The 42,952-nt window shown below is 61.9% G+C and carries 46 protein-coding genes; 15 read left to right on the forward strand and 31 right to left on the reverse strand.

Features of this window, described 5'->3' with window-relative positions; genetic code table 11:
- A partial coding sequence (locus F9929_RS22330) for a DUF4113 domain-containing protein (protein WP_152048770.1) occupies positions 1-593 on the forward strand: 593 nt, incomplete at its 5' end.
- Positions 594-600: 7 nt separating this feature from the next.
- Here F9929_RS22330 and F9929_RS22335 read toward each other — a convergent pair.
- Together F9929_RS22335 and F9929_RS22340 are read right to left on the reverse strand one after the other, a co-directional pair.
- Positions 601-1,017 (reverse strand): hypothetical protein, encoded by a 417-nt coding sequence (locus tag F9929_RS22335; protein ID WP_152048771.1) that lies wholly within the window; start codon positions 1,015-1,017, stop codon positions 601-603.
- Positions 1,018-1,821: 804 nt separating this feature from the next.
- A complete protein-coding gene (locus F9929_RS22340) occupies positions 1,822-4,434 on the reverse strand; it encodes a S8 family serine peptidase (protein WP_152048772.1) in 2,613 nt (870 codons plus the stop codon).
- Between the two features lie 639 nt (positions 4,435-5,073).
- Here F9929_RS22340 and F9929_RS22345 point away from each other — a divergent pair.
- Entirely contained in the window at positions 5,074-5,568 is a 495-nt protein-coding gene (locus F9929_RS22345) for a hypothetical protein (protein ID WP_152048773.1), read from the forward strand.
- Between the two features lie 463 nt (positions 5,569-6,031).
- Here the strand turns inward: F9929_RS22345 and F9929_RS24190 are convergent, their stop codons facing one another.
- The 8 genes from F9929_RS24190 to F9929_RS22385 all read right to left on the reverse strand — a co-directional run bounded on the left by F9929_RS24190 (position 6,032) and on the right by F9929_RS22385 (position 12,585).
- A complete protein-coding gene (locus tag F9929_RS24190; protein WP_193227874.1) occupies positions 6,032-6,184 on the reverse strand; it encodes a hypothetical protein in 153 nt (50 codons plus the stop codon).
- Between the two features lie 119 nt (positions 6,185-6,303).
- On the reverse strand, positions 6,304-6,510 hold the full coding sequence (locus F9929_RS22355) for a hypothetical protein (protein WP_152048774.1): 207 nt from the start codon (positions 6,508-6,510) through the stop codon (positions 6,304-6,306).
- A 287-nt stretch (positions 6,511-6,797) separates the two neighbouring features.
- Positions 6,798-7,139 carry a hypothetical protein gene (locus tag F9929_RS22360; protein ID WP_152048775.1) on the reverse strand — a complete coding sequence of 114 codons (342 nt, stop codon included), beginning with the start codon at positions 7,137-7,139 and terminating at the stop codon, positions 6,798-6,800.
- A complete protein-coding gene (locus tag F9929_RS22365; RefSeq protein ID WP_152048776.1) occupies positions 7,139-8,077 on the reverse strand; it encodes a hypothetical protein in 939 nt (312 codons plus the stop codon). Before F9929_RS22365 ends, F9929_RS22360 begins: the two co-directional genes overlap by 1 nt.
- Positions 8,074-9,015: a hypothetical protein gene (locus F9929_RS22370; protein ID WP_152048777.1), complete on the reverse strand. Its 942-nt coding sequence runs from the start codon at positions 9,013-9,015 to the stop codon at positions 8,074-8,076. The genes F9929_RS22365 and F9929_RS22370 overlap by 4 nt, the downstream gene beginning before the upstream one ends.
- Positions 9,016-11,640 (reverse strand): type IV secretory system conjugative DNA transfer family protein, encoded by a 2,625-nt coding sequence (locus F9929_RS22375; protein ID WP_152048778.1) that lies wholly within the window; start codon positions 11,638-11,640, stop codon positions 9,016-9,018. It abuts the gene before it with no gap.
- Positions 11,641-11,644: 4 nt separating this feature from the next.
- On the reverse strand, positions 11,645-12,388 hold the full coding sequence (locus tag F9929_RS22380; RefSeq protein WP_152048779.1) for a hypothetical protein: 744 nt from the start codon (positions 12,386-12,388) through the stop codon (positions 11,645-11,647).
- A complete protein-coding gene (locus tag F9929_RS22385) occupies positions 12,385-12,585 on the reverse strand; it encodes a hypothetical protein (protein ID WP_152048780.1) in 201 nt (66 codons plus the stop codon). Before F9929_RS22385 ends, F9929_RS22380 begins: the two co-directional genes overlap by 4 nt.
- 277 nt (positions 12,586-12,862) lie before the next feature.
- Between F9929_RS22385 and F9929_RS22390 the strand changes: the two genes are divergently transcribed.
- A complete protein-coding gene (locus F9929_RS22390; RefSeq protein WP_152048781.1) occupies positions 12,863-13,414 on the forward strand; it encodes a hypothetical protein in 552 nt (183 codons plus the stop codon).
- A 265-nt stretch (positions 13,415-13,679) separates the two neighbouring features.
- Here the strand turns inward: F9929_RS22390 and mobF are convergent, their stop codons facing one another.
- Positions 13,680-17,792: a MobF family relaxase gene (gene mobF, locus F9929_RS22395; RefSeq protein WP_193227875.1), complete on the reverse strand. Its 4,113-nt coding sequence runs from the start codon at positions 17,790-17,792 to the stop codon at positions 13,680-13,682.
- Positions 17,793-17,796: 4 nt separating this feature from the next.
- Entirely contained in the window at positions 17,797-18,054 is a 258-nt protein-coding gene (locus tag F9929_RS22400) for a hypothetical protein (protein WP_152048783.1), read from the reverse strand.
- A gap of 229 nt (positions 18,055-18,283) precedes the next feature.
- On the opposite strand from F9929_RS22400, the gene F9929_RS22405 reads away from it, so the two are divergent.
- From F9929_RS22405 to F9929_RS22415, 3 genes are all read left to right on the forward strand, one after another.
- Positions 18,284-18,763 carry a hypothetical protein gene (locus F9929_RS22405; protein WP_210251381.1) on the forward strand — a complete coding sequence of 160 codons (480 nt, stop codon included), beginning with the start codon at positions 18,284-18,286 and terminating at the stop codon, positions 18,761-18,763.
- A gap of 58 nt (positions 18,764-18,821) precedes the next feature.
- Positions 18,822-19,616: a nucleotide-binding protein gene (locus F9929_RS22410; RefSeq protein ID WP_193227876.1), complete on the forward strand. Its 795-nt coding sequence runs from the start codon at positions 18,822-18,824 to the stop codon at positions 19,614-19,616.
- A 63-nt stretch (positions 19,617-19,679) separates the two neighbouring features.
- Entirely contained in the window at positions 19,680-20,528 is an 849-nt protein-coding gene (locus F9929_RS22415) for a hypothetical protein (protein WP_152048786.1), read from the forward strand.
- 86 nt (positions 20,529-20,614) lie between these two features.
- Here the strand turns inward: F9929_RS22415 and F9929_RS22420 are convergent, their stop codons facing one another.
- From F9929_RS22420 to F9929_RS22505, 18 genes are all read right to left on the reverse strand, one after another.
- Complete coding sequence (locus F9929_RS22420) at positions 20,615-21,124, reverse strand: hypothetical protein (protein ID WP_152048787.1); 510 nt, start codon at positions 21,122-21,124, stop codon at positions 20,615-20,617.
- Positions 21,125-21,220: 96 nt separating this feature from the next.
- Positions 21,221-23,335, reverse strand: coding sequence for a hypothetical protein (locus tag F9929_RS22425; protein WP_152048788.1), 2,115 nt, complete (start codon positions 23,333-23,335; stop codon positions 21,221-21,223).
- Between the two features lie 759 nt (positions 23,336-24,094).
- Entirely contained in the window at positions 24,095-24,523 is a 429-nt protein-coding gene (locus tag F9929_RS22430) for a helix-turn-helix domain-containing protein (protein WP_152048789.1), read from the reverse strand.
- A complete protein-coding gene (locus F9929_RS22435) occupies positions 24,520-24,855 on the reverse strand; it encodes a hypothetical protein (RefSeq protein ID WP_152048790.1) in 336 nt (111 codons plus the stop codon). The genes F9929_RS22430 and F9929_RS22435 overlap by 4 nt, the downstream gene beginning before the upstream one ends.
- A gap of 41 nt (positions 24,856-24,896) precedes the next feature.
- On the reverse strand, positions 24,897-25,445 hold the full coding sequence (locus F9929_RS22440) for a hypothetical protein (protein ID WP_152048791.1): 549 nt from the start codon (positions 25,443-25,445) through the stop codon (positions 24,897-24,899).
- 76 nt (positions 25,446-25,521) lie between these two features.
- Entirely contained in the window at positions 25,522-25,881 is a 360-nt protein-coding gene (locus F9929_RS22445) for a hypothetical protein (RefSeq protein ID WP_152048792.1), read from the reverse strand.
- A 132-nt stretch (positions 25,882-26,013) separates the two neighbouring features.
- The gene (locus tag F9929_RS22450) at positions 26,014-26,196 is read right to left on the reverse strand and encodes a hypothetical protein (RefSeq protein ID WP_152048793.1); all 183 of its coding nucleotides are present in this window, start codon (positions 26,194-26,196) and stop codon (positions 26,014-26,016) included.
- A 14-nt stretch (positions 26,197-26,210) separates the two neighbouring features.
- On the reverse strand, positions 26,211-26,993 hold the full coding sequence (locus tag F9929_RS22455; protein WP_152048794.1) for a hypothetical protein: 783 nt from the start codon (positions 26,991-26,993) through the stop codon (positions 26,211-26,213).
- Positions 26,994-27,106: 113 nt separating this feature from the next.
- Positions 27,107-27,787, reverse strand: a complete 681-nt coding sequence (locus F9929_RS22460) for a hypothetical protein (protein ID WP_152048795.1) — start codon at positions 27,785-27,787, stop codon at positions 27,107-27,109.
- Positions 27,788-27,936: 149 nt separating this feature from the next.
- Positions 27,937-28,260 carry a hypothetical protein gene (locus tag F9929_RS22465; RefSeq protein ID WP_152048796.1) on the reverse strand — a complete coding sequence of 108 codons (324 nt, stop codon included), beginning with the start codon at positions 28,258-28,260 and terminating at the stop codon, positions 27,937-27,939.
- Positions 28,261-28,341: 81 nt separating this feature from the next.
- Positions 28,342-28,818 (reverse strand): hypothetical protein, encoded by a 477-nt coding sequence (locus F9929_RS22470; protein WP_152048797.1) that lies wholly within the window; start codon positions 28,816-28,818, stop codon positions 28,342-28,344.
- Positions 28,819-29,003: 185 nt separating this feature from the next.
- Positions 29,004-29,195, reverse strand: a complete 192-nt coding sequence (locus tag F9929_RS22475; protein ID WP_152048798.1) for a hypothetical protein — start codon at positions 29,193-29,195, stop codon at positions 29,004-29,006.
- A gap of 63 nt (positions 29,196-29,258) precedes the next feature.
- Positions 29,259-30,248 carry an ArdC family protein gene (locus F9929_RS22480; protein WP_152048799.1) on the reverse strand — a complete coding sequence of 330 codons (990 nt, stop codon included), beginning with the start codon at positions 30,246-30,248 and terminating at the stop codon, positions 29,259-29,261.
- A 214-nt stretch (positions 30,249-30,462) separates the two neighbouring features.
- A complete protein-coding gene (locus F9929_RS22485) occupies positions 30,463-31,710 on the reverse strand; it encodes a hypothetical protein (protein ID WP_152048800.1) in 1,248 nt (415 codons plus the stop codon).
- Positions 31,707-32,279 (reverse strand): recombinase family protein, encoded by a 573-nt coding sequence (locus F9929_RS22490; RefSeq protein WP_152048801.1) that lies wholly within the window; start codon positions 32,277-32,279, stop codon positions 31,707-31,709. The genes F9929_RS22485 and F9929_RS22490 overlap by 4 nt, the downstream gene beginning before the upstream one ends.
- Position 32,280: 1 nt before the next feature.
- On the reverse strand, positions 32,281-32,607 hold the full coding sequence (locus F9929_RS22495; protein ID WP_152048802.1) for a hypothetical protein: 327 nt from the start codon (positions 32,605-32,607) through the stop codon (positions 32,281-32,283).
- Between the two features lie 141 nt (positions 32,608-32,748).
- Entirely contained in the window at positions 32,749-33,243 is a 495-nt protein-coding gene (locus tag F9929_RS22500; RefSeq protein WP_152048803.1) for a hypothetical protein, read from the reverse strand.
- 245 nt (positions 33,244-33,488) lie between these two features.
- A complete protein-coding gene (locus tag F9929_RS22505) occupies positions 33,489-34,490 on the reverse strand; it encodes a ParA family protein (protein WP_152048804.1) in 1,002 nt (333 codons plus the stop codon).
- A 661-nt stretch (positions 34,491-35,151) separates the two neighbouring features.
- On the opposite strand from F9929_RS22505, the gene F9929_RS22510 reads away from it, so the two are divergent.
- The 7 genes from F9929_RS22510 (at position 35,152) to F9929_RS22540 (ending at position 40,733) form a co-directional block, all read left to right on the forward strand.
- Entirely contained in the window at positions 35,152-35,457 is a 306-nt protein-coding gene (locus tag F9929_RS22510) for a helix-turn-helix transcriptional regulator (RefSeq protein ID WP_152048805.1), read from the forward strand.
- The gene (locus F9929_RS22515) at positions 35,447-36,334 is read left to right on the forward strand and encodes a reverse transcriptase family protein (protein WP_152048806.1); all 888 of its coding nucleotides are present in this window, start codon (positions 35,447-35,449) and stop codon (positions 36,332-36,334) included. The genes F9929_RS22510 and F9929_RS22515 overlap by 11 nt, the downstream gene beginning before the upstream one ends.
- 245 nt (positions 36,335-36,579) lie before the next feature.
- Positions 36,580-36,846: a hypothetical protein gene (locus F9929_RS22520; RefSeq protein WP_152048807.1), complete on the forward strand. Its 267-nt coding sequence runs from the start codon at positions 36,580-36,582 to the stop codon at positions 36,844-36,846.
- Positions 36,847-36,973: 127 nt separating this feature from the next.
- Entirely contained in the window at positions 36,974-37,453 is a 480-nt protein-coding gene (locus F9929_RS22525) for a hypothetical protein (protein ID WP_152048808.1), read from the forward strand.
- Positions 37,454-37,502: 49 nt separating this feature from the next.
- Complete coding sequence (locus F9929_RS22530; RefSeq protein WP_152048809.1) at positions 37,503-38,231, forward strand: phosphoribosyltransferase; 729 nt, start codon at positions 37,503-37,505, stop codon at positions 38,229-38,231.
- Positions 38,232-38,506: 275 nt separating this feature from the next.
- Positions 38,507-39,649: an adenine-specific methyltransferase EcoRI family protein gene (locus tag F9929_RS22535; protein WP_152048810.1), complete on the forward strand. Its 1,143-nt coding sequence runs from the start codon at positions 38,507-38,509 to the stop codon at positions 39,647-39,649.
- Positions 39,633-40,733, forward strand: a complete 1,101-nt coding sequence (locus F9929_RS22540) for an HNH endonuclease family protein (protein ID WP_152048811.1) — start codon at positions 39,633-39,635, stop codon at positions 40,731-40,733. The genes F9929_RS22535 and F9929_RS22540 overlap by 17 nt, the downstream gene beginning before the upstream one ends.
- Positions 40,734-40,997: 264 nt before the next feature.
- Here the strand turns inward: F9929_RS22540 and F9929_RS22545 are convergent, their stop codons facing one another.
- Entirely contained in the window at positions 40,998-41,450 is a 453-nt protein-coding gene (locus tag F9929_RS22545) for a hypothetical protein (protein WP_152048812.1), read from the reverse strand.
- 273 nt (positions 41,451-41,723) lie between these two features.
- Between F9929_RS22545 and F9929_RS22550 the strand changes: the two genes are divergently transcribed.
- Entirely contained in the window at positions 41,724-42,122 is a 399-nt protein-coding gene (locus F9929_RS22550; protein WP_328596015.1) for a translesion error-prone DNA polymerase V autoproteolytic subunit, read from the forward strand.
- The coding region (locus F9929_RS22555) for a Y-family DNA polymerase (protein WP_193227877.1) at positions 42,119-42,952 on the forward strand (834 nt) is incomplete at its 3' end. The genes F9929_RS22550 and F9929_RS22555, both read left to right, overlap by 4 nt.

Raw genomic sequence — 42,952 nt, forward strand, 5'->3', positions numbered from 1 at the left:
TCGAATTGCGCGGCATCCCCTGCCTGGCGCTCGAAGACGTTCCGCCGCAACGCAAGGGCTGTGCGGTGACGCGATCCTTCGGGGAGCCGGTGACGACGCTCGCCGGGATGCTGGAGGCCGTCGCGGCCTACGCGACGAGGGCCGGGGAGAAGCTTCGCCGGCACGGGCTGGAAACGGATCACATGGCCGTCTTCATGCACACGTCCGCCTTTCGTCCTGGGGACCGTCCTTATTCCGGTTCGACGGTCGTTCATCTGCCGGAAGCCTCGGCCGATACCCTCGATCTCGTCCGGGCGGCCAAGCGCGGCGCTCGGGCGATCTGGCGGGACGGCTATCGCTATGCCAAGGCCGGCATCGTCATGACGGACCTCGTTCCCGCCGGGACGGCGCAACGGCCCTTGTTTGACGCCCGCGACCGCGAAAGGTCGGACAAGCTCATGACGGCGATCGACGCGGTGAACGGCAAGTTCGGCCGTGGAACGATCATGCCGGCGGCGGCCGGGATCAAACAGAAGTGGGCGACGAAATTCGAAATGCGGACGCCTCGATACACGACACGGATCAAGGAAATTCCTCGGGTAGCGGCAGAATGAAAACCGTCTACTTGTCGCCGGTCTCCATCGCCGTGACGGCGTTGAAAAGGGACTGCTCGGGGGATGCCTCGCAATAGGCTTTGACCTTACGAACCGCTGTGTCCAAGCTCTTGTAGAAGAAATCGGCCTTCCCCGGCCGCCCTCGGTTCGTGCCGGTCATCATGCCGGCGATGAAGAAGACGCGGGTAGCGAAGTTGTTGTTGTAATACGTGTTGAGGGGGGGATTCGACACTCTCGCCCGCGCCGCCTGTTCGTCTGCGTATGTTTGCAGAAAATCGGAACAGGTCAGGCTCATGTAGACGTGGATTCCAACGTTCCCGTCCGGCATCTGCTCATAGGCATCGGCTGATGAAACAGAAAGGCACAAAAACGCGAGGCAGGACGCAAGCTTCAAGGACGCCTCCAGACGTTTCAACAGGATCATCTTAAGGTAGCGCCTACCAAAAAGAGACCGGCCTTGCAGCCGATCCCTTGGAATTTCCGTCCAAAGGTGGGGACTTAGAACAGGAAATCCGCGTTGGTCAGGTGAAGGTTGCCGCCGCCGATCAAGGTCACGAAGCTGTCCGCATCGCTCACGAGGAGGTCCGCCCCGACCGAATTGGGTGATGATTCATCATGATGATGATTTACTGAGCGGAACGGTGGGGCGCACCTGCGATCGCCAAATCGAGCGTCCTAAACCCGCGTCATCGGGAACCGGAAGAAGAAGCCGCCCGCGTCATCGGGCGGCTTTTTTCGTTTCGGGGTCGGACATGGAAAAGGCCCGGCATTGCCGAGCCTTCCGCATTCAAACAATGGGAGGAACGCCGTGAAGGGCGAGAACCAGGATCACGACAAGGGCGGCGAGGCCGAGGATGGTGGCCGCGCAAATTGCGACCGTGCCATCCGCTCTGATTTCGAGGTTTGAAAATGACTTGAAGATAAACTTTAACATATTGATTCCTTTATGAAATTGGGTTCATGACGAACTCCGTTCGTTGGTTTTGTGGATGTAGGGCGGTGAGTTCCCATCCTACATATACTAATATAACACGACATTTACTTAAATGTCAAGCATCTTTTAGCAACGTCGAAATTATCGGCGTTTCTAATAGTATATATGCTTCTCCCGATCTCGGGGTTGGCGATCGGATTCGAAGGAAGGCTCTCGTCTGCCGGAATCGTCGCTGACGGCATAGAAAAGGGCCGGCATCGCTGCCGGCCCCGGTCGTCGCCATGGTGAAAAGGATCAGAGGAAGAAGTCATGATCCATGAGGACGAGGCTCTTCCCGCCGACGATCGTCACGAAGCTATCCGCGTCCGCCACGATCAGGTCCGCGCCGGAGGTCCGGACGGACAGGTGCGCGAGGTCCATTCCTTTGCCGAAATCGAGGAGGTCTTCGCCCTGACGGAAATCGAGGATGCGATCGGACCCGCTCGCGCCACGGAAAACGAAGGTGTCGGCCCCGGCATAGCCTTTCAAGGTGTCATTGCCGGCCCCGCCCTCGATGCGGTTCGCCAACTCGTTGCCGTAGAGAACGTCGTTGCCCTTGGTGCCGACGATGTTTTCGACGCCCTTCACGTTCCCCACGGAGTTGCCGACTGAGAAGACGGCACCCGAGGCCGAGAAGGTCACGGGGTATCCCGCCGCGAGGTCCGAAAAATCCAGCGTGTCGATGCCGGCCCCACCGTCGATCTTGTCAGCCCCATTGAGGGCGGACGAAACGAACTTGAACACGTCGTTGCCGGCGGTGCCCACGAAGTTGTCCGCCTTGGTCGTCATCGTGAAGGTCGTTCCTCCCGAGGAAGTAGGGAGAGAGACAGGCACCGTGACCGGCGCGGGGGTGACGACCGGTGCCGGAGCCGCGACGACAACCGGAGCAGGGACAGGAGCGACGACGGGCGCCGCCTTCGGGGCAAGGAGTCCCGCGAGGTCCACCAAGGCGTCAGCAAACGAGAACCGCTCGATATTATAGAGCATGTCGGTCCCATCCCGACCCGTCACCGTGTCGGCGATTTTGACCCATGCGCCGAGGGCGTCGGTGCCCTGCTGCACGACGTAATCCGCGATCCGGCCGATGAATCCGGCCGTGTCGGTGCCGGCTCCTCCGTCAAGCAAATCGTCGCCCCCTTTCCCGGAAAGGAAGTCGTTGCCACGCATCCCGACGAGGACGTTAGACGAGCCGTTTCCGACGAGGGTATCGGCGCCGTCGCCGGTCACGGCACTCTCGATCCCGGCGAGGATTTGGACCTTCCGCACCCCGTCGAACCAAATGCCGCCGTTTGCGGCGGACAGGTCGGCTTTGATGCTGCCGGTCTGACTGGCAAGGTTGATCCAGTCGGCCCCGCCGTTGTCGTCCGACAAGACGGCACGAGACGGATCGAGGGCGATCATTTTCGCGGCTTCGTTGGTGTAGTGATAGACGTTGTAATTCGAGGGCGCGGCCCCGTAGAGGTCCAGCTTGTAGCTCTGAAGAGTGCCGACGTTCCCGGTCTTGGTGTCCGTGATCCGGACGGACCAATCTCCGACCGACGAGACGCCGCGAACGGCCTCGGCGCCGAAAGTCCAGGTCCAAGCACCGCCCCCGGCGGCGGTGCCGGACATGGCGTCCATAAGGATCGAGGAGGTTCCGTCCGGGCTGACAAGCTCCACCCGTAGCTCTTTGACGTTGGGATGGTCGAAAGTGAGAGTGAGGTCGGCATGTTCGACGGTCAAAGCATCGGCGACCTTGATCCCGAGAACGGTCGTCCCGCCGTCCGCGAGGGCCTTGGAGACGGTCGCCGAGACGGTCGCCGAAAGCTCGTTACTGCTGATCTTCGGAACGCCGAAATAATGCCAAACCTCGGCGAAGCGGACGGCTTCGAAGGCGTCCACCTGACCGAATCCGACATCGTTGGAATAGTGCATCCCGCCGCCGTTGACGTTCACGGCGCCGTTGATCTGCCACCCATATTCCATGCTGCCGGTCGCCTTCCCGCCGATGGTCGTCGGGGTCGTCTGGTCGGCAGTGATCGCAAGAATAGACTGCACGTCGCGCCACCCGAGGACGTTGTTTGAGGCGTCTAGCATGAGGTTGACGACGCCCGTCACGATCGGTGCGGCGGCTGACGTGCCGCCGAAAGTGTCGGTGTAGTTGCCGGCCTTGTAACCGGCGGAACCCGTCTCGTCGGTCGTGACGATGCCGTTCCCGCCGCCGTTCGAAGGTGCGGAAACGAGGAGTGAGGAACCACGGTTGGAGTAGGACGCCACGTCGCCGTCCTGGCCGATCGCGCCCACGGTGATGCTGTACCTGGACGCTCCGAATTCGGAATTGTTGGCGCTTCGGTGGTCGTCGTTCCACTCGTTGCCGGCGGACTGGACGACGACGGTCCCGAGGCCGTTGCGCCCCGTGTCGGCCGCCACCTTGAGCGTGTCGGTGAAGGCTTTACCGAAGGCGGTCGTCAGGCTGTCAGCGAAGGGGTCCGACCATCCCCATGAGGTGTTCACGGTGTCGAAATCGGCCATGTGACGCATCGCGGGAAGGAGGTTCGAACCGCCTGCGTTTCCAAAAACGTCGATACCCGCGAGACGGACACCAGGAGAAATCCCGATGCCGCCGATGCCGTTGCCGGCGGTCGCGGCGATGATGCCAGCCACGGCCGTTCCATGGGTCGCGGAACCCATGTCGGGCGCCTGGGCGACGCCGCCGATCTTGAACTCAAGGGAAGCGTCGTAGGCGGCCGAGAGGTCTTCGTGGGTCCGCTGCACGCCGTCGTCAAAGACGCCGGTCGTCACGCCGGAGCCGTCGAACTCGCCGCCGAGGCGGTCAACGCCGATGACGGAAAGGTGCCACTGTTTCGAGAGGAGGGGATCGATCGTCATAGATTATCCTCGACATGCAACCCACCCGATGCGTGTTGCTGACGACCACACTATAATAATATCCGCTTATCGTGGCTTAATCTGTCTTTTACAGTTTTATACATGCAAACAAATTTTGGGAACTGTGCTTTTTATCTTCTCGTGTCTTCGGTAGGACGTTCTATGATAGAGCACGGATCAATTAGGATGGACAGGGAGAGGTGGAAGGGATGAAGAAGAATAGGGCCGGCTTCGCCGTCATTTTCTTGACGATGCTTCCAGGGGCCGCCCTATCGGGCGAGGAAGGGCCGAAGGACCGGCCAAACCCTTCCCCCTATTCCCTCTCTCCCGTCCCTCGGGACGGAGCGCGGGCGACGACCGGTCTCGGTCTCGATCTCCCGCCGGACGCCGATCCGAAGGCGGATCAGAGGGAGCATGTCCGACAGAGCCGATACCTCACGCGGGCGGGGGTCCTAGCGCCTCTGCCGGCACCAGGCGAGCACCAGGCCGAAGGCGCGGGCGTCCCCGGCATGACACGTCATGAGAACTGAAAAGGCGACGATCGCAGGAAAGATGCTTTGTCACTTTCATAGTCACGGGCGACCATCATGCGACGGTCCCGCCGAGGGTGGGACGGCATGGAAGGAACATGGCATGAAGATGCTGCTCGTCGCGACGATCTCCGTCGTCGCCCTCCTCTCGGGACCGGCCTCGGCGGCCTCGCCGGCATCGATCGCGGATCAAATACTCGACGCGAAAGAGGCGGTGGAAAAGGCCGAGACGGCGAAGGAAAGAGCCGAGGCGGCGATCAAGGCCGGACCCTTGATCTATCAATTCCGCAAGCTCCCGGCGCTCTGCGAGGCGGCCCGGCACGTCGATCAGGACGACATCCAGAACAATATGTTCAACGTCTTGTCCTGCTGCGTGACGATTCCGGAAGGCGGTGGGAACGTGGCTGCGGGAAAAGCCCTGCTCACGATGGGGTGGACGCCGAAAATCGATGCCGGAAAGGGTCGTCGCATCCTTCAAGCTGTCATCGACGAGGTTCGTGGTGAGATCGACAAGGGCGCGAAAGCGCCCATCACGGCACAGCTCGACAGTGCCGGCGAGACGTTGACGACGGCCTGTCTGGGAGCCGTCTCGAAGTACAACTAGCGGCCCCGTCGCTGCGGGCGGACATAGGGCACGGACGGAAGCTCCCTGGGCGGTTCGTCCGGGTCGCGAAGGCCACCCTCGATGACGGTCAAAGGCCCCGCCCCTGGCGGGAGGTCCGGCGGGATCGGACCTCGTTCGAGGTCCGGGAAATGTGCGCCGCACTTCGGTTCGTACTTCCGGTGCCCGTGCCACCACGGGCAATCCCCGGCGATCTCGCGAAGCACGTCCTCCATCAGCATTTCCGACCCATGACGGGCTGCAAGACGGGCAAGGCGATACTCGCCCCGGCGGTGGCAAAACCGGCACTCGACCCGGACAAGGGTCCAAGGAAATGAGGAAAGGCGAAGCGGATCGTCCATTCCGGCGAGGATAGAACGGAAAGAGAACACTGCAAGCGGACATGAAAAAAGCCGGCTCGGGTGGAGCCGGCTTTGAGGTGGTGGAAGCCTAAGCCTCCGGAGGGTTAGCCCTGCGCCTGGGCGGCTTCCGCCTCGGCTTTGGCCTGCTTGCTTTCGGCGTGAAGCTGGAGGGCTTTGACGCCGCCGTAGATAGCAAGCTGCGGTCCAATAAGGAGGAGGACGATCGGAACGCCGACGATGAGAAGAGCGAGAAACACGGGATTTCCTTTCGTGCCAGGATGCTTCGTTGGTCTATTCTAGCCGAAGCGAGATTAAGTCGAATCCCTGTCGGGACATGGATTTCGAGAGAAGGTGGAAGAGGGCTTAACGCCCTCCCTTATTCTTTCTCGGTCCTTTCGCGGAGGACGAGGCGGCCGTTGAGCGGGACGGCCGAGAGGGAGATGTTGAAGCCCTTGCCATCCTGGTGGCTCCAGGCCGCGCCGATCTTCGTCCAGTAGGCACTTTCACCCTCGCCCTCGACAACGAAAACCCCATGGGTGGGGAGGTTCGAGCGGCCCGTTTCGTTCTGCTTCGCCTTGCTCATGTCCGGCTTCCTTCGATCTCTGGCCGCCCGATTGCGACCGTTCCGGGATGCGAGGACGACGGAAAGGAAAGGGACTAGCTGCCTCCCCGGAGGGGACGCCACGCGCTTGGGCATAAGCGGTCTCGATCGACCGTCGTAGCGACACCCGGCAAAACGGCGCTCGGGACTCTCGGGGATCTCTGGAAAGCCTGGACTTGGCGGTGAGGCTGGCGTGACGGGTCTCGCGCTACCGCCCTACGGGAAAAGTCGTGGTGGTGAGGGAATAGGGGGAGGGGTGGTTCTGGCGGCTACTCGTCGCCCTGCCCGATGGGTAGAACAAGGCTTCGTCCACACGCGACCCATGTCCGCGTCTCAAGGTCGATCGTCTGCGTGAGGTCCGGGCAGATAGGACCGGAATAGACCTGCACATACGGATCGAAAATCCGTGCCTCTCCTTGACGGATAGAGACGATGAACGGGCCTTCCTCGGCGATCCAAACGGCTTCCGGCGCTTCGGAAATCCTGTCTTTCCAAATCGCGTGAATCGGAAGATCGGTCGTCCATGCCTGCACGAAACGAAGCGTCCGCGCCTCGGCCGAAGCCGGAGACACGGACGCACCAAATGCGAGGATGAAGAGAAGGAGCCGCATCAAAAGTCGATGTCGAGCTTCGGCTTCACCAGCTCCGGCTTGGCCTCCGCCTGGACGGGGGTGGGAGCGGGCTCGGCCTTCACGGGCTCGGGCTTCGCTTCCTTCGCCTGCTCTTCCGACGAGACGAGAGGGGCGCCGGTCGATCCGACTTCTTTCAGGAATTTCGGGTCGGAATAGAGGGCGCGTTCCGCCTTCGCCTCCTCGACCGCGACGGGTTCCGCCACGACGGCCGCGACGGCCGGGGTTTCAGGGAGTCGCGTATCGTTCCGCTCGACGGTCTCGGCGACGGGTTGCGTCCCTTTGAGAAGCTGATCCTCAAGAGCGGCCTGCTGGCGCCGGATGGACTCCTGGCGCTCGGCCTCCTTCTTCGCTTCCAAGTCCGCCCGCACCTGCTTGCGGTACGCTTCCTGCTGACCATCCCACGAATTCGCGTAGACGACGGCCTTCGCCTCGTCGGAATTCGGATCGAGGCGAGCAAGCTCGGCTTCGGAGATCGCCGAGAATTTGAGGTTGAGGTGCTTGGATTCCGTGCTCATCTTCCAATGGCACCGGTCCCACTCAACCGCGCCTTTGATCCAGACGGGACCTTCCCTAGCTTCGAGGACGAGGACTTCGCCGACCGTCGTTCCCATGATCGAATAAATGGCGGGAACGCAACCGCTCTTGAAGACTCGGGCTTGGCCCGACCACTGGCCCGATCCCTTGGATGTCAACGAGGCCAGTTCGTCGCCGGCTTTCACACCGGCCTCTGCAAGGCTCGCCTTCGGCTCCGCGTAGACGATGCTAAGCGAATTATTTTGCAAGGTCGCCGTCATCCGACTTCCGTTGTGCAGAAGCGGAATGGCGATGTTAGGCGTCAACGTGCCAGCCTGGGCCTCCCCGCCGGCGATGCCGGCGAGGAGGGCGGTGGCGAGGAGGAGGGTCTTGAAGGTCTTCAACGGCTCATCCCCCGCTTCTTCTGGTCGTCCTGGCCGGGCATGGACGGCGTGACAGACGGTGTGGCCGGCTTGGCGGCCATCTGCTGCGCCGACTGCTGACGACGGGACATTTCCGCTTCCGAAACCTGGGTGTTCTGGACGCGAGGCTTCGGCGTCCATGTCTGCCCGGCGGCTTCGGTCTTGTGTTTCTCGTGGGCTTCCTGCCGCGTGAAACGGGGGTTGTCCTTCGAGGAGCCGGGTCCCTGGGAAACGGAAGCGCCACCCTGGCCGCCCTGCTTCGGCCCGTCCTTCTTGGGCTCATATGCAGGGTCGCCCTTGGACGGATCGTCGGTCTTGCGCGACTGGTCCGCCTTTGTGGCCTCGTCCGACCGCTGGAGGGTCTTGTAAGCCTCGATGCGCGCCTTCAAGCCCTCCTCGTTGATCCCGTTCTTCGAAAAGGGCGAAACGGTCGCCATCGTGTGCCGGGCGTCCTTCGTCTCCGTCTCGGACGGACGACGCTCGGCCTCCTGTTCCTGCTCTCGGTGAAGAGCCTGCTCGGGGCCTTGCTCGATCTCGCGACCGTCGATGACCTCCTTCGCCTCGTCGGCATAGGGGTTCTCGTTGAGGTCGGCCTGCGCCTCGTCGGCGCGCTGTTGCGCCTCCTGAGCGGCGACGAAGTGCTCGCGAGACTCACGGGTGAGCGAGGCCCGCTGATCGTCGGAACGGTTCTCCTGCGCCTTCTGCAAAGCGCGACCGGAGTTGCGTCCAGCCTCCTGACTTTCGCGGATCGCCTGCTCCTTGTCGGCCGTCCGATCCAGCGCCTCGCCGAGGCCGGGACGATCGGATTCGCGAGCTTGCTCCGCGAGGTTGCGGATATGCTCCTGGCGTTCCCGGTGCTTGGCGAGATCGGCCCGAGGGTCGAACTCCGGAGGGGTAATCGTCGCGATAGGGATACGCATTTACAAGCTCCTCATGTCGATGATGTCGGCCCGATCAAGTCCCGCCCGGTATATCATGGCGAAAGCAAATCCCTGGCCGTGCCGAAGTTCATCATGCCTTATCTTGGGTTGCCAAGACAGTCCCGACGTAAGAACTTCCTTATTTTTGTCTTCATATCTCCAGTTAGCTTGTTGCATTGTTGCAAGTCTGCTTTCGGGAGAGTTGGAAGACCTTGCAATAAACCTAGTATCGAGGCCGATCGCCGCTTCCATGGCGGGGTCCGAGAGGCTGAAGCCGGTGGGGACCGGGAACGCCGCCTGAACATCGGCGGGACGAACCGGCATGGCTTGCTCGCGCTCCGCCTGGGTCGCGTAGAAGGTTGAATCCGGCTCCCAACCCTGAGGAAGGTCGCCCGCCAACTTCCGCACGAAGTCGATGGTCTCGACCTCGCCCGTGCTCATGACGATCTTGTTGCGGAAGAGGTTCAGCAAGTTGGCCGTAGCTTCCTTGCCAATGTTCTGGTTGAGTGCCGCGACGGACTGCGTGGCTCCCAAGAAGAACACACCGGTTTCGCGAGCAACGTTCCAAAAGTCGAGGTCCGAATTCTGCCCGGCGGTGGCGAGCATCTGATATTCGTCCGCGACGAGGGCCACGGTGGTATTTCGGCAAAGCTCCGGGGCTTTGATGAGACGCCGCTTCGCGAGAACGAAAAGACGCTGCTTGAGCCACGTCGCAACGATCCGCCCGGCTTGTCCGAATTCGCTCTCACCGATGGCAACGAGAACGATCCCGCCGTTGAGGGCGAAATCCACGTCGATCTCGTTGCCCGTGATGGTGCCACGGGCGAAACGCTCGGTGAGAGTGCCGGCGCCGACGAGCTTGCCGAGGACCGCCGAAACGTTCGCGACGATCGAGGACCGCGTGTCGTCCGCCATGGCGGCGAAGGACTGACGAAGCCAGAGCGCCGATTCATAGGCGAGGGCGACATGATCGAAGAGGTGCCGATTTTCCGTCTTGAGACGGGCAAGGTCGCCGTTCAAGGCAACGACACGCTCGGCAAGCTCCTTCTGCACCGTCGCGTCCGTCGCGATCACGAGAAGGCTCGCGAGGCTGTAGAGGCGCGACGACCGCTCTTTCATCGTCTCCGGATCGAACTCCAATGCCTCCGCGACCGTCGCGACATGAAGGATCAGGAGAGATGCCATTTCGAGCCAGAATTCCTCGCCCGATCCGGCGTTCTGGCTGGCGATGGATCGGAAGGTGGAGGAAACTTCCAGGGGCGACATGCCGGCGAGAAGATCGACGCCGTACATATCGTCCTCAGTCCCGATGACGCGAACGTCGTCACGGTGCGCGACCATCGGCAAGAGGTCCTTGTAGAGGGAGCCCTTGCCGTCCGTCACATAAGCTCCGAGGCGGTGGGTCTCGCCCCACGCCGCACCCATGATCCGCCCGAATAGAGGCTTCAGCACGTCACGGGTCTTACCGGCGCCAGTGTCGCCGAGAACGAGGGTATGGACGCGGATCGATTCACCGTCGAAAGCCACCATCTGCCCATTAAGGGGGGCCTTCATATCGCCCCTCGCCCTGGTCGTGCCGGTGGCGACACCGACAGGGATTAGGGGAAGGGAGGAGAGGCGACCGCAAGCGTCCTCGACCTGACGGGCATGGGCTCGATATTCGGTCTCCCGAACCCCGGCCTTCGCCTTCCAAAGAAGCAAGGCGTCACGGGTCGCGATGGTCAAAGGCTTGCCGGTCTCGGCCGCCCAACGGCTCAACGTCGTTTGAAAGCCGATCGACCACGCCGCATAGAATGCGGTCACGAAGACGACGGCGACGGCGAGGAAGAGGCCGATCATGCCGGGAATGGCGGCGACAAGCTGGATCGCGGCGGCGAGGTAGAACCAGACGAAAGGCATCCAGGCGCCGATTTCACCAGCCCATGCCGGATACCGAAGGCCATAGAAGATGCGAAGGCCGTCACCTCCTCCACCGCCACCACTCATCGGCATCGAGCCCATGCCGAGCAGAGACGGAAGGAAGCTGCCGAGCGATCCCATGGCGAGCATGGGGCCAAGCCATGCCGTGAGGTACGACAAGAGGAACGCCGCCGCGATGCAGCGCTGAAGCGCATAGGGATGACGACCACCGATGAAACGATAGGCCATGAACAGGCCGTAGCCGGTCACGACGCCACCGACGAGGAAGGAAGCAAGGGCACCGATCTTGACGGCGAGCGGTGTCTCGGAGCCGAAGATTTCGGACAGCGGACCCATCCCGAAGGGAAGCACCTGAAGCCAAAGGATCGTGAGGATGAGGGTCGCCGTGCCGGCGATCGTCGCGGCCATGTGCCCGCTCTCGCGGCAAGCCTTCTCCACGATCTCCGGGGAGAGATGGTTCCAGGTGAGGTGTCCCACGTCGCGACCACCGAGAAGACGGCCGTCCCAGACGACGCCACGGCGCACGTCCACCGGAGTGTCACGGTAGAGGGTCGGATAGCGGTCCTCCGGCCACTGCTGACGAGCGGCAGCCTCACGGTCGCCCTTTGCGAGGGTGGACTTGAAGTCGTCGCCTTCGGTGAGGTCGCGCATGAAAGCGGCGGTGCGGCGGTCAACGAGACGGCGCATGAAGGGAAGCAACATCATGCTCTTACTCCTGGCCTGCGAGGGTTGCGGAAGGGGAGGAACCGGGCCGGAAACCCTGGATGCGCTGCTCGAAAGTCATGCCCTCGGGCTTCTCGGTGCAGCCCTCGACGGCAACCCCTTTGAGAACCGCGCAACGGCCCCCACGGCCGACGATGGCCCACGACAGAACGCCGTCCACGTAGCCGATCACGTCCACGACGCCGGCACCCTCGGCCACGGCGACGTTACCGGTCGCGAGACGGTCCATCGCCGCCGCTTCGAAAACCTTGTTCGGACGTGTGATGCGCGGCGCCGGCTGGATCGCGGCCACGTCTTCCCACGCCTTCACGTCGGGTCCGTGCTTCGCCACGTCGGACCTGACGGCCGCGAGGAGGTCGCTCCACGCCTTGCCGGACATGCCGGCTTGCACGGGGAGGTCCGCAATCCACTTCATGCGGTAGCTCGCGGCGGTGCCGTCCGGCATCGTTACGTAGGTGTCCGGGTTGCTCTGAAGGAAGGCGGCAAGGGCGCCGAAGGGAACCCGGATTTGAACGATCGACGGCCCCATGAGGGCGACGAGGAGGAAGGCTCCGGCGGCGAGCCAGCCCTTCACGAGACGCGGCTTCGACCGCTCGTCCAGGCGGGCGCGGAGAACGTGGCCGGGGGAAACAAGGGTTTCCCACTCCTGCGGCAGGACGGAACGGGCGAGGATGGGGGCGGGAACCGCTTCCGCGTCCAGCGGCGGCGGCGTGGCGACGTGTACGGTCACTGCGTACCTTTCTCAGATGAGTTGATTTCTTTTTCGAGGGCGGGGGTCGCCTCGGCGACGATCTCCCGCAGGACTTCAGACACGCTGGCTTTGACCATCTGACCTCGCAAAGTGCGGGTGAGAGCGACCGTTTTCAGGAGTTCCCATTGCTCTGCGGGAAGCACGACGGCGGAAGTCTTGTTGGTTCGAGGTGCCATTATAAGCGTATCCATACGTGTATATTGATGACGTGATGACATGATGACAAGCGAAGCTTGGCAACGTCATTGCTGGATCATCACCTTGATGATGATGAGTTGAAGCAAAGTCTAAGGAGAGGGTGAATCTGTAGTATCTTGAGATAGTTAAAGGGGTCGCCTCGCGTCCCACGCGACCGTCCCGGCGACGGGTTACGGAGTCTCACCCCAAGCGTCAGGGCTTTGGTTTATGTCTGAAACGAAACTCAGGATCGCCCGTGCGCAACTCGGAACCGCCATGTCCTTATTCATCCGGGACAAGGACCCGTGGTCCGTTCAAGCTCTCGCGTGTGGCGGTAGCGAGGTCATCGAGGGGCTGGCTGAGCAAGCCAAGCTTCCCACCCTTTCGACGCATATCCTCAACACGTTCGGCCACATCGATCTTCGAGGAATTCGGAAGATCAGGAACCAATATTGGAATGCGATAAAACACTTCTCCGGCACCGACAGAAAGACGGCGAGAGACGACGAGGAGCTATTGTCGGATTTCAGCGACAGGACGAACGACGGCGTTCTATTCAACGGGTGGCTGGACTATCTACTTCTGACGAAGCGGCTTCCGGTCGAAGTCCAGGTGTTTCAGGTGTGGTGGTATGCGACCAATGAAGACCGGCTAAGCCCCTCAGCCGATCGGACGCCCCACCGGACCTTGTTTCCGAACATCGAGCGCGACGATCGGCGGGAGCAAAAACGACGGCTTCGGCGGGTGGCGGAAAAATACGCCCGCAATCCCGCGATCCTGGCCGATCCGAGGACGGAGCCGGGACCGCTAGTCATGCGGAGTTGGTGACGCCTCCGGGTTCGTTACGGCGAGAAAAAAGGGCCTTGCGGCCCTTCCTTCCTTCCCAAACCCTTCCCCCTATTCCCTCCCTCCCGAAGGGAGCGGCGGTGCCTTTCTGACGATGCAGAGCACCGGAGCGGGGTCATCCTGACAACGCGGGAGTTCTCGGATGCGAGACGGGTTCTCGGGGTTGCCGCAGGAGCGCCCTTGCGCGGGACCGACAGCGCCCCGCGAGCATTCCATCCATGCCGTCGAAGACGGCGCACCGCCACTTTCATCGCATCCGGGGACCGGACGGGACGGACGGGACCGGGGCAGTCGCGGCCCGTTCCGCCGCGAGGCGACGACGCTCTTCCTCGGCGGCTCGGCGTTCGATCTCGATCCGCTCGGCCTCGACCTGGGCCGCCCTGGCGGCCTTGGCCGCCTTCTCCTGCTCGGCAGTCGCACCACGGATCGCGCCGTTCCAGTCCTTGAACTGCGCCTCCGGTGGTCTGTCCTTGACGACGGCACCGACATGACCCCGGCGAATGGCCTCGCGGACCTGGTTCGCGAACTCCTGGCCTTTACCGTCGTTGTCGAGCCCGACGTGCCATTCGGCCTCGGGGTTGCGACGTGCGATCTCGGCGACGGCATCGAGGGCGCGACGACCGGGCGTCCCGTCCGGCGCGACAAGCATGGCCCCATCGGGCGCGTCGTCATGCTGATAGAGCGAGAGGGTGTCGATGGCGGATTCCGTTACATAGATGCGCTTGGGCGACCGGTCGCCTGCCATGAAAAGGGTCGGTGTCCCACCCGAAGCGTTGGCGCGGAAGCTGTCCACCTTGCCGATCGGCGGGGCGCCGCGTCGAACGTAATTCACCAATTCGCCGTCCGGGTTCCGGTGCGCGAAGGCGGCACCGAAGCGGTTCGACGCCTTCTCGCCGGTCCAGTCCGCTTTGATGTCGGATCGGAACCGCTCCACGATCTCGCGACGGATACCGCGTTCCTCGGTAAGGAATTTGGGGACGCCGGCAGAAGGAAGCTTCATCCATCCCGCCCGAACCTTCTCGGGCGCGGTGGCATCTTCAAGCGGCTTCTGCTCCCGCACGATCGGAAGCGCCGTCGCGCTCGGGCTCCACGTCTTGAGACGGTCGCGCAGCCAGTGAAGAGTCTCACCGTAAGACCCGCCCTTCACATGCTGCACCAAGTCCCAAATCACGCCTTTGCGGCTGGTATCGTTCGAGACGGTCCACGCCCAAAGATTGCCCTTCTGCGTTATGCCGACCTTCTCGCCGTCCTTCCCACCGAAGCGGACGGCACCGCCGCCGCTCCACCGTTCGACAAGCTGGCCGCCGAGGTGATCCACCGCGAAGGCGAGGAGGTCCGTCCGAACCATCTGGTTTCGCTCGTCGTCGGTGACGCGGCTCCGGGGCTCCGACTTCACCGGAACGGGATAGCGGGTCTTGGCCGTCTCACGCTTCGCCATGCGCTCGGCAAGCTTCGTCACGGGAGAGGCCGAAACGGTGGGCTGCATCGAGGGAGTAGGGAGACGAGGACGCCGGCCCGCCAAGGTCGCATCCTTGAAGACCGTCGCGCTCTGGACAGGGGGTCGCGTCTCGTTCCGGGGGACCGTCACGACGACGGGTGCCGGGGTATCGAGAATGACGTGCATCGGCAGGAAATCCGTCGCGTTCTGTTTGAGGTCCGCTTTCATGCTCTCCTCGAACAGGCGCCTTTTGATCTCCTCGGCCGTGACCTCGACCGGGGCGCGGTCGTCCTCCTCCTCGGGAAGGACCGTCCCGCCGCCCTTCGTCTGGCGGATCGTCGCGCCACCCTTGGCCGCGATCTCATCCACGATTCGGCCACCGTCGGCGAATGTCTTCACGGCGTTGCGGTGGCGGGTCATGGCAACGTAGGTGCTTTCCTGTCCCATGCCGCGCACGTTCAGGACATAGGCTTCATCGACCGTCACGCCCTGCGAGGCGTGGACCGTCATAGCCGAAGCGTGTTGCAGCCTGGGCGCCTGGGGCTCGCCCTCTTCACGGCGGCCGACAAGCTCCCTCCACCGCACCTCGATCGGATCGGCCGACTTGGCGAAGGCGAGACGAAGCGTCGGGTTCTCCGGATCGCCGGAGATCCCCACGACGCGGGCGAGGTCCGAATTGCGGATCGTCATGCCGCGAAGCTCGACGGTCTCGCCGAATATCACCTCGTCGCCCGCCGCGAGGTCGATCGCCTGGGCGTCGTCGCCGCCGCGAGGGATCGCGGGAAGCGTCCAGTCCGTCGCCTCGATCCAGCCAGCGGCCTTGCCGGCGGCCCTGATCTGCTCGTTCAACGACCGAACGTCCACGTTCCAGGAAGAGAGGACGCAGCGGGCCGCCTCGGGCCGCTCCATGCGGTCCCTTGAATACGAGTCCACAAGGGCGCGGATGGCCTCTTCCCGGTCGTCGGCGACGGTCACGGCCCCCGCCTTGTCGTAGGCTTCGAGTGCCCGAACGGTCTCGCCATCCGCGAAGTCCTGCGAGGCGGCCTTCTGCCACTCGGATTTCTGACGGGTGATCTCGGTCATTCGGGACGATCCGACGACGCGGGAAATGGCCTTCAAGGGGGCGCCTGCGACGACGGGTTGGAGCTGGCGCGTGTCGCCGGACGCGATCAACTTCGCCCCGACCGCTGACGTGGCGGCGACGAGGGCGGCCATGTCCTCGGTGCCGACCATGCCGGCCTCATCGAGGATGACCACGGATTTCTCGGTAAGCTTCACCTTTCCATCCGCGATCTGGCGGACGAAACCCTGGACGGCCTTCGCGTAGGCGTCGGCGGTCTGCGTGTCGGACCTGACGACCTCCGTCGCCTTCCACGACGGCGCCACCGTCCAAACCTCGAGCCCGCATTCTCGGGCGACCTCGGCGACCGCGCCGAGGGAAAAAGACTTGCCGGAGCCGGCGGACCCTTCCACCACGGACACGCCGTCCTTGTTGAGGGCATGAAGGATCGCGGCGGCCTGATCCTCGCGGATCGTCGGACGACGGGCAATTGCGGCTCTAACAGCCGCCTCGGGGACGAATTCGCGCTCGCCCTGGCGGGCCTTCACCGTTTGAAGCATAGCCTTTTCTGCGGCGATGATCTCGGCCGTCGAATAGATCGGGCGACCGTCAAGCTCGCCGATCTGGACGAGGAGCCCGGACGCCTTCAGGCGGTCCACGGCGGCAAGGGCCTCGTCTGCCCCGCAAAGGGTCTGCAAGCCTTCCAGGACGGCCCGCACGACGTGCCGATCGTCCATGACGGCAGCGTTGCGGGTGAGGTCGTGGATAGCCTTTCCGGCCGCCTTGTCGATCTGGTCGCCCTCATCCTTGGCGCGCTCGGCGCGAAGGAGACGCCCTTCGGCGAGGGCGGACCTCATGAGGCTGTTGCCGTCCCATCCGAGTGTCTGAAGCTCGCGGTTCCACCGGGCTTCAAGCTCCTGCATCGTGACCGCCTTGTCCTTGTCGTCGCGGGTCTCGAAGCTCGCGACCTGGGCCTTGCCACGGGCGGACGCCGTGGTGAAACCTTCGGCCTTGGCGACGGCCTCGATCTCGGCGCGGCGCTTCGAAAACTGCTTCGTCACGGCGTCCGGGATGCCGGCGATTTCGAAGTTCCGCCCCTTCTGGACGACCTCCACTCCAAGCTCCTCCCGGAGCGTCTTCGCCAATTCGCATCGGTACAAACTGGAAATCGCGCCGCCGTAGAGTTTGAGCCGGCGGTTGTCGATCGCCCCCGTCGAACCGTCCTCGCGGACCCCAAGGTTGAGAATGACCGCGTGTGAATGAAGCTGCGGGTCCATGGCCCGCGACGTGAAATGCCGGAACGTCGCGGCGCTCGCCTCCTGCACGGGCTCCTCGAAATAGCTCTTCTTGCCCGTCAGCGGATCGCGCTTCGCCCTGTGCGCCGTCACCATGCCGGCGTCGAAGGCGAAGTTCAGGGCACGCTCCATGGCCTTGTCATGGGCGGCGAAGACGCGGGCGCGGGTGTCGTCGTCCACCACGGCGGCGAGGACGGAGACGGACTTCGGGGCGCCGATCTGAAGATCGAAACCGACCGACCGCTTGCCGTTTGCGGACGCCTTGGTGAGCGGTTCCTTCGTCACGGGATGACGCCCGGCGGCGAGGTCGCGGAAGTGCCGGTCGTTGACAGCCGTCCCGTTCTGACCGAACGGGGAAAGAGGGAGTAGGGAGGAAGAGGACTTGGGAAGGGAAGACGCTGCGCGGCGGGTCCACCACTTCCCCTCGCTCTCGGCCGCGCCGTTGTCGAGGTAGTAGGCTTCACGGTCGCGGCCCTGGTTGGGGTCCGGCCGCTTCGCGTCGGCCTGCGCCTGGGCCTTCTGCGCGAGGTAGTATTCAACCGACGTGATACGGGTGCAGTTGAACACGGGTTCACTCCTCGTTTTCGGAACGGTAACGATCCACGACGTAATCGGCCAGATAGTTGATTTTGTCATGGACTGACGACGTATTCACGGACAGTTCACGAACCATTCGCGTTAGCGCCTCGATCTCGTTCGAGGGATCAAGGGCGCGGATCAAGGCTTGTTCAACAAACGTTGACGGATGGATTCGACGGAACTTCGCGGCCTCTTCGACGGCCGTCCACACCTCGTCGGGGATCGATATACGGGGGCGGACGGTCGCCATTCGACTTTCTCCTTACACGGTCGCAGGGACTAGGTTAGCATGACCCTGTTTCGGCCGATACGGCCACGTTTGGACACCTCAAACGCCTAGAAAACATGACACTGACGCGGAACGTGGACAGATATAGCCGTCGCAGGTGCGTCATGTGTCCTTCCATAAAATCATATATCGGCGTTATATGAAAATGCAATGCGGTTCCGAATAGACGTGAACGCATATTGAAAAAGCCGTGAACGTGTGTATATTCATCGTCAACGGCAACGGAACGGGGCGTGCGATGGCTAGGAAACCCACGGAAACGCCGGGGGTAGACGACTTGGAAGGTCTCCGGTCGTTCCTCCGGGAAGAGGCGGACAAGACGCCGGCAAGTCGGCTCTCGGTCTATGAGCGCATCAGGCTGCTCTTGCCTGAAATCGACGCCCTCTTCGCGAAGCGTCGGACCCGCGCCGAAGTCTGCGAACTCCTGAACTCGCGGGGGTTCTCGATGAGCCTCGGGACGTTCTCGCAATATTACGCGAGGGCGAAACGCGAGAGTGAAGGCGAGCCGGACGGCGAACGGAAACCGACTGAAAAGAATCATGAACCGGCCGTGAACAATGAGGCGAACACGCCTTCAAGCCCGGCGGCGAACACGACGCCTTCAGGAGCGGGAACGAAACCGGAAGAGGCGCACACGCCCGACCTCCGGCCCCGTAACCGCGACATTTGAATACGCATTGAACGAAAGGAAAACGAGAGTGGCAAAAGCGGCGAAAAACGGTGAAGGCATGAAGCGCGTCCTCCTGGTGACGAGCGAGAAGGGCGGCGTCGGCAAGACGCTCTGGACCTCCTCCTTCCTGACCCTGACGCGGAACGAGGGCGTGAAGATCGCCGCCTTCGACGCGGACGGAAGCGTGGGCGGGCTCGCCCGGCTCTGCGCGACGAAGGACGCGGACGGCGAGGTTTCGGAACAGCAAGACCCGCTGGTGGGCGTCGGCTTCTACGCGGGCCGTTCGGATCGCGACAGCCTGCGCCTCATGACCTCGGCGGAAGAGGAATATCCCCTCGTCCTCCACGATCTCGCGGGCGGCTTCCTGACGCAGCTTATGAAGATGGTGGACGGCGGGAAGGGCCTGGAAGGCTTCCTCGAAACCTTCGCGGAACAGGGCTACCGCGTGACGTTCGTCCACATGATCTCGTCGGACATTGCCGCCGCGTCGTCGGTCGCGAACTACCTCAAGGCCACGGGCTCCAACGCGGACCACGTTTGCGTCGTCAACGAGCACTTCGGCGAGTTGGAAGCCGATTTCCCCTTCTGGTACGGCTTCACCGACGAGCAGGGCGAGGCCATGGGCGGCAAGACGCGGGCGGGTCTCCTGGGCCGCGAAGGCGCCGTCGAAATCAAGATGCCGGCGCTCGATCGCGTGACCTCCGTCAAACTCTCGGCCTTCGGCTTCCCGCCGGCCCGCGCCGACGAGTCCAAGTCGCTCCACGGCTACGAGAAGATGCGCGCCCGCAAGTTCGCGCAGAAGTTCGCGGCGTCGATCGCCCCGGCTCGCGCCCTCCTCGGCCTCCCGGCCTAACCCACGAAAAAAACCGGCGGCGGGGAGCCCTCCCCGCCCCTCCTCCTGCTGCGCGAGGTCGCCATGAAACCCGAGGTAAAGACGCTATTCGACAAGGCCGCCGAAACCCTTCAGATCACGCCGGAAACCCGCGATACGCGGTGGCGGATGCTGCGGGATTTGAACCTGACGGCGAACGACGAACTCCTGATTTCCCTCGTGGCGTCGGGCCGGATGGAGGAGCTTGTGGCGCAATTCGCCCGCTCGGCCTCCTCGATCGACGCACTTCCCGAAACCGTCGCGGCGGCGGTGCGGAAGGCGGCCAAGGAAGCGGTCGGCCCCGTGGCGGCCGCCGCGACGAGACAGGTCGAAGCCGTCCAGGCGAAGGCGGTCGCGGACCTCGGCCCCGCCATCGCGGAAGCGGCCACGAACTTTTTCGAGGCAGAAACGATGCGCCGGAGGAAGGCCGAAAGCGCCTTCGGGGCGATGTTCGCCCTCCTTCTGGCGGCCATCTTTGCCTTCGGCGGATATTGGGTCGGCACGATCCGAAGCGCCGAGGTCACGTCGCAAGCCGCCGCTCTTGCCCTCCGTCCGGACTTCCCGACGATCTGGAAGCTTGCACAAGGCAACTCGGACCTCGCTACGGCGATCGGCACTTACTGCGCGTCCGGCTCCGGCCGCGTGGTCGTCACTGCCGACAACCTCCGCAACTGCGCGGTCTCGCTTTGGATCGACGGCAAGGGGATGGTCATCCCGCCGACGACGAACCGAAATTATCCCTTGGCCTCGATATGGGCGGCGGGCTCGACGTGGCTTAATGGCTTCCGCCCCCTGACGATCCTGGGCATGGGCCTCGCCGCCGGGCTCTTCCTCCCGGTCCTTGTACGGTGGGTCCGTACTGGCCGTCAGAAAAAGCCGGCCTATCTGAAGTGAGGAACGGGTTCGCCCCTCGGGGCGGGTAGCCCATAGTCATATTCGACAACGGCCTTCTGCGTCGCCTTCGCCTCTCGGGGCGGGTTTCAGGCGACACGCCTTCCAAAGAGCCGGTCCAAAAGACCGGCTCTTGGCGTTTCAGGAGCCTCGTTCGCCGGAGCCGGCGCGACGGGTGCCGGCGGCGGCGGAAGGAGCGCGGTCGCTATCTTGGCTTGGTCGTGCCACCGATCCCGGTCTCGCTCGACCGCTTCGCGACGGTCGCGCTCGGCTTCGAGAAGACGTTCCAGCGCCTTCACCCGCTCTTCCAAGACCATCGTCGCAAGCTGACGACGGGCTTCCTCGGCGGCGTCGATCCGAAGGGTGGCGTCTCGTTCCTCGCGACCGTCGTCGTCGTCGGTCTCGACCGTCTCGCCCTTCTGGACCTTCTCCAGCCGTTCGGGCTGCACGTCGTAGACTCGCGAGAGTTCGGCCGGGTCGATCGCATAGGAGCCGTCGTCGTTCCTGGTCGCGGAAAGGCGCCCCGACGAGACGGCGCGGGCAATCGTCGTTTTTCCCACGCCGGCCACCTTGGCGGCCTGTCCGAGCGAAAGCATCATCTGAAACCCCCTGCCCGTCCCTCCGGGTCGCGTGTCGTTCCATGCCCCGTTTCGGGCGACTGTCACGCAAGGTCGCAGGATAGGCTTGACCGGACCTTAAGCGAGGCTGACGACGCCCCCGCCGGGGTCGTGCCGTCTCGCGGCATCCTGGACGGGTCGCGTCCCGTACTGCGACAACGGCGGACGACGGGTCTCGGGCGGAATACGCCACCAGATGACCTCGCCGGCCTCCTCGATCTCGTCCAGGTAAGCGTCCAGTTCCACCGCCGCGTCCAAGGCGGCCACAGGGGCCTCCAGGGCGTCCGGAAGCGCGCCGAGTATGACGACGCCATATGCGGCCGGAAGCTTCTCCCTTAGCCTCTGGGCGACCGTCTCGGGGGTATCGTCATGGAGGAGGAGCATCGATCCCTGCCTTCCTCGCCTATTCCCTTCCATCCGCCATTCGACCCTCACGCTACCGGTGAAAGTGTGACAGGACCGATAGAAGTCTGAATCGGCTTCGTCACACTTTCGCGTCCGCCGCGAAGCGGCCTGACGCACGGCGGCCGACGACGCGAAAAGCGCCGGATAGGCGGCGGCTACGTCGCAAGCGAGGTCGGGGACGAATCCGGCAAGCTCCATCTCCCGCCACCGGTCGGGAATGACCTCGGCCCACGTCGTCAACGTGTCCGGTTGCACATCCAGCGGGACATTCGTCAGCACGAGGATTTCGAGAGGGTTCGACCGGTCGCGCCACACGGGGCGCGGCCGGGCGATCGACTGCGCCACCTCGCCTTCCCTGATCTGGCGAAGGAGCGCGTCAACGCGGGGGTCCGGGTGGTGCGAGACTGAGACGGTCGCGCACGACCCGTCCTTGGCCTTCACGAGCACGTCCCGGCGGGGCAAGCGGCGCTCGCCCTTCTCGTCTGCCTGGACGGCGACGATCTCCGTCTCGCTCCTGTAGTGAAGGGCGCGGGCGATCCTCTCTAGCGCGTCCAGCGTGGGTTCCTGGCGACCGGCGACGACGGCCGACGTGACGTGTTTCCAACCGTCCTTGCCCCGGATCGCGCCGAAGTGCGCGGCCTGGAAGGGGGCGTCGAAGTCCTTCGGGCCTTCGCCCTGGAACGCCCTGCCCTTCTCCCTCCAAGCTTCCTCCACTGCCATGTGAGTGACGATCAACGGTCGGAAGTCGGGGCAGTCGTCGTCTCTCCAATGCTTCTCGAAAAGCGCATCGACGCGCTCCATGTCGCGATCTGCGACGTGCCTCATGAGAAGGTGAAGCCGATCGACGTTCGACGGATCGGAAAGGCGGGTCTTTCCGCCGGTCCTGTCCGTCACCTGACGGACGGTCACGGCCTCGGACCATTCGGCGGCGATCTCCACGACCTCCAGGCCGGGGAAGAACCGCTCGACGGCCGACACGTTCGCGTTGGCATCGAGCATGAGGACCGGGACGCTCTGGAAACGCGCGTCGGCCGTGAAGTCCATGACGACGAGGTTGGCGAGGTTGCCGGCCTCGTCCACGGCGCCGTTGACGACGGCGACGGACATAAGCTCGCCCTGCCTGGACGTGCCAAGCTCATGTCCGACGAGGGTCCAGAAGCGCGCAAGCGCGAAGGCTTCCTTCTGCACGGCCCTTTCCAGGGCCGCCGTCTGAAGCTCCTCCGACATGCCCGGATGGATCACTGGCTTGCCGAGGTGGGTATACTCGACGCCGGCCGCAAACCGGCAATCGCCGGGGGAAAGGTGCTCTGCGCGGAAGTCGGAAAGGCGGACCTGTCGGCCCTCCTTCTCCGCACGATCGAGCGCGTTCACCGCCTTGCGGTGAACCTGTTCGAATTCGATCGTGTCCTTCCGGTGCCGCGCCGCCGCGTCGTCGGGGCTCTCGCCCTTCCTGGGCTCATAGGTCCGATGCTTGGCGTTCGGGAGCCTGAGCATCCGGAACCGATCGACCGGCACCTTTGACGACCGGTCCAAGGTCGCGGTGAAGCCTTCATCGATTATCACGAGGTCGATTTTGCCGGCCCGGAGATATTCGAGGGGCAAGGTGAGGTGAGCATGGGTGCCGACGATGAGGCCGCCGCGCACGTCGCGAAGCTCCTCCTCCAGGCGCATCGATCCGCACTGGTCTTTGAACGGGCACACGTTGCCGAGGCCGTCGTCGCAAAGCGATTTCCGGACGGACTGGCCGATCTGCGCGACCCTCTTTGCAAGCCCTGCCTTCAGGCACATGGCCGATCCTGGACGCTCCGGATCGGGCTGTTCACGACCGCGAAGGACGTGGACGGGTTCCACGCCGGCATTGCGAGCGACGGCCGCGAGGTCGTCGGAAAGCCGGACTTCCGGCGTGAGATAGAGGATCGTCCATCCTGCGTCCGTCAAAGGACGGACAAGCTCGCGCATGGATTTCGTGGATTTTCCGAGACTGGCTTCGCCTCTGACGAGGAGTCTCGGGGGGGTGGCGCCCCGTACCGCGTGACCTTCAACCGTACCGATCTCGGAGGTCTCGTCGTCGCCTTCCTGGGCGTCGTCGCCTTGCGCTTTCGCGAGGTCTCGATCGGACCTCCAGGAACGCGACCGGTCGCGGAACGAAGCGAGGGTTTCGGCTAGCCGCCCCGAGGCGATTTCGCGAGGAAATCTCGTCGGATAGACATGGACGGAGGGGGTGTTAGGCCCCTGCGATATTGGGTCCATATTAAATGCCCTAAAACAGGGCTGTCGATCGGGCGGAACTCTTGCCAAGGAAGCCCAAAGGGCATACCTTCGGCGTTGCAGGGGATCGGGTATCGCGATTACCAGTCGCGATGCTCTTTCCCAATGCTCAGAGCCGTCTTACAGCTTCCACTATAGACGTTTCCGATCCCCTGTTTCCCTCAGTGAACCGGTCGTCCGCCGCCCCGATCCGAGCGGCAAGAGAGACGTTAACCCGATTCCCACCATTCTGCAAATTGCGGTCTGACGGCTTGCGGATCGCAAGCCTCGGGCAAGTTTTCAGGACCGCCTTTTGTCGGTCTCGTCGGCCAACTGGCGCAGGGCGGCGCCGATCTGCGGGCGGGTCCAGCCCTTGGCGATCGCGTCGTCAATTACGGCGGTGAGCGAGGTCCGCATGGCTTCGATCGGGTCCGCCTCGACCTCCGGGAGGGCCACGGAACGGCTCTCCAGAAGGTTCAGATACGCCAGCACGTAGGGCGGCGTCATCGTCGTGCGCCAGCGCGGAAGCGTGGTGAAGGATATGCCCATCTTGGCCGCGAAGCCCTTCAGGTTCAGTCCCATCCTTTCGAGCCGCGCCTTCATGTCGTCGTAGACCGCTACCGGATCGGTGCTGTCGAAAGCTTCTGCCATTGGCGGTGTCCAGTGATTCACTTGACCCGGCATAGACGATTTGCGGTCGATTTGTCCCGAATCGAAAACGTGGCTCATATACTGACCTTCTCAGTGATCCGGCGATGGCAGCAAAGAAAGACGAGCATCCGGCCTGCGAGGCGGCTCGCAACGGCCTCGGGACTTTCTCCCGTGACGATGGCGTAACGCCTCCTCTGCTCGATCCACGGCCCGAAGACGGCGAATGCGCCGCGTTCGACAACTTCGATCCGGGAGGGATCGACCGGACGGCGAATCCTTGTGGCGCAAGCTTGGGCGAGGGAATGACGGTCGCCGTCGAACGGTCGGCCGAGGAGGGCTTCCGCCGTGTCCTGGTGTAGCCTGACGACGTTGGTGGACGTGCGGTCGATCGGGAAGAGGTCGGGGGACAAGGGGCCTCCAGGGAGTAGGGAAACGGGGTTCCGGCCCCGCTTCAGGCGAGGGCGGAAAGGGCGCGACGGATGAGGGACGGACGGGCCTGCTCCGCCTCCAGAGCCGCCGCCTGGGCTTCCGTGGCGCATCGGAGCGGGAAGCGGTCGGACGTGGCGACGTTGGCGAGGGTGATTTCCTTCGTCGCCGCCGAAAGCGACGTGAAATAGACCGGCCGCTCGGTCGTCACGCGGTATGGGATGAACCGGTCGTCGCACCCCTGAACGAGGTCGCCGTAGTCGCAGCCGGCGCCGAGGATCTCCACGCCCGCGTCCTCGATCGTCTCGAAGCGGGTCGCCGTCCGGCGGTTGAAGGGCTGTTCCGGATCGTAGACGTAGAAGGCGTGAGGCTTCCGATGCTCCATTTCGTGAAGAAGCATCTGGACGCTCGATGCGAGGTTCTGAAGGTCGGGGATGCCCACGGGGAGGGCGGTCGTCTCGCCCTTCGCGAGGGCTTTCGTCGCGTCGTCCATGATGAAGGCGAGACGCCGGCAAGCGGCGAGAAGGGCGGTGGCGTCTTCCTCGATGACGGTGGGGGTCTGCGGGTTCTGCATCGTGTTTCTCCGGGGGTCTGGTGACTTTGGGGCTCGCCCTCGGGGAGAGGACCGGGGCGACACCAAAAGCCTCCTTTTAGGTGATGAGGTGATGATAACAGGGCGGAATCCTGCCCTGCTGTGATGCCCGTTTCGCGGCTTCGTCAGGCTCCATATCCTGGAAACGGATGGCCTGTTCACAGAGGTCGTGGAGGAGACGGGAGCGGCGATAGTCGCTCAATTCCATCTTCTGGATGTATTCCATGTGTTCGATGAACTTCTCTGCGTCCTCACGCTCCAGGAGGGCGGCGGGTTCGTCCCCGCTCTGGATATTCGAGAAGATGCGGACCTCTCCTTTCCAGCCACGCGTCACGTCGAAGTGCGACGTTTCCAACAGGAAGCCGAGGTGGGCGGGAAAGGTCTCGATGCCGTCGTAAATTGGAGCGGTGGAAGTCATCGTGTCGCCTTCCTATTCGGCGGTTTCGATAGGTCTGTTATATGCAAATCACTTGATACTGTCAAGCTATTTACTGAAACAATTTCCAGATTTTCGGCGCGAAAAAGGGGCGCTTCCGCCCCCCTTCTTCCTTCAGTAAGCCTCGGCCTTGGCCCGTTCCTGGGCACTCTTGGCGAGGAGTGCGAGGGCCTGTTCCGAAAGAGCGGCCGTGCCGAGCTTCTGGACGATTTCGCGGATTTCTTCCCCGATCCAGTGCTCGGGCTCCCCGCACTTGCCGGGGAACCCGTAGAGGGTGGAAAGGTCGTGGTCGGGCATGTCGTCTCCTATCCTCATCCGACGACCCGCACCGTGCCGCTCATCGGCCGATTGCGGTCGCCGCGTTCATGCGGTCGAACCGGGACGACGTGTCCCGAACGGAGAAGGCGCAGATGCCCCCGGACCCGGTGGCCCCGGCGCCGGGCGCCGTCTCCTGGTGTCGTCGCTCCTTCCGTCCTGGCAGCAGTGGCGACCTTCGACAGGTGGACTATCGAATAGTCGGTCAACGGGGGCGCCCTGCGCTTCGCCCGCGCCGCCGCGAGCCGGGGCGGGGTCTCGACGGCCTCGACCTCGATCAGGCGCGGGGAGGCCCACAAGGCCGAAAGGCCGGTCGTGAGCTTTTCCAAGCCCCGGATCGCCCTTTCCGGGTCGCCCTCCGGCGTCTTGAGCCAGCGGATGAAATCGGTGCCTCTCAGGTCGAAAGTAAAGGAGCAGCCGGAGAAAGTCCCGTCCCCCATGCGGACGATCAACGTCCCGTGCCCGGCGGTGTTCTCGGAACCCGGCTTGGAGTGCAACGACACGCCGCATGTCTGGTCTTGAACCCGCCATTCTACCCAAAGCGTCGGATGGGGTAGGCGGACGGAACGACGGGCCGCCGAAACAAGGGTCGGAGACGAACAGGTCTCGTCTATCGTGTCCAAGGCGGAGCGGGACAGGACGAGGCGCATGGCGTCGGCGCCGCGCAAGTCCATGAATAGCTTTTTCGCCTTCAAATCGGTGTCGATGCCCCGCTTTTCGGCGCTCTCGCGAAAGGCTTTGTAGTGGGCCGGGGGGTCGACCGCACCAATCGAGATCATTTGGTTTTTCGTCTCGAATGCTACCGTAACGTCGTCAAGGAACATGGATCGCGCTCCTTTGCTGCGATCAACGGAGAAGGTGGAGGGGCGCCCTTCGCGCCCCTCCGGGCGGATCAGGCGGCGTCCTCGTCCTCGTCGTCCTGGTCGTGGTCCTCTTCCTCCTCGATCAGCGGGATACCCGCCTCCAGGATCGCCGCCTTGATGGCGCTCCAGGCCTCTTCTTCGAATTCGGGGCCGGGGACGGCGCGGCGCCAGTCGCGCACGTCGTTGCAAGCGAAGTGACTCGCCGCTTCTTCGAAATCGCCGTCCTCGTCGATCCACTCGGACGCCCGGAGCGTCTTGATGCCGTCGAACCACGTTCCGGCGATGCGAACGGTGATCGTCGTGAGGCGGTCGCCGCCCTCGTCCATGAACTCGATATCGGAATCGACCTCGATATCGACGCGGTGGCCGTCTTCGACTTCGATGGACCGGCGGAGGAGGTCGGTCTTGCGAACCTCGTCGCGGTACTGAAAATCATCCTGGCGGTCGATGGTCCCGCACTCGCCGGCATAGGCGCCCGCTTTCACGGCTTCGATGGTGTCCTGGTTCTGCCCGTCCGGGTGGGCCTCGTCGTTCCAGTCCTCGGGGAGGATGTAGGCTTCGAACTCGTCGCCTTCGTCGGTGTAGACGTAGCTCCCGCCATCCCATTCCGACGCCGCTGCCTGGATCGTCGCGGGGATGTCGCCCGAGAGAAGGGCGGTTCCGTAAAAATAGCCGCTGGGCTTGTGAATGATGCCAACACGTCGGGACATGATGATCTCCTGCTCGAACGTCCGGCTCCATGCCGGGGGAAGCGTTCGGGACTCGCCCGCCGTGGTGGTCGGAGGGCGAAGCCTGAAGGCTCCTTTCAAGGTGATGAGGTGATGACAAAGGGGTGGACTTCGCCCCTTTGGGAGAGCGATTAGTGGCCGACCGTAAACGAGAGACCGAGCGCCCGTGCGTCTTCTGCGATCTCGCGGCGGAAGTACCGACGGAAGAGCTTTCTTGCGCTTTCCAACTTCTTGTGATCGGCGCACCACTTGTTCCGCGCCTCGCTCCAAGTGCGATCCCTTACGCAGTCGGGTGCCATGTTGCAGGCGACGAGCGAGGTAAGGTCCAGCCCCATGCGGCGGCCATTTTCAATCTCGACACGGGCGATCTCCTGGCGGGCCGCCATGACCGTGAGTTCGAGTGCCGCGACGTTTTCCTTGGCGATCTGGTATAGTTCGGTTCTGGTCGAGGTCATCGGGGTTGCCTCATTGGCAGTTTCGATAGACCTAATTTATGCAATTCACTTGTTAGTGTCAAGTGAATTGCATAAAGTTTTTCAGCGATCCGAAAGGATTTTTCCAAGCTCGCCCGACCACGCGGCGAGGAAGATCGCATCAAGGTCGGTAGAAGATGAAAAACCCGGCATTCCAACGAAGAAACGTTTGCACCACGTATCGAACGCCACCGCCCGCCGCTCCTCAGGATCGGCATAGTAAGGGTGTTCAGGTGGTGCGAAGGCCGGTCCAAGGTCGGCCATGACGGCGGCCTTGGCTTCGTCCGCCAACCGCATTTCAAGGGCATGCCAAGCCTCATGCGCGGCCATGCTAAGTATGCCGAAAGGCGAATGGGAAGCGGCGAGAAGGATTTCCTCCGAGTTGCGTAGGAAGATGCCGCCAAGCTCGGCAAACCGCTGCCCATCCCTCTCGACGTAGGACCCCGGCCGGATCGGGATTCCCGCCGAAATCAGGTTTGCCCCGACCGTGACCGGACACCATGGCGCGATACGCTGGGCCGTCTCGACGGCCGTCGTCACCGCGAGCCGGGTTTCCGGCGATATGCCGCCCGCTTCGAGGCGAACGCCTTCTTCTGGCTCATAAGGCGCGGCGACCCGGACGGGATCGCGGCCGGGCTCGAAGCGAAGGGCGAAGGCGACGAAAAGGCCGGGGTCGGCGATATGGGAAAACGTCCGCTCCGCGAGAGAGGGAGTAGGGAGAGGGGTCAGGCCCATGCGATTAGCCTCCCGGCCTGGGCCTTTCCGCCCCGGCTGTAGCCGTGGGAGACGTTCCCCTCGATGTAGCGCGAAAGGCGCTCGTTCTCGGCAAGGAGGGCCGCCACGGCGGCGCGGGGATCGCCGTCGAAAGCGGCGATGAAAGCTTCGGCAAAGTCCTCTCGGACGACGGCTTGAGACATGGAAAGGCTCTCGATCGGAAGGGGAAGAAAAAGGGGGAGAGGCTTGCGCCCCTCCCGGCCGGATCAGGCGGCGAGTGCCGCCGGCTCCTCCTCCTGGTCGTCGTCTTCCTGGGCGATCGGCTGGAAAGCCTTGAGGAAGTCGGCCGCCTTGGCGCTTGCGGTGGATGCGGTGAAAACCGCCTTCTTGTCGCCCTTCAGCACCTTGAGCCACCCGGCGACGTAAGCGACGTTGCGGGCATCCGGCTCCGGGGAAATGCCCATGTCGGCCGCGAGGAAGGCGGCGCCGATCTCGGCCACCAACTCCTCAAAGGCGTAGGCTTCGGACCCGAAACGGCCCGAGAAATCCCGCTTGAGGCGGCTTTCCGCGCCCGTCCAATGGACCAACTCATGGAAAAGCACCTTGTAGAAATGTTCGGTCGCCGTGGCGTCCTGCGTGTCCCGGAAGCGGTCGCGGGTCGGCATCACGACAAGATCGGTCGCCGGCTGGAAATAGGCTTTGTCGCCCCGCTCGATGATCTTCGCACCCGTCGCCGAAACGAAGGCTTCCAGGTCTTCCAGGGTCGCGGCGCCGTTCGCGGCGGCCAATTCCTCGGCTTCCTTCGTGCCCTCGGCCGGGGCGGTCCATCCGTCTTGCTGGTCGGCATGGAACAGGTAGGAAGGCTTGGGATAGAGGATTTTTCGGGCGCCTGGATCGTTCGCGGCGCAACGGTCGCCGTTCTCGTCCACGTAAAGATCGCCCCAATAGACGACGAGAGTTCCTTTCTCGCCCTTGCGGACTATGCCGCCCTTGTCCCGCCACTGGTTGAACGTCCCCCAGAAGCGGGAAGCGCCGTCCGCGACCATGGCGCCGAGCAAGAGGCGGTTGATCCCGCGATAACCCTTCTTCGACGTGACGTTGATCGGAACGCCTGCACGGGCCGCCCGGACCCACGGCCATTCGACCGGGTTCGTCCCGGCCTTCTCCAGAGCCTCAACGAAAATGGTCGTCACGCGTTCGTAAACGTCGGCCTTCGGGGCGGCGGTGGTGTCGGTCTTGGCGGTGCGCTTGGTCATCGGATTTTCCCTTGGCTGGGCGGCTTCGATGAAACAGTTATATCGCAATTCACTTGATGCCGTCAAGTGAATTACAGATAACAAATGCGCAATCCGCTGGTCTTTTTGGTTCGGATCGGCAAGAAAAAGGGCCTTGCGGCCCCTCTTTCCTTCCCAAACCCTTCCCCCTACTCCCTTTCCTCTCGCCGTAGGCGAGACAGGCGGGAAACCATGCTTACATGGTCCGCCGCATCGGTGACGGGGTGGACGGCTTCGGTGCCGGTGCCGGCGTAGGCTCCGGAGACTTAGCGGCCTTGGGACCGGATGCTTCCGCAACCGGGGCGCCGTCGTTCGGCGGATCGGTTGGGGTATCGTCCAGATCGGGGTCCGGCGTGGGTGTCCGTTCAAGCTCGGCCGCCCGATCCATCAAGGATGGGGTGATCTTGTAGGCGGCGTGAACGTCGTCTCTTAGACGGTGCTCCCACGTCTCGAATTTCTTCCGTGCCTCGTCCAAGGCTTCCTGGCCGTATTCTCCTTGAAGAAGTTTCAGGAGGTACGGTGCCTTTGGCTCAAGGGTCTCTTCGTCTAGAGGGCCGACGAAGCCGCGTTCCAGGGAACGGGCGACAGAGTTATAAAAGCTGACACTGCCGTAAATCTCCAGACCATCCTTGCGGGCATGGCCGGGATTCCAGTCCTTCCGAGCGAGCCAATCGCGATCCGCGTCGGTTTTCGGCACGAATTCCATTTTCGGAAAGGCGGGGGCGGGGGCGTCGCCTGCCGGCGCCGGCTTCGGTTTCTTTTCGCTCGAAGGTGCCATGACCGCTTCCGGGACGGGCAGCGAACGGGCGAGCATGGGCATGGCCGGGAAGGCCGGCACGGGCGGCGTGACGTAGTGTCGAACGTAATCCACCACGCGGGCGAGGTGCTTTTTCATGCCTCTGGCGAAAGCGGCGAAGGCCCCGAAAATGCTGAGTTTGGTCGCCCCTTCCAGGGTGTCGGCGACGGCCTGAGCCTTGATCTTGTCGAACACTTCGACGGGTTTCCGGTCAGCCGCGGCCGTCCGCTTCTTCGCCTGCTTGGTCGCCGCGGTGGTCTGCGCCTCGTTGCGAAGGCTGGTCGTCTGCCGGGTTTCGGCGGCGACCTCCTGGCGATGCTTCTCCTCGGCCTGACGACGCTTCCGGGCGGCCTCTTCGGCCTGACGACGGCGATCGGCGCCGTCGTCACGGCGGGCATAATCGAGCGTAGCGGTAACGGCCTGGTGCTGCGCCTGGCGCTTCACGTCGTCGGCCTTTTTGCGGTCGTCGGCCTTACGATCCTGGGCCATACGGTCCAGGTCGTCGTCGGTCGAATACATCGCGTCGAAGGCGGCGAAGTCGTCCGGTGTGGTCGTCGGCTGCGGGGCGGGCGCCTGGACGGGCGCGGCCTGCGGCTGGTCAAGGTGCTCGCGGCCTTTGCGGCGGTTGCGGGGGACGTGCGTGGTCATGATCTCTCCTTTGCTGGATGGCGCTTGAAGGCGCGGACGATGGAGGTCTTGGACACTCCCATGATGCGGGCGACTTCCGCCCACGATTGCCCGCCTTCGATGAGTTGGCGGGCGTGATCTGTGCGTTCCGGCGTCATCGTGGACTGGCGGCCGTGGGGATTTCCGGCCCGTCGCGAGGCCGCTATTCCTGCCCGGACGCGCTCCTGGATCATGGTCCTTTCGAACTCGGCGAAGGTGCCGACGATCTGGAAGGCCATGCGACCCACGGCGGTCGTCGTGTCGATGGGGTCCGAAACGGACCGGAGGTAGACGCCCCTTTCGTGAAGGCCGTCCAAGGTCTCGATCAACTGCCGGAGCGACCGGCCGAGACGATCCACCTTCCAGACAAGGAGGGTGTCGCCCGGCTCGACGGCTGCGAGTGCCTTCTTGAGGCCCTGTCTGTCGGCCTTCGCGCCGGATGCCCGATCCTCGAAGATGACTTCGGCCCCGCTGGCTCTCAAAGCGTCGATCTGAAGAGCGGGGTTCTGGTCCTGCGTGGAAATGCGGGCGTATCCGACGATCTTGGGCATGTCAGTGGGTCCGGTCGTTGAGGGGTGGACGAAGCATGTCGGCCGCAAGCCGCTCCGTCACGCCCTCCAGTGCCTCGGCGAGGGACGAGGCGGGACGCTCGACGCCCTCGACCCATCCGCCGATCTTGCGTTGGACGCCCCACGTGAAGGGCTTGCCGCCGATGCCTGGGCTCCGGACGTAAGCCGTGACCTCTCCCCGCCGCTGGTGGAACAAGAGGACCGGCCCGCTCTCCTGCACCTGGATGACGGCCCGCCACGGTGGGGCGAGGAGGGCGGACGGGCCGCCCCCCAACAGGTCGATGACGGCAAGGCCGTTGGGGAGTTTCATGCCGTAATCCCTCCTAGTAGGTAGAAGATCGGCGGGAACGGCGCCCGGGTGGAGCGGCGGGCTCCCACGGCGAGGAGAGAAGGGCCGCCGCTTCCGGCGCCCCGTTGATGCTGATAAGTCCGCGTCCAAGGTGCAGCATGGTCACTGCACCCTCGTGAGGGGGATACCCTCGCCGACTTCGCCGGCAAGCCAGATCGGCGCAGTGACGACGACGCGGAGACGGTCGCCCTCGACGGTCGCCGATGCACGACCGGTCGCGGCGATGGCGCTGGCGAACTTCGCGGCGGTCGTGGTCTGCCATGAATAGCGGTAGCCGAGTGACCGTCCGGCGGCTACGCAGTTGTCCGCGACGTGTGCGTAAAGGGTCCGGTTCGACTGCCCGTTCGTGTCGCCCCAAAGCTGAGTGACCTGGAACGACAGGAGAATGCCGGACTCGTAGGTGCCGGCGGGCAGTTTCACGACGCTGAACGAGCACTTCTTTTCGTATGTCTTCACGACCGGCGCCGGCATGGGCGCGGACGGGATGACGACGGCGACCCGAACCGGCTGCGGTTCGCGATAAAGGGCTTGCCCGGCCCCGGCGGGACTCGTCGCCACGATGGCGAGAAGCGGGAGAGTAAGATCGATCAGCCTCATGTGTGTAGCTCCTGCGGTGGAACCGGCCTTGGGCCGGGGGTGGGACCGAAAACCCTTCAGGATACACGTTTTCGGCTCGCGTTAAACGTACCTAGGTTTTCGTACCTCTTAAGATACTGTTTTTTATCGCGTCATCAAGTCATCACCCGGCGGGTACGAAAAGAAATGTTTTCGTACCCTGTTGAGTAAAGAAAAAGGGCCAGCAGCGATGCCAGCCCTCGATCAGCGTTCGGTTGAAGTATCGATTATTTCCAGCTAGCAACTGACGAAAGAGTATCTACGATTTCTTCAAAATGTGTCGATGACTCACGCGCTTTGGCTATGTGAGCGCCACGAACTCCGTCAGTAGAGGTGCAGTAAAATATTGGTTTTTTGGCATCCATAGAATATGGCACTAGGCTGTGAAGATTGGGAATTTGTCCAAGTTGGAAGCTATCGTCGTCCCATTCTTGAACCTGCTTTAACGGGCCAATTTTAGCGATAATATTTTCTCGGATAGCAGGCTCAAGCTCGTTTCCGTAAATTTGCCAGCCTTCCGTCATTCCAGCCGCATTGGAGCGGATATTATGCTGCTGAACGACATAGCCGAGATAGGTAGGACGGCCTTTAGGGATCGAGAGAGTTGGGTCATTCCATGCTGCGTTGGTTTGGTCCCATTCTTTTCGCCATCCGACGAGTTTATTGCCAAGATTTTCGGTCCCTTGGATGGAAAACAGGTCGGGAGCCAAGGGCGTTATGAAGTAATCCGCTGAGGCTAGGATAGCGCGATTAAGCGCGCCAAGGTTGGGGCCTAGGTCAAGCAGCACCAAGTCTGCGGAGACTTTTGCGCTAGCCCATTGGATATAACGATGAATGGCAGACTGAGCGCGTACTGCTGGTTCATTACCGCCTCGTGCCGCGCTCCAGGTGTCGCCCAACGTGTCTTCGAAATCGCTGAGACGGAGGTCACCCGGGACGAGATACAGCTTACCCTTAGCGTGCGGAACCGGACTCGGTTGTCTCTGACGAATATCTCCGATACCCCGAGCGACACGCTCAATAGCGCGATAGATGCTATTTCCCTCCGGACCCCATGAATGTCGAATAGCAGTATCGCTGAGACAGTATGCAGAAAGGTTGCACTGACTATCACCGTCAACCATTAGCACTGTTAATCCACGTGCAGCGAGGAGATGCGCCACATGATACATGTAGGTAGTCTTACCGACGCCGCCCTTATTGTTAAATATTGCGATATTCTTAGCCATTTTTGAATCCTGTTGCTCGGCGTAAGCATAGGTGACTTACGGGTGCCTCGCCACAGTTATGAAGTTTATCTGCATTCAAACGGGGGGTGCCAATGCACAGCCTTTCCGCTTGAGCATTGCAACTTGCAAAAAAGTTCGCCAATAGCGGATAAAGTTCTTGAAGTCGTCGTAAAGTGGGTCTATATCCGATGTGCGACCCGAGAGGGGATAGTCATCATCATCTGCGGCGCGAATGCCGCGTGGAGGGCCTGAACGCCCTCTAGTTTATGGACCGAGAGACGGGACGACGCGTCCGGCACGTCCGCCGCGCCCCACCGAGCAACGGTTCGGGCGAGCCCCCGATGGCCGGGGGCTCGCCTTACAGGCAGGGTTAACCGCTCGCGCCCCTACGACTCCGCCGCGATGGCAGCCAAGGCAATAGGGCCTTGGTGGTGGAGAAGGAGCGAAACGATGGAAACATCGGATCAAGTCGACCGTGAGCGGCGGTCTAATGAACGGAAGAAGTTTGCCCTTATGCGCCGGATGGTCCGACCCCGGACCCTGAGGGTGGTGTTCGGGACTGGTGCCGCGATCCTGCGCGCACTCTGGTGGGCTTGTAGGCTCATAGACTACTTCCGGGAGTAGGCCGCCCTGTTTTGTAAGTTCTCACGAGAGGAGAGAAATGATCAACGAAGCCCTTCGGCTCATTCGTGTGTATCACGATTTGAAGCAGACTGAGGCTGCGGAAAAGCTCGGCATCTCCAAGTCCTACATCTCTGAAATAGAGAAAGGACATAAGACCCCGACCCTGGACCTCATCAACAAGTACGCAACCACGTTTGACGTGCCGTCCTCATCCATTCTGTTCTTCGCAGAGAGCTTGGACGAGGGGAAGACGTACGGTCAGGCGAGAACTCTTGTCGCCTCGAAGATCATATCGCTTATGAAATTCCTGGAGGACAAATCGGGACGGGCCGATGTCTCCTAAACGCTATCCGCTCCACCAGTCCCCATTCTACAAGCTGACCACCCGGAAGCGGCTCGCTTCGATCCTGGGCACGGATACCGCGACCATCAAGCGCCTCGCGAACCTCGGCGACGAGTTCTATCGCGAGTTCGAGGTCGCTAAGAAAGCCGGAGGGAAGCGGGACGTCGAGGAGCCCAGTAATGGGCTCAAGACCATTCAAGGCCGGATCGCCGCCAAGCTGTCGCATATAGAGCCTCCGGACTACCTGTTCTGCCCCGTGAAAAGGCGCTGCTACGTCTCTAACGCAGCCCAGCACCGTGGAAACCGCGTCGTCCGCTGCCTGGACATCCGCAAATACTTTCCCAGCACGTCGTTCGAGCGGGTGCTGTGGTTCTTCCGATCCGTGATGCAGTGCTCCGAGGATGTAGCATGGCACTTGGCGAGAATTGCGACCTACAAGGGCCATCTACCGACTGGTAGTCCGCTAAGCCCGATTATGGCGTACTACGCGCACTACGATGTGTGGGAAGCGATCAGCGCCATCTGTAAGGTGCATGGCTACACGCTGACGGTCTACATCGACGACGTGACGATCTCGGGCCGGAACGTCTCGGCATCGGTTGTCTGGTCTATCAAGAAGGCCATCCACCGTGCCGGTCTGCGGTACCACAAGGAAAAAACCTACGTTGATCGACCCGCCGAGATCACGGGCGTGATTGTGGATGGCGACAAGATGACGGTTCCGAACCGCCAGCTTCAAAAGCTCGACAAAGCTCGTCGCGCCCTCCAGCAGGCTGTGAATGCCGATGATCGGAAGACCTACCGGAACAAGGTCGTCGGGTTGAGCAGTCAGGTCACACAGGTCCAGAAGATCGCTCGATTGTCACCTCCGGCCTGATGGTCCGGCGGCTCCCCTAGACGCTCCCGAACCCCGTTGCCGATGGGTTGCGCACATGCCAGCTTTCGACACCGCGTCAGATAGGAGACAGAAACGTTCATGGCCTCGACGGTAATGCTTGCACCCAATCCCAACCGGGAGATGGCAGTCGATCGCGTTGTGGTCGTAGGTCGCTCGGACGACGGTTCGACACTGTGTGTCATGAGCGTAGACGGGCTCCAGTCGAGCCAGTGGGCGAAGAAGAAGTGTTCACCCGCTACTTCGTCGGCAACGCCACATGGAGCCTCGTCGCGCTGGCAGTGCTGGTCGCGGGCGTAGCGGGATCAATCCTCTGGCAGTGGTGGGCTTTTATCCCGGCACTCGTCGTCGCCGGCTGGGCCGGCTTCCGGGGCAAGAACAGCGGCGGCGATGCGGCCTTGCGCATTCTGGCGGACCACCCCTGGGCGCTGGAGCGGTTCCTCCGGGACGGTTTGGTATGGGAAGCGCCAGCGAACGCAGTCATCTCTGCATAGGTATTCCAAAATGCTCCGAATTACCCTGGAGCATTTTTTTTGCATCAGAAAACGCCAGAGCATTGAATTATGTTCTGATATGCTCCATATTGTCTTTATTGACCCTCAGAGCATATTGGAGCATTCAATGAAGGCTATCATCCTCGACGGGACCCCGGAGGAAATCCGCGCCGCTCTCCCCGGTTATCTCGACGCCGCCTCCACGATCGTCCTCTCGAACGCTGCTTCTGCCCCCACGAAGGCGACAGCCAAGACCCCGGTGAATGAGGACGAGGACGACTTCGAGGTTTCCTACATCGAGAAGCAGACCGCCCGTCGATATCTGAACCGCCGTATCCTGCACGATACCCAACGGACCATCCTCACGACGCTCGCCAAAGCCAGCCCGGAAATGGTCACGGCTCCCGAGCTTCAAGAAAAGCTAGGCATCACCACCTCGCAGTTCGCTGGCATGATGGGCGCCATGGGCCGTCGCCTCACGAACACTCCAGGTTGGGTTGAGGGGGATTGCCTCTTCATCCAGGAGTGGGACACCGAGAAGGGGTACTATTGCTACGGCCTGCCAGACTCGGTGATCGAGGCCATGAAGGCTGAAAAGCTTATTTAAGGTCCAGAACGGGTCGCCTTCGGGCGACCCGTTCTGTTGGGAGAACCGCATGGGCATAGACGTTCTAGACCGGCAGTCGCCCAAGCTGGTTACGCATAACCCCAACCACGAAAAGCGCGTCGTCACGGCGGTTGCATCGAACCCTACCCGCTCGACAGTCGGAGACGTTCCTATCGTCAGCGTCTTTCGCAGGACGAGAACGGGTGACGCCGATCGAGATGGAAACCCGCTGATTTATGCGCTTAAGGGAATCAAGGGCTATTCGATCCTCCCATACTGGCGTGCGGAAATCATGGGTCTGGCCGGAGAAATCCTGGCGGGCATCCTCGATGAGTTAGCGGAGTTCGATCACGTCCTCGCGGTGCCTTCGTCCAACGCCTTCTGTTCCGACGTTGCCGCGTTTGTCTCTCAAGCCTCCGGCGTGCCTGTCCTGGCCTCGACGTTCATCCAAAAGAAGACGGTCGGTCAGATGCTCGCCGGCTTCGGCGGCATCCCCGCCGACGTGCGGAAACAAGACCGGCAGGAGTTCGGCGCGCAGTTGAACAGGTGGAGCAAGCTTCGCCCCGGCAGCGCCGTCTCCATGAAAGACATAGCACGCTCGATCCGACCGCACTTCGACCCCTTCACGGCGACGGCGGAAGCGCCCGACCTGATCGGGCGAAACGTCCTGATCGTAGACGACCTCTTGTCGTCGGGAGCCTCGATTTCGTCGGTCGCCGGCATCCTCCGAGAACGGGGCGCGATGGTCTCGGCCCTCTGTTTCCTGAGCGGGATTTAACTTGACCGTAACCGGTCTCAAGCCTAAATCTTCGTCATACGCAGGAGGCGGCTCCTTTGTCGTCTCGGACCCTACATACGCCTTAGGGTCTGAAAATATCGGGCAGGGGGAAACCCCTGTAGGTCCGCGAGAGCACCGTCCGGGGTCGAGCCGATAACAGGCAAGTACCGGTCGTCATGGAGCGGGTGACACGCATACGGGAAGGGGAGGTCTTCGGGCCTCCCCTTTCTCGTTTAAGGATGTAAGAAGTTCGGACTCCGGGAAAGAAGTTTGAAATGGCCAGTAACAGGACGGTATCCAAGGCCAAAGCAAACAAGCAGGACGAATTTTACACTCAATTAAGCGACATAAGCAATGAGCTTAGACACTATCGCTCTCAATTGCGCGGAAAAGTTATTTTTTGTAACTGTGACGACCCGTACGAAAGCAATTTCTTTAGATATTTTGCTTTAAACTTTAATACCCTTGGGATCAAGAAGATTATAGCTACCAGCTATGCGAAGTCCGCCATAGCAGGTCGGTACCTCCCGCTTCTCGATATCGAGGGTTTGAAACCAGAAGGCAAAGAACCTTACGCCATCGAGATCAACGAAGTTCCTGACCATAACGGCGACGGTGCGACTGATCTGACCGATGTCGAATACCTTCTCAAGCACGACGCCAACACCGCTCGCCCCCTGAAAGGGGATTCAGAGTGGAGTGCCGGTGACTTTAGAAGCTTCGAATGTGTCGAATATCTTTCACAGGCAGACGTGGTAGTCACAAACCCACCATTCTCCCTGTTTCGCGAATATGTATCGTTGTTGGCCAATCATAAGAAAGAATTCTTGGTTATCGGCAACCAGAACGCTATCGACTACCGAGTTGTTTTCGATCTTATTCGACAAGATAAGCTATGGCTTGGCGTAGACAACGGCGGGACAAAATGGTTCAGAGTTCCTGACGATTATGAAATAGCTACAACATCACGGAAAAAAGTAGAAGACGGAGTAAAGTATTTCAGCATGGGAAGTATCATGTGGTTTACCAACATGGACAACCCAAAGCGTCACGAAACCATTCCATTGTACAAGTCATACTCTTCCGAAGAGTACCCTACATACGACAATTACGACGCCATAGAAGTAAGTCGTGTAGCCGAAATTCCCGCCGACTATGATGGTGTCATGGGAGTTCCCATTACCTTTCTCGATAAATACAATCCATCCCAATTCGAAATAGTCGGCATGTGCGAGAACCGCGACTTGTTCGGTCTCAAAACGCGCGTCTACACTACCCAAGAATGTCAAAAAACCTATCAAAGTCTATTTGGGAAGAAGGGTACCTACGACTTGAACGCGGCTGGCGTAGTTAACGGTCGAAAGGTCTATAAACGGCTTCTCATCAAGAGAAAGAATACATATGGAAATCTCACATAGAGATGTAACCGTAGCTGACCTGTTCGAAGGATATGATGACAAGGGTGAGCTTGGAGTCCGTGGATTTGATGGACTGCTCGACATCCGGCCTGCATATCAACGCGAATTTGTATATGACGACAAGCTCAAAAAAGCTGTCATAGAAACTTTGCGCAGGAACTTTCCTCTCAATACTATGTATTGGGCTGTATCAGGGAACGGCTTCGAGTTGATGGACGGTCAGCAAAGAACCATCAGCATTTGTCAGTATGTGAATGGCGATTATTCCGTCAACATCGATGGATCGCCTATGTTTTTCAACAATCTGACTCCTGAAAGACAAAAGCAAATCCTTGAATACAAACTCTCTGTCTACGTCTGCGAAGGAACTGATGGAGAGAAGCTTGAGTGGTTCAGAATTATCAACATCGCTGGCCTGAAACTCGAACCTCAAGAGCTACGCAACGCCATCTATACAGGGCCTTGGCTTTCGGACGCGAAAAAATGGTTTTCGCGAAGCGGAGCACCTGCGGTTGCCATAGGCAACAAGCTTCTGAACGGAACCCCCAACCGGCAAGCCTACCTTGAGACAGCACTTGACTGGGTTTCAAAGGGGCAGATTGAGCAATACATGGCTCAACGCCAACACGATCCAAATGCAAATCAGCTCTGGACCTACTTCAAAAACGTAGTCGATTGGGTGAACCTGACGTTCCCAAATCATCGAAGAGAGATGAAAGGGGTAGCATGGGGACCGCTTTACGACCGTTTCCACGACGTTGCCCTCAACCCCGTTTCCTTGGAAGCTGAAGTCACTCGGTTAATGCGTGACAACGACGTGACAAGGAAATCTGGAATCTACGACTTCGTTTTGAGTGGAAACGAAAACGCACTATCGATCCGGGCCTTCGACGACAACATGAAGCGCGAGGCCTACGAAAGGCAGGCAGGGATTTGCCCCGCTTGCCCGCCCTCAAAGGGGCCATGGGCGATAAACGAGATGGAAGCCGATCATATCACGCCGTGGAGCAAGGGCGGGAAAACAAACGCGGAAAACTGTCAGATGCTCTGCAAACCACATAATCGGACCAAAAGCGGAAAATGAGGATCGGACAACTATAGCCCGTCGATCACATCTTGGGGCCGCCGGGAGCGGCTTCGTCGCCGGGTCGGGGTGCCCGGATCGCGCTTGCCGCCGGGGATGACCGTCAGGGGGCCGCCTCCTGGCGGGGGGTCGGGAAGGGGCGTATCGCCTCAAACCGGCGACCATGTATAATCTCACTACGGCTCCTGCCTCAAAACAGGGTGTCCGCGTCGCTACAAGGCGAGCTAATTGGCGAGGGGAGCGGGAAACCGCTCCCCTTCGTCGTTATTTCCGACGCCCGATCTGAATCGCCTGACTCCGGTGCATGTCTTCGAAGGCGTGGCGGATGTTGGTCACGTGTTCCTGCACTTCCGGCTGACCAAGCCGGATAATAGCTTCGGCAAATGCAGGACCGAGCCAGGACCGGACCTCCGCAAACTTCTTGATCCCCGCTCGAGCCATATCGGCCATGGCCTCGAACTGCTCACGCTGTCGCTTGGCTTCCGCCTCGGCAAGGCACCGTTCCCGGTATGCGCTTGCTTCGTGCAGGAGCCGGGCGCGATGCCGATCATATTTCCGCTTAAGACGCTTGGTGCGGCTCGCATCGGAATGACTTTCGGCCGAGACGGATGCAAAAGCTTCGCGCTCGACGGCAGCGAACTTCGCTTTGGGTTTGTTCAAGTAGATGAGCGCGATCTGAAAGAGGATCGCATCGTCGTTGATGACGGGACGGGGCATAGGGGGAGCCTTTGCTTGTTTCTATGTCAACTATCATAGCGGTAGTGAGGCCGTATCCGTAGAGATTTAACGATCAGACATTTCGGACATTTCGTTTCTACATTTCCGACAAAACCCTCTCATGGATCAACCATTCATCCACAACGGACCACATTCCCAACTATTGACGGGAACATAGGTTTATGTTCCTGCTTTGTTCCCATCGCGTATCTGATGGGAGCGATTCATTTGCTGCTCTGCCTTCCCTCGGCGGTCGTCTCGATCCCGCTCCCGATGTTCGGGTTCGGCCTGTGCGCCGGCTTCCCGTCACCGGCCGATGACTTCTTGGATGAGGCGATAGACCTCGGCCGCCTGCTCGTTCCGAACCCGCCCGCGACCTTCATGTGGAAGGTGGACGGCTGGAGCATGAAGGACGCCGGCATATTCCACGGCGACCTTCTCGTGGTGGACCGGAGCCTGACGCCCCGGCATCGCGACGTGGTGGTGGCGACGGTCTACGGCGAGCGCTCCTTGAAGCGGATCCATCTCGACGGACCGACGCCGCGCCTGGCGTTCGACAACGCCGAACTGCCGGCGTTCGATCTGCCACCGCTGACAGACGTGGAAATCTGGGGCGTCGCCTCGTTCAACGTCCATTGGCTGCGGGAGCCGGCGGCCAGGCGGAAACGATGACGGATCGAGTCCTCGCCCTGATCGACGGGAACTCCTTCTATTGCTCCTGCGAGCGCGTCTTCGATCCGAAGCTCGACCGTCGCCCGGTGATCGTCCTTTCGAACAACGACGGATGCGCCGTCGCGAGGACGGCCGAAGCGAAGGCCCTCGGCATCCGCATGGGTGAGCCCTTCTTCAAGATACGCGACCTTTGCCGCGACGAGGGCGTGGCGGTCTTCTCGTCCAACTACACGCTCTATGGCGACATGAGCGCCCGCATGAACGCGATCTATCGCGACTGGAGCCCCGACGTTGAGGTCTACTCGATAGACGAAAGCTTCCTCGACCTGACGGGCTTCGGCCGCCGCGACCTCGACGCCTACGCACGGGATCTCCGGGCCACGGTGCGCCAGTGGACCGGCATCCCGACATGCGTTGGCCTCGGCCCGACGAAGACGCTGGCGAAGCTCGCGAACCACGTCGCGAAGAAGAACCTCGACCTCGGCGGGGTCTGCGACCTGACGGACGAACGGTCCCGCTCGGCCTGGCTGGAGCGGGTGGAAGTCGGCGACGTTTGGGGTGTCGGCTCGGCCTCGGAAGCCAAGCTCGTGGCGATCGGCATCAAGACGGCCGCGCAACTGCGCGACTTGGACGTGAGGCTTGCCCGGAAGATGCTGACGGTGGTCGGCGAAAGGACCGTCCTCGAATTGCGCGGCATCCCCTGCCTGGCGCTCGAAGACGTTCCGCCGCAACGCAAGGGCTGTGCGGTGACGCGATCCTTCGGGGAGCCGGTGACGACGCTCGCCGGGATGCTGGAGGCCGTCGCGGCCTACGCGACGAGGGCCGGGGAG

This window comes from Aureimonas psammosilenae, assembly GCF_009176975.1.
Taxonomy (GTDB): Bacteria; Pseudomonadota; Alphaproteobacteria; order Rhizobiales; family Rhizobiaceae; genus Plantimonas; species Plantimonas psammosilenae.

Bases quoted from the DNA above. Each gene is read 5' to 3' on its own strand.
- F9929_RS22335 (WP_152048771.1), bottom strand. From the start codon at position 1,017: ATGATCCTGTTGAAACGTCTGGAGGCGTCCTTGAAGCTTGCGTCCTGC.
- F9929_RS22340 (WP_152048772.1), bottom strand. From the start codon at position 4,434: ATGACGATCGATCCCCTCCTCTCGAAACAGTGGCACCTTTCCGTCATC.
- F9929_RS22345 (WP_152048773.1), top strand. From the start codon at position 5,074: ATGCTGCTCGTCGCGACGATCTCCGTCGTCGCCCTCCTCTCGGGACCG.
- F9929_RS22355 (WP_152048774.1), bottom strand. From the start codon at position 6,510: ATGAGCAAGGCGAAGCAGAACGAAACGGGCCGCTCGAACCTCCCCACC.
- F9929_RS22360 (WP_152048775.1), bottom strand. From the start codon at position 7,139: ATGCGGCTCCTTCTCTTCATCCTCGCATTTGGTGCGTCCGTGTCTCCG.
- F9929_RS22370 (WP_152048777.1), bottom strand. From the start codon at position 9,015: ATGCGTATCCCTATCGCGACGATTACCCCTCCGGAGTTCGACCCTCGG.
- F9929_RS22375 (WP_152048778.1), bottom strand. From the start codon at position 11,640: ATGATGTTGCTTCCCTTCATGCGCCGTCTCGTTGACCGCCGCACCGCC.
- F9929_RS22385 (WP_152048780.1), bottom strand. From the start codon at position 12,585: ATGGCACCTCGAACCAACAAGACTTCCGCCGTCGTGCTTCCCGCAGAG.
- F9929_RS22390 (WP_152048781.1), top strand. From the start codon at position 12,863: ATGTCCTTATTCATCCGGGACAAGGACCCGTGGTCCGTTCAAGCTCTC.
- F9929_RS22400 (WP_152048783.1), bottom strand. From the start codon at position 18,054: ATGGCGACCGTCCGCCCCCGTATATCGATCCCCGACGAGGTGTGGACG.
- F9929_RS22410 (WP_193227876.1), top strand. From the start codon at position 18,822: ATGAAGCGCGTCCTCCTGGTGACGAGCGAGAAGGGCGGCGTCGGCAAG.
- F9929_RS22415 (WP_152048786.1), top strand. From the start codon at position 19,680: ATGAAACCCGAGGTAAAGACGCTATTCGACAAGGCCGCCGAAACCCTT.
- F9929_RS22420 (WP_152048787.1), bottom strand. From the start codon at position 21,124: ATGATGCTTTCGCTCGGACAGGCCGCCAAGGTGGCCGGCGTGGGAAAA.
- F9929_RS22425 (WP_152048788.1), bottom strand. From the start codon at position 23,335: ATGTGCCTGAAGGCAGGGCTTGCAAAGAGGGTCGCGCAGATCGGCCAG.
- F9929_RS22430 (WP_152048789.1), bottom strand. From the start codon at position 24,523: ATGAGCCACGTTTTCGATTCGGGACAAATCGACCGCAAATCGTCTATG.
- F9929_RS22440 (WP_152048791.1), bottom strand. From the start codon at position 25,445: ATGCAGAACCCGCAGACCCCCACCGTCATCGAGGAAGACGCCACCGCC.
- F9929_RS22445 (WP_152048792.1), bottom strand. From the start codon at position 25,881: ATGACTTCCACCGCTCCAATTTACGACGGCATCGAGACCTTTCCCGCC.
- F9929_RS22450 (WP_152048793.1), bottom strand. From the start codon at position 26,196: ATGCCCGACCACGACCTTTCCACCCTCTACGGGTTCCCCGGCAAGTGC.
- F9929_RS22455 (WP_152048794.1), bottom strand. From the start codon at position 26,993: ATGATCTCGATTGGTGCGGTCGACCCCCCGGCCCACTACAAAGCCTTT.
- F9929_RS22460 (WP_152048795.1), bottom strand. From the start codon at position 27,787: ATGTCCCGACGTGTTGGCATCATTCACAAGCCCAGCGGCTATTTTTAC.
- F9929_RS22465 (WP_152048796.1), bottom strand. From the start codon at position 28,260: ATGACCTCGACCAGAACCGAACTATACCAGATCGCCAAGGAAAACGTC.
- F9929_RS22475 (WP_152048798.1), bottom strand. From the start codon at position 29,195: ATGTCTCAAGCCGTCGTCCGAGAGGACTTTGCCGAAGCTTTCATCGCC.
- F9929_RS22480 (WP_152048799.1), bottom strand. From the start codon at position 30,248: ATGACCAAGCGCACCGCCAAGACCGACACCACCGCCGCCCCGAAGGCC.
- F9929_RS22485 (WP_152048800.1), bottom strand. From the start codon at position 31,710: ATGACCACGCACGTCCCCCGCAACCGCCGCAAAGGCCGCGAGCACCTT.
- F9929_RS22490 (WP_152048801.1), bottom strand. From the start codon at position 32,279: ATGCCCAAGATCGTCGGATACGCCCGCATTTCCACGCAGGACCAGAAC.
- F9929_RS22495 (WP_152048802.1), bottom strand. From the start codon at position 32,607: ATGAAACTCCCCAACGGCCTTGCCGTCATCGACCTGTTGGGGGGCGGC.
- F9929_RS22500 (WP_152048803.1), bottom strand. From the start codon at position 33,243: ATGAGGCTGATCGATCTTACTCTCCCGCTTCTCGCCATCGTGGCGACG.
- F9929_RS22505 (WP_152048804.1), bottom strand. From the start codon at position 34,490: ATGGCTAAGAATATCGCAATATTTAACAATAAGGGCGGCGTCGGTAAG.
- F9929_RS22510 (WP_152048805.1), top strand. From the start codon at position 35,152: ATGATCAACGAAGCCCTTCGGCTCATTCGTGTGTATCACGATTTGAAG.
- F9929_RS22515 (WP_152048806.1), top strand. From the start codon at position 35,447: ATGTCTCCTAAACGCTATCCGCTCCACCAGTCCCCATTCTACAAGCTG.
- F9929_RS22525 (WP_152048808.1), top strand. From the start codon at position 36,974: ATGAAGGCTATCATCCTCGACGGGACCCCGGAGGAAATCCGCGCCGCT.
- F9929_RS22530 (WP_152048809.1), top strand. From the start codon at position 37,503: ATGGGCATAGACGTTCTAGACCGGCAGTCGCCCAAGCTGGTTACGCAT.
- F9929_RS22535 (WP_152048810.1), top strand. From the start codon at position 38,507: ATGGCCAGTAACAGGACGGTATCCAAGGCCAAAGCAAACAAGCAGGAC.
- F9929_RS22540 (WP_152048811.1), top strand. From the start codon at position 39,633: ATGGAAATCTCACATAGAGATGTAACCGTAGCTGACCTGTTCGAAGGA.
- F9929_RS22545 (WP_152048812.1), bottom strand. From the start codon at position 41,450: ATGCCCCGTCCCGTCATCAACGACGATGCGATCCTCTTTCAGATCGCG.
- F9929_RS22550 (WP_328596015.1), top strand. From the start codon at position 41,724: ATGTTCGGGTTCGGCCTGTGCGCCGGCTTCCCGTCACCGGCCGATGAC.